This window comes from Rheinheimera nanhaiensis E407-8, from assembly GCF_000296695.1.
Lineage (GTDB): Bacteria > Pseudomonadota > Gammaproteobacteria > Enterobacterales > Alteromonadaceae > Alishewanella > Alishewanella nanhaiensis.
Map to the genome: position 1 here is coordinate 1 of NZ_BAFK01000028.1, position 40,383 is coordinate 40,383.

46 protein-coding genes are annotated in these 40,383 nt (G+C 51.4%); 24 read left to right on the forward strand and 22 right to left on the reverse strand.

What is annotated here, in order from left to right:
* Positions 1–54 precede the first annotated feature (54 nt).
* From RNAN_RS16730 to RNAN_RS19300, 8 genes are all read left to right on the forward strand, one after another.
* Positions 55–426: a hypothetical protein gene (locus RNAN_RS16730; protein ID WP_040552420.1), complete on the forward strand. Its 372-nt coding sequence runs from the start codon at positions 55–57 to the stop codon at positions 424–426.
* A gap of 73 nt (positions 427–499) precedes the next feature.
* On the forward strand, positions 500–820 hold the full coding sequence (locus RNAN_RS16735) for a HEAT repeat domain-containing protein (RefSeq protein WP_040552422.1): 321 nt from the start codon (positions 500–502) through the stop codon (positions 818–820).
* 475 nt (positions 821–1,295) lie between these two features.
* Complete coding sequence (locus RNAN_RS19180) at positions 1,296–1,598, forward strand: hypothetical protein (protein WP_148275776.1); 303 nt, start codon at positions 1,296–1,298, stop codon at positions 1,596–1,598.
* A gap of 54 nt (positions 1,599–1,652) precedes the next feature.
* Positions 1,653–2,120: a hypothetical protein gene (locus RNAN_RS16740; RefSeq protein ID WP_040552424.1), complete on the forward strand. Its 468-nt coding sequence runs from the start codon at positions 1,653–1,655 to the stop codon at positions 2,118–2,120.
* A 478-nt stretch (positions 2,121–2,598) separates the two neighbouring features.
* Complete coding sequence (locus RNAN_RS16745; RefSeq protein ID WP_040552426.1) at positions 2,599–2,964, forward strand: hypothetical protein; 366 nt, start codon at positions 2,599–2,601, stop codon at positions 2,962–2,964.
* A 34-nt stretch (positions 2,965–2,998) separates the two neighbouring features.
* Entirely contained in the window at positions 2,999–3,502 is a 504-nt protein-coding gene (locus tag RNAN_RS16750; protein ID WP_040552428.1) for a hypothetical protein, read from the forward strand.
* Between the two features lie 129 nt (positions 3,503–3,631).
* The gene (locus RNAN_RS16755; RefSeq protein WP_040552430.1) at positions 3,632–4,189 is read left to right on the forward strand and encodes a dihydrofolate reductase family protein; all 558 of its coding nucleotides are present in this window, start codon (positions 3,632–3,634) and stop codon (positions 4,187–4,189) included.
* Positions 4,190–4,300: 111 nt separating this feature from the next.
* Positions 4,301–4,564 carry a hypothetical protein gene (locus RNAN_RS19300; RefSeq protein ID WP_162471049.1) on the forward strand — a complete coding sequence of 88 codons (264 nt, stop codon included), beginning with the start codon at positions 4,301–4,303 and terminating at the stop codon, positions 4,562–4,564.
* Here RNAN_RS19300 and RNAN_RS19555 read toward each other — a convergent pair.
* The gene (locus RNAN_RS19555; protein WP_008223982.1) at positions 4,514–4,651 is read right to left on the reverse strand and encodes a type II toxin-antitoxin system RelB/DinJ family antitoxin; all 138 of its coding nucleotides are present in this window, start codon (positions 4,649–4,651) and stop codon (positions 4,514–4,516) included. The two genes, RNAN_RS19300 and RNAN_RS19555, sit on opposite strands and share 51 nt — an antisense overlap.
* A 167-nt stretch (positions 4,652–4,818) precedes the next feature.
* Here RNAN_RS19555 and RNAN_RS16765 point away from each other — a divergent pair, with 167 nt between their 5' ends.
* The gene (locus RNAN_RS16765; RefSeq protein WP_040552433.1) at positions 4,819–5,307 is read left to right on the forward strand and encodes a phosphate-starvation-inducible PsiE family protein; all 489 of its coding nucleotides are present in this window, start codon (positions 4,819–4,821) and stop codon (positions 5,305–5,307) included.
* Positions 5,308–5,410: 103 nt separating this feature from the next.
* On the opposite strand, the gene RNAN_RS16770 is transcribed toward RNAN_RS16765, so the two are convergent.
* Positions 5,411–6,610, reverse strand: a complete 1,200-nt coding sequence (locus RNAN_RS16770) for a cystathionine beta-lyase (protein WP_008223986.1) — start codon at positions 6,608–6,610, stop codon at positions 5,411–5,413.
* Between the two features lie 184 nt (positions 6,611–6,794).
* On the opposite strand from RNAN_RS16770, the gene RNAN_RS16775 reads away from it, so the two are divergent.
* Positions 6,795–9,293, forward strand: a complete 2,499-nt coding sequence (locus tag RNAN_RS16775) for a TonB-dependent receptor plug domain-containing protein (protein ID WP_008223987.1) — start codon at positions 6,795–6,797, stop codon at positions 9,291–9,293.
* Between the two features lie 38 nt (positions 9,294–9,331).
* Here RNAN_RS16775 and RNAN_RS16780 read toward each other — a convergent pair whose 3' ends face one another.
* Together RNAN_RS16780 and RNAN_RS16785 are read right to left on the reverse strand one after the other, a co-directional pair.
* Positions 9,332–10,024 carry an EAL domain-containing protein gene (locus RNAN_RS16780; RefSeq protein ID WP_237739945.1) on the reverse strand — a complete coding sequence of 231 codons (693 nt, stop codon included), beginning with the start codon at positions 10,022–10,024 and terminating at the stop codon, positions 9,332–9,334.
* A 161-nt stretch (positions 10,025–10,185) separates the two neighbouring features.
* Positions 10,186–10,827 carry a class II aldolase/adducin family protein gene (locus tag RNAN_RS16785; RefSeq protein ID WP_008223989.1) on the reverse strand — a complete coding sequence of 214 codons (642 nt, stop codon included), beginning with the start codon at positions 10,825–10,827 and terminating at the stop codon, positions 10,186–10,188.
* Between the two features lie 144 nt (positions 10,828–10,971).
* Between RNAN_RS16785 and ubiD the strand changes: the two genes are divergently transcribed.
* From ubiD to fre, 3 genes are read left to right on the forward strand one after another with little or no spacing between them, the layout of a single operon-like run.
* A complete protein-coding gene (gene ubiD, locus RNAN_RS16790) occupies positions 10,972–12,459 on the forward strand; it encodes a 4-hydroxy-3-polyprenylbenzoate decarboxylase (RefSeq protein WP_008223990.1) in 1,488 nt (495 codons plus the stop codon).
* Positions 12,459–12,737, forward strand: a complete 279-nt coding sequence (locus RNAN_RS16795; protein ID WP_008223991.1) for a 2Fe-2S iron-sulfur cluster-binding protein — start codon at positions 12,459–12,461, stop codon at positions 12,735–12,737. The genes ubiD and RNAN_RS16795 overlap by 1 nt, the downstream gene beginning before the upstream one ends.
* Positions 12,738–12,762: 25 nt before the next feature.
* Positions 12,763–13,470, forward strand: coding sequence for an NAD(P)H-flavin reductase (gene fre / locus RNAN_RS16800; protein WP_008223992.1), 708 nt, complete (start codon positions 12,763–12,765; stop codon positions 13,468–13,470).
* Positions 13,471–13,523: 53 nt separating this feature from the next.
* On the opposite strand, the gene RNAN_RS16805 is transcribed toward fre, so the two are convergent.
* Complete coding sequence (locus tag RNAN_RS16805; RefSeq protein ID WP_008223993.1) at positions 13,524–14,843, reverse strand: TonB family protein; 1,320 nt, start codon at positions 14,841–14,843, stop codon at positions 13,524–13,526.
* A 134-nt stretch (positions 14,844–14,977) separates the two neighbouring features.
* Positions 14,978–16,153, reverse strand: a complete 1,176-nt coding sequence (locus tag RNAN_RS18790) for a TonB family protein (protein ID WP_008223994.1) — start codon at positions 16,151–16,153, stop codon at positions 14,978–14,980.
* Between the two features lie 153 nt (positions 16,154–16,306).
* Here RNAN_RS18790 and RNAN_RS16815 point away from each other — a divergent pair, with 153 nt between their 5' ends.
* A complete protein-coding gene (locus RNAN_RS16815; RefSeq protein ID WP_008223997.1) occupies positions 16,307–16,714 on the forward strand; it encodes an acyl-CoA thioesterase in 408 nt (135 codons plus the stop codon).
* Between the two features lie 3 nt (positions 16,715–16,717).
* Here RNAN_RS16815 and RNAN_RS16820 read toward each other — a convergent pair whose 3' ends face one another.
* The 9 genes from RNAN_RS16820 to cyaY all read right to left on the reverse strand — a co-directional run bounded on the left by RNAN_RS16820 (position 16,718) and on the right by cyaY (position 24,723).
* Complete coding sequence (locus RNAN_RS16820) at positions 16,718–17,377, reverse strand: hypothetical protein (protein ID WP_148275777.1); 660 nt, start codon at positions 17,375–17,377, stop codon at positions 16,718–16,720.
* A 172-nt stretch (positions 17,378–17,549) separates the two neighbouring features.
* Positions 17,550–18,950, reverse strand: coding sequence for a Type 1 glutamine amidotransferase-like domain-containing protein (locus RNAN_RS16825; RefSeq protein ID WP_008224001.1), 1,401 nt, complete (start codon positions 18,948–18,950; stop codon positions 17,550–17,552).
* 338 nt (positions 18,951–19,288) lie between these two features.
* Positions 19,289–19,813: a DNA-deoxyinosine glycosylase gene (locus RNAN_RS16830; protein ID WP_008224003.1), complete on the reverse strand. Its 525-nt coding sequence runs from the start codon at positions 19,811–19,813 to the stop codon at positions 19,289–19,291.
* A gap of 7 nt (positions 19,814–19,820) precedes the next feature.
* On the reverse strand, positions 19,821–20,903 hold the full coding sequence (locus RNAN_RS16835) for a heme biosynthesis protein HemY (protein ID WP_008224004.1): 1,083 nt from the start codon (positions 20,901–20,903) through the stop codon (positions 19,821–19,823).
* Entirely contained in the window at positions 20,900–22,015 is a 1,116-nt protein-coding gene (locus RNAN_RS16840) for a uroporphyrinogen-III C-methyltransferase (protein ID WP_008224005.1), read from the reverse strand. Before RNAN_RS16840 ends, RNAN_RS16835 begins: the two co-directional genes overlap by 4 nt.
* On the reverse strand, positions 22,012–22,773 hold the full coding sequence (locus tag RNAN_RS16845) for a uroporphyrinogen-III synthase (RefSeq protein WP_008224007.1): 762 nt from the start codon (positions 22,771–22,773) through the stop codon (positions 22,012–22,014). The genes RNAN_RS16840 and RNAN_RS16845 overlap by 4 nt, the downstream gene beginning before the upstream one ends.
* Positions 22,770–23,699: a hydroxymethylbilane synthase gene (gene hemC, locus RNAN_RS16850; RefSeq protein ID WP_008224008.1), complete on the reverse strand. Its 930-nt coding sequence runs from the start codon at positions 23,697–23,699 to the stop codon at positions 22,770–22,772. The genes RNAN_RS16845 and hemC overlap by 4 nt, the downstream gene beginning before the upstream one ends.
* A gap of 1 nt (position 23,700) precedes the next feature.
* On the reverse strand, positions 23,701–24,381 hold the full coding sequence (locus RNAN_RS16855; RefSeq protein ID WP_008224009.1) for an alpha/beta hydrolase: 681 nt from the start codon (positions 24,379–24,381) through the stop codon (positions 23,701–23,703).
* A 24-nt stretch (positions 24,382–24,405) separates the two neighbouring features.
* The gene (gene cyaY / locus RNAN_RS16860) at positions 24,406–24,723 is read right to left on the reverse strand and encodes an iron donor protein CyaY (protein ID WP_008224010.1); all 318 of its coding nucleotides are present in this window, start codon (positions 24,721–24,723) and stop codon (positions 24,406–24,408) included.
* Between the two features lie 71 nt (positions 24,724–24,794).
* Here cyaY and lptM point away from each other — a divergent pair, with 71 nt between their 5' ends.
* From lptM to xerC, 5 genes are read left to right on the forward strand one after another with little or no spacing between them, the layout of a single operon-like run.
* A complete protein-coding gene (gene lptM, locus RNAN_RS19560; protein ID WP_008224014.1) occupies positions 24,795–24,983 on the forward strand; it encodes an LPS translocon maturation chaperone LptM in 189 nt (62 codons plus the stop codon).
* The gene (gene lysA, locus RNAN_RS16865; protein ID WP_008224016.1) at positions 24,970–26,226 is read left to right on the forward strand and encodes a diaminopimelate decarboxylase; all 1,257 of its coding nucleotides are present in this window, start codon (positions 24,970–24,972) and stop codon (positions 26,224–26,226) included. Before lptM ends, lysA begins: the two co-directional genes overlap by 14 nt.
* 12 nt (positions 26,227–26,238) lie before the next feature.
* Entirely contained in the window at positions 26,239–27,069 is an 831-nt protein-coding gene (gene dapF / locus RNAN_RS16870) for a diaminopimelate epimerase (RefSeq protein WP_008224018.1), read from the forward strand.
* Positions 27,066–27,722: a DUF484 family protein gene (locus tag RNAN_RS16875; RefSeq protein ID WP_008224021.1), complete on the forward strand. Its 657-nt coding sequence runs from the start codon at positions 27,066–27,068 to the stop codon at positions 27,720–27,722. The genes dapF and RNAN_RS16875 overlap by 4 nt, the downstream gene beginning before the upstream one ends.
* The gene (gene xerC, locus RNAN_RS16880; protein ID WP_008224023.1) at positions 27,709–28,641 is read left to right on the forward strand and encodes a tyrosine recombinase XerC; all 933 of its coding nucleotides are present in this window, start codon (positions 27,709–27,711) and stop codon (positions 28,639–28,641) included. The genes RNAN_RS16875 and xerC overlap by 14 nt, the downstream gene beginning before the upstream one ends.
* Positions 28,642–28,896: 255 nt before the next feature.
* On the opposite strand, the gene RNAN_RS16885 is transcribed toward xerC, so the two are convergent.
* The 3 genes from RNAN_RS16885 to RNAN_RS16895 all read right to left on the reverse strand — a co-directional run bounded on the left by RNAN_RS16885 (position 28,897) and on the right by RNAN_RS16895 (position 30,921).
* Positions 28,897–29,652: a VRR-NUC domain-containing protein gene (locus RNAN_RS16885; RefSeq protein ID WP_040552437.1), complete on the reverse strand. Its 756-nt coding sequence runs from the start codon at positions 29,650–29,652 to the stop codon at positions 28,897–28,899.
* A 92-nt stretch (positions 29,653–29,744) separates the two neighbouring features.
* On the reverse strand, positions 29,745–30,266 hold the full coding sequence (locus tag RNAN_RS16890) for a hypothetical protein (protein ID WP_040552439.1): 522 nt from the start codon (positions 30,264–30,266) through the stop codon (positions 29,745–29,747).
* A gap of 208 nt (positions 30,267–30,474) precedes the next feature.
* Positions 30,475–30,921, reverse strand: coding sequence for a DoxX family protein (locus RNAN_RS16895; RefSeq protein ID WP_008224027.1), 447 nt, complete (start codon positions 30,919–30,921; stop codon positions 30,475–30,477).
* A gap of 158 nt (positions 30,922–31,079) precedes the next feature.
* Between RNAN_RS16895 and RNAN_RS16900 the strand changes: the two genes are divergently transcribed.
* On the forward strand, positions 31,080–31,994 hold the full coding sequence (locus RNAN_RS16900; RefSeq protein WP_008224029.1) for a LysR family transcriptional regulator: 915 nt from the start codon (positions 31,080–31,082) through the stop codon (positions 31,992–31,994).
* 5 nt (positions 31,995–31,999) lie between these two features.
* Complete coding sequence (locus RNAN_RS16905) at positions 32,000–32,704, forward strand: HAD-IA family hydrolase (protein WP_008224031.1); 705 nt, start codon at positions 32,000–32,002, stop codon at positions 32,702–32,704.
* A gap of 12 nt (positions 32,705–32,716) precedes the next feature.
* On the opposite strand, the gene RNAN_RS16910 is transcribed toward RNAN_RS16905, so the two are convergent.
* From RNAN_RS16910 to RNAN_RS16925, 4 genes are all read right to left on the reverse strand, one after another.
* Complete coding sequence (locus RNAN_RS16910; protein ID WP_148275778.1) at positions 32,717–33,133, reverse strand: hypothetical protein; 417 nt, start codon at positions 33,131–33,133, stop codon at positions 32,717–32,719.
* Between the two features lie 122 nt (positions 33,134–33,255).
* The gene (locus RNAN_RS16915) at positions 33,256–33,714 is read right to left on the reverse strand and encodes a hypothetical protein (protein WP_040552442.1); all 459 of its coding nucleotides are present in this window, start codon (positions 33,712–33,714) and stop codon (positions 33,256–33,258) included.
* Positions 33,711–34,169 carry a hypothetical protein gene (locus tag RNAN_RS16920; protein WP_040552445.1) on the reverse strand — a complete coding sequence of 153 codons (459 nt, stop codon included), beginning with the start codon at positions 34,167–34,169 and terminating at the stop codon, positions 33,711–33,713. The genes RNAN_RS16915 and RNAN_RS16920 overlap by 4 nt, the downstream gene beginning before the upstream one ends.
* A 2-nt stretch (positions 34,170–34,171) precedes the next feature.
* Positions 34,172–34,630: a hypothetical protein gene (locus tag RNAN_RS16925; protein ID WP_040552447.1), complete on the reverse strand. Its 459-nt coding sequence runs from the start codon at positions 34,628–34,630 to the stop codon at positions 34,172–34,174.
* 190 nt (positions 34,631–34,820) lie between these two features.
* On the opposite strand from RNAN_RS16925, the gene uvrD reads away from it, so the two are divergent.
* The 3 genes from uvrD (at position 34,821) to RNAN_RS16940 (ending at position 39,975) form a co-directional block, all read left to right on the forward strand.
* Positions 34,821–36,992, forward strand: coding sequence for a DNA helicase II (uvrD, locus tag RNAN_RS16930; protein ID WP_008224036.1), 2,172 nt, complete (start codon positions 34,821–34,823; stop codon positions 36,990–36,992).
* Positions 36,993–39,092, forward strand: coding sequence for a tRNA(Met) cytidine acetyltransferase TmcA (locus tag RNAN_RS16935; protein ID WP_008224037.1), 2,100 nt, complete (start codon positions 36,993–36,995; stop codon positions 39,090–39,092). It begins immediately after the preceding gene.
* Positions 39,093–39,171: 79 nt separating this feature from the next.
* Positions 39,172–39,975 (forward strand): hypothetical protein, encoded by an 804-nt coding sequence (locus RNAN_RS16940; protein ID WP_008224040.1) that lies wholly within the window; start codon positions 39,172–39,174, stop codon positions 39,973–39,975.
* Positions 39,976–40,383 lie beyond the last annotated feature (408 nt).

Below are 40,383 nucleotides of genomic sequence, written 5' to 3' on the forward strand. Positions count from 1 at the left end.
CTTCGGGCTGGACGCGCTAACGCGCGCCGCTGCTTTGGGCGTTAGGTGGTTACGGTGATCTTCAGTCGTTTTGAGCGAAACTCTATTGATGAGATGAAAAACATTCTTACCTCAGACGACACTTTAAGCATTAAAGATAAGGTGCAATTGGAAAAGATGATTGCTCGTTTGGATGCTAAAAGCTCCCCTTACTTAAGTGACTATGAGATCAATCAGTTTAAGCAAAGGGAAGTTGAGCTTAAGAAAACACGGGTATTTGTTTCACTCATATGGTCATTAACCATAATCGCAGTTTTGTATTTTGGTGTAATACCTGGTCGAGGTGGAGACATATATTGGACTGAAAAGCCTGGCTGGTTTTTGATATGTTTAGTCGTCTGGGTTTCTGTAGGATTGTATTTTTGTGTTGACCGTGACGACACCTAACAAGGCCCAGCATTTCGCAGCCTTTGGCTGCCGGACTCGCTACGCTCGCCGCTGTGGACGGCGTTAGGTGAGCATGAAATCATCAAATCTCAGTCGATGGATAAAAGCTATTATCAACACCGATGCTATGACATTTGAAGACGCGTACTGGGGCACCAGACCTTCCGCCAGCGAAGCGGTGCCAGAGATAATTAGATTGTTGGATAAGTATAAAGACCCATATACACGCGGCAAATTGATAGAGCTCCTTGGTGAGTGTGAGGATAAATCGGTAATTCCTTTTCTTGTAAATGAATTGCAGAATCCAGATGAAAGCATCAGAAGCTGGGCAAAGGGCTCAATCGAAGCTCTAGAAAGAGGCGAGAAATGGCAAAAGAATCCGAAATACTTATGAGCCATTCACCTAACAAGGCCATTAAAAATCGCGCGTTGCACACGCTGGACTCGCAACAAGTTGCTCGCCTTTTATGGCGGCGTTATGAGGTGAAAACAATTGCGTAACCACAACCTCTTGTTGTTCATCGCAGGGTTAGCTGCTCCGGCTTTGTTACTATTGCTTAAAGTTGATATGTCACCGTTCACATTATTTTTATGGCCAAACGGGGTTTTTCTTGTTGGTTCTCGGTGGTCAATTAATTGGTGCTGGTGACTACGTTTTTGTTGGGGTAATCATCTTACTAAATGGCGGTTTTTATCTCGTATTAGGTAATATTTTAAGGTTGGCTTATGCCAAGTTTTTTAAATCAACATTGGTGTAATGCAACACCTCATAACAAGACGCATCACTCGCGGCCTGCGGCCGCTGGGTCGTCAACCCGCTGCGCGGCTCGCCGCCCGTGTGCTTTGCGTTATAAGCTAGGGAGCAATGTTTGAGTTTTGATAGTTTGCCACTGCATGATGCGCTACTTGAAAAGATCGTTTTCGATTGGCCTAAAGCTGAAGTCAAAGTGTCGCTATCGGCTTTTGTAACCAAAGGGTTGATTGCTGTTCCTTATATATTAAGCTTTGAATCTGTAACTGCATTGGAGTGCCCACGGTGCAACGAATGGGGGCCTTCGAACTCTATCTTGGATGCAAAGTCGTCTGGCAACGAGTTCACTCTTCAAATGCAAAGCGGTGATGTAATAAAAGTAAAGGCTGCTAGTTATGTGTTTAAGTCTGGCAGCTTATAACAATCCGCGTCATTCGGGGCCTGCGGCCCCTGCGACGCTCATACGTTCGCGCGCATGCGCGGGGCGTTACAAGGCAAAATGAATCGAGCATTGTTGTACCACATTAGTGGATTTTTCATAGCTCCGCCTATAGGTGCTCTAACATGGGTATTGCTAAATGGCGGTGTTAGCGAAATATTTGGTGGAATAGCTGCTTGGGCGGTAGTTGTAAGTTGGGTTATTTCCGTAGTTATTGGCATACCAGCTTATTTGCTTCTTAAGGCGAACGGTTGCATTACTTTCCGTTCTTTAACTTTAGGTGGTGCAATAATCTCAGTCGCCCCGTGGCTACTATTAAGTTTTCCAGGCAGCACCACTCGCAGTGTTGTGGGGCAAACAATAATTATCGAAAATGGCAGTTACACTACAGCAGGTCTTCTCTATCAAGCAGAGTTCCTGCTGGGTTTCGGCTTTTGCGGCGCAGTTTCAGGTGTGGTGTTTTGGCTTATAGTCCGTCAGCTTGTAACAAGGCCATCAAATTGACGGCTTTTCCATCGCTTGTTTTGTGGTTAAACGCTACGCTACCACAAAACAATCAACTACAAAGCCGCAATTTATGGCGGCGTTATATGCTAATGGTGATGCATGAAGCGTAGATGTCCCAAATGCAAACAAGCAACGGTAAGCGTGTGGGGGCTAATGGGATTCGTTGGTTCCAAATGCAACTCGTGCAATATCAAAGTCAAAGCACATTGGCTGCTTGCTACTTTGTTATTCATGGTTGGATTTTTTTTATTATTGCTTCTAACAATTTGGTCCACTAGTGAATATGGCGCAATTGGCTTATTTGTTAGCTTGTGTATCTGGTTTTGTTTTGACTTAACTTATGCGGTCATTGTGCCTTTAGAGCAAGTTTAATGTCGCATATAACAAGGCGCATCACTCGCGCCCTTCGGTCGCTGGGATGCCTACCGCTGCGCGGTCGTCACCCGTGTGCTTTGCGTTATAAGTACAGGGAAGCATGGATAAATCATTCGAGTATTTAATACCTTTTTTGATCGCAATACTCTGCATAGAAGCATTGTATTTTTTCCAGCGTAAAAAAGGTCTTATCTTTGCCTCATTAGCTGTGTTGGTAGCTTCGCTATTGGGTGCAAGCTTATTCTTAGCTTTCGGAGAACAGTCAGGTATTCACTATTTCTTAGTCTGGTTTCTTGCTTTAGCTATTTACGGTATTGTTTTTTTATATATCAACTTAGTGCTAACTAAAGCTAATGACACTGTATTACCGCACATCGTATTTCTCAGCATAAGTCTATTTCTCTCACCTTTTTGGTGGTTTGTACCTTTGCTTGTTTCCTGTGGGACAGGTTACGATTGCATTTAAGTACTTATAACAAGGCGCTGTTGTCGCCACTATCGTGGCTGGGACGGCTTACGCTGCGCTCCAGCCGCCCCAAAGCTTTGCGTTAGCTGAAAAGGAAAGTCCGTTGAATATTTCGAGATTCATTTTTGTCTTCTTAACGTTTTTATCGTTCTCAGCATATGCAGATAAGCGGACTTATATAAACTTGGATGGCACGGCGGATGTTCTTAATTTATACGGGATCAATCTGCAGGCGATGGATCCAGAACACAGCCCTATCGGATTCAGATATACCGTAACGTACCCGACAAAAGTTAGAAATGGATACGAAATTGAGCTGGTGAGATTGCAGATAACAGAAGATAAATACGAGGTTTTCCAAACTGATTTATTTTCAGGCATTGCCGAGAATTCAACCAATAAACATACTTTCAATTTCAAAAATGGCATGGGTAAAGCACTTTCAATCAGCTTTTCATATTACTCTGCTATTGAGTCAAAAGTTATTCACATAAATGTTGAAGACATCAGTTCAGCACCAGTCGAGTTTGTGATGTGAACAATGAGTGCTTTAAGGTTCGCAATTGGCAGTTTACGGTTGGTTTTCAGCTAACAAGCAAAGGCAGCCGACGCTTACAGCGCGGCTGCTTTGAGCGTCAAGCGAATAAAATTAGCAGGTATATAAACAATGAAAACGCAATATTACACAGCCACAAGTCTTGATGGATTTCTCGCGACTGAGGATGATTCTCTTGATTGGCTTTTCCCTCTTGGGGAGCTTAACAATTCTAGTTATCCAGAATTCATATCTGAAGTAGGCGCGTTGGCTATGGGGTCAGCAACCTATGAATGGATGGTGCGCCATGCTGAGCAGGTAGCTAAAGAAACTGGCTCACCATGGCCTTATAGCCAACCAGCATGGATATTTTCAAGTCGTAAGCTGCCCATAATTGATGGAGCAGATATCCATTTTGCAAATGGAGATGTACATCAAATTCATAGAGAAATGAGGGGGGCGGCTAAAGACAAAAATATTTGGATTGTAGGCGGTGGCGACCTGGCTGGTCAGTTCTATGACGCAGGCCTACTGGATCAGATTATTGTTCAAATTGGCTCTGCCACTCTTGGTAAAGGCAAACCCCTTTTTCCTCGCTGTGTTTTAAGCCCAACACTCCAGCTCGTTTCCGTTCGCCAGTTGGGCGTAGGCATGGCTGAGCTGCGTTATGAGGTGCATAAAAGTGTGTAGGGTATATGCGCCTAACAATGCGTATCAGGTTCAGCCATTGCGTGGCCTGGACCTCACCGCTGCGCGGGTTTCGGCCTGTGCTGCGAGCGTTGTAAATTTTTGGAGAGTTAAGTGAAAGAGTTATCAGCCAAGCAATGGCTCTGGACGTTACTTATTGTAATGCCAATTACTTTTTACTTGATTGAGCTTTTCATGGGGGATGCTCAATCAACCATATTGTCTTTTGTAACTCATGCCTTTTCTTCTGCTTTGGGTGTTTTGCTAGGATATACCCTATTCACAAAAGGCTTTGCCAAAATCAGTCACTTTAAGACTTCTAATTTATTAGCTTTTGTTATTATTATGCTGCAAGAACAAAAGGTTAATAGCTTGTGATGGACTTAGCCCGACGTTATCGCAACTGTGAGTAAAAGCCACTTTTGTGTCATCACCTATGCGTTTGCTCAGCATGTCGCTTTTCATGGTAATTACTCCAGATTATGTTGCAATGTTATACATTGCAGCACATAGTTTGAGCAGCACATAACAAACCCACGTCATTCGGGCCTAGGGCCCCTACGATGCTCACACGTTCGCGCGCATGCGCGGGGCGTTAGAGCAACCCCCTCCCAACAAACGGAGCGACAAATATGGACAGCAAACACCGCACACGGTGGCGTTTCTTTTCTGAAACACGTAAGCATTGGCCGATTATGTCCATTTATGAGCGCTTCGAGCAGGTGGTTGCCATCATTCTGAGTCTTGTGATCGCGTCGGTCATTGCACTGGCGCTCCTGCAGCTCATCACCCGCGTTATTCTGTTGTTGCTCAGCGGCGCGCCAGATCCACTTGAACACGACGTCTTTCAGGCGCTCTTTGGCATGATTATGACGCTACTTATCGCCATGGAATTCAAGCATTCGATTATTCTCGTTGCCTTTCGGCGCTCTAGCATCATCCAGGTTAAAACCGTTGTGCTCATCGCGCTCATTGCTTTAAGCCGCAAGTTTGTCATCCTGGATTCGAGCGATACCGCCGCGAGCACCATTGCTGCGCTGGCTGGAGCAACCCTTGTGCTCGGTGTGGTCTACTGGCTGCTGCGCGAACGCGATGACCGTCTCGCCCGGGAAGAGCGTTAAGTTTTAGACCAATAAATACGCTTCTGACGGCGCGCGGTTTATGACGGCGTGATAAGCCCAGGGAAGTCAGCTGAATCAGCGCGACAGAATTTTGAGTGTCGTTTTAACGTTGGCTGTCGTCATAACTGGTTAGCTCAGCCTGATGAAACCGCACAAAAGCGGCGCTTAAATCGGCAAGTAAATCTTCGACATCTTCCAGGCCGATATGCAGGCGGATTAACGGCCCGCTGTAAGGCCAGGTAGTGGCTGTGCGCAGGTTTTGCACTTTCATCGTAGCGGTAATTAAACTCTCGTAGCCGCCCCAGGAAAAGCCCATTTTAAAATGCGCCATACCCTCGATAAAGGCTTCAACCTGCTGCTGGCTGCCTTGCTTTAATACAAAGGAAAACAAGCCATTACTGCCGGAAAAGTCGCGCTTAAAAATGGCATGGCCGGGGTGGCCTGGCAGTGCCGGGTGCAATACCGTTGCTACCTCGGGCCGCTGGCTTAACCAGTTGGCCACGCTAAGCGCACTTTGCTCGTGCTGCTTTAGCCGTACCGACAACGTGCGCAGGCCGCGCAGCGCGGTGTAGGCGTCGTCGGCCGAGGCGCAATAGCCCAGTAAATAGCTGTGTTCACGTAACTGTGGCCAGTGTTTTTCATTGGCGCTGGCGGTGCCCAGCATCACATCAGAGTGGCCGACAATATATTTGGTGGCCGACTGCACCGACACATCTACCCCCAGCGTAAACGGCTGACATAAAATCGGCGAGGCCCAGGTGTTATCTAAAATGGTAACGATATTATGCTGTTTAGCCACGGCGGTGATGGCCGGAATATCCTGCATTTCAAAGGTTAACGAACCTGGTGATTCGAGAAAAATGACTTTGGTATTGGGCTTTATCAGGCCGGCGATAGCGGCACCGATTTGCGGATCGTAATAGGTGGTTTCAATACCCAGCCCGGTCAACAGTTTGTCACACAGGGCGCGGGTGGGCTCGTAGGCACTGTCGACCATTAGCAGATGGTCACCACTTTGCAAAAACGCCAGTAAGGCACCGCTGATGGCGGCAGCCCCGCACGGATACAGCGCGCAGCCAGCCCCGCCTTCTACCTCGCAAATGGCTTGCTGCAAAGCAAAGTGGGTGTCGGTGCCTCGCCGGCCATAAAACGGCACCCGGTTACCCCGGTTCAGTGTGGCGTGCTTAAGCTCGGCAAAGCTGTCAAATACAATAGTCGAGGCCCGCACCAGCGGCGGGTTAACCACTTTGCCGGTGTACTGTTTCGCCCGGCCGGCATGGATCAGCTTAGTGTCTCGCTTCATTTTTTATCCTGTTGGCTGAACTAAAGCGACTAAGGTCGCATATAAGACATCTGGACGGCTATGCTATAACAAAACCGCTAACATGAGCTACAGTTTATAACATCATTCTGTCGTCAGCCGCCATTACCGGCTGAGAGTGGTTCACCATAACGATATCCAGGGTAACAATAAGATGGAGAACACTATGCGCAACTTTAAACCCGCTGCACTCACCTTGGCGCTGGCTACCGCGTTAGGCGCTCCTTATGCCTGGGCGCAGCAAGCGGCCGATACCGGGGCCAGCGAAGAGCAGAAAATTGAACAAATTGTGGTAACCGGTACCCGGGTGGCGGGCCGTTCGGTGTCAGATACGGCGGTGCCGATTGATATTGTCGGCGCCGACGCGTTAGAGCGCGCCGGTAATACCGAGCTAAACCAGGCACTGTCGGTGGCGCTGCCGTCATTTAACTTTCCACGGCCGGGCCTGGCCGATGGCACCGACACCATAAGACCGGCGACCTTGCGCGGCTTATCGCCCGATCAGTCACTGGTGCTGGTGAATTCAAAACGCCGCCACGCCGCCTCATTAGTGAATGTTAACGGCACTGTCGGCCGGGGCGCCTCGGCGGTAGATTTAAACACCATACCCACTGCCGCCATCAGCTCGGTTGAAGTGCTGCGTGATGGCGCCTCAGCGCAGTATGGCTCAGATGCGATAGCCGGTGTGCTAAACGTACGGCTGCGCGAAGCCAGCGAAGGGGGTAACTTTACCGCCTCTTATGGTTATCGCGATACCAACTACAGCACGCCAACCGACACGCCGCCGGCTGGGGCGACCTGGAGTGCGCCTAACCCCATTTCGCGCTCGGTCAGTGACGGTGAAACCGTAACTTTTTCCGGCTGGAAAGGCTTTGATCTGGCCGGCCAGGGCTATGTCACTGTATCGGCCGAGTATAAAGATGCCGAACGTACCGAACGCGGTGGCTGGGATTTTCGCCAGCAGTATCCGCTGGTAAACGGTGCTTTTGACCCACGCGAGCAAGAGATTAACCGTTTTAACGCCTGGTATGGCGAGCCGCAAATTGAGCAGCTGACGCTGTTCGTCAATACCGGTATTGATATAGGCCCGGGCAAGTTTTACAGCTGGCTCAGCTATCAGGACAGAGCGGCCAAATCCGGTGGTTTTTATCGCCGGGCGCTGGATGACCGCAATGTGATTGAAGTGCACCCGGACGGCTTCTTGCCCATTATTGCGCCAGACGTAACCGACACCAGCTCGGCCATTGGTTATGAGTGGGACAGTGGCGACTGGAGCTTTGATACCTCCTTGGTGTACGGTTTTAACCAGATGGAATTTACCATTGAAAACACCGTTAACCGCTCTATTGGCCCGAGCAGTAAAACCGAGTTTGATGCCGGTGGCTTTAATTACGACCAGCTGGTGGGTAACTTTTCGGCGGTCACCTCGTTTGACGTGGCGGCACTGGCATCACCGGTGAATATTGCCATGGGCGCCGAGTGGCGGCGGGAAAACTACAGCATTTTTGCCGGTGAGCCCGATTCTTACCGTAACGGCGGTGTACTGCTGCCCAATGGCAGCCCGACACAAAGCGGCGCGCAGGTATTTCCTGGCTTTCGCCCGGCCAATCAGGTTAACGAGCACCGCACCGCTGTGGGTGTGTTTGTCGACTTAGAAGCCAACCTGACTGATCAGATGTTGGGCTCGGTGGCCGTGCGGGCGGAAGATTACTCTGACTTTGGCAGTAACCTTACCGGCAAGTTAGCGCTGCGCTACGATATCAGCGACAGTTTTGCCCTGCGTGGCTCGGTGCAAAATGGCTTTAGGGCGCCATCGCTGCAGCAGCAGTTCTTCACCAGTACCTCCACCAACTTTATTAATGGCGTGCCCTTTGACATTACCACCTTCCCGGTCAACGATCCGGTCGCCGTGGCCTTAGGTGCCAAACCGCTGGATGCCGAAGAGTCAACCAACTTCTCGATTGGTACTGTACTGCGGTTGGGCGATGTGTCTATTACCATAGACGGTTACCGGATCGACATTGATGATCGCATAGTGCTGTCAGAAAACCTGACCGCCGCCAATGTGCGCGACTATCTGTCTGATCAAGGCTTTATTGGTATTGGTGGTGGCCGTTTCTTTATTAACGGTGTAGACACCGAAACCACCGGTGTCGATGTGGTGGTAAACTGGAACCTGCCCACAGTTGCCAGTGGCGACTTCGATTTGACGCTGGTGGCCAACGTTAACTCGACCGACGTTACGGCAGTACCGCAAACGGCAGAACTGGCCGCACTGGATCCGGCACCTGAGCTGTTTGGCCGCATTAATGTGCTGACCTTTGAAGAGGGTACGCCAAAAAACAAACTGGGCGCCATCGTCAACTGGACGATGGAAAACCTGGGCGTTACCCTGCGGGCTACCCGCTACGGTGAAGTGTTAACCCCGGGCACCTCAGCCGAGCGCGATTTTACCCTAAGTGCAAAAACGCTGGTGGATCTTGAAGGCCGCATCGACATTACCGACAACTGGCGGTTAGCGGTGGGCATGGACAACCTGTTTGATCAGTACCCCGATGCGTTTCCGGTGGTGTTAAACGGTACCGGTAATACGCCGTTTTCTAACTACTCACCGTTTGGCCGCTCTGGCCGGCTGGTATACGGTAAAGTCAGTTATAACTTTTAGTGAAGCGGTTAAGCAAAAGGCGCCAGTTGGCGCCTTTTTTACTGCAATACCGGCAGTTCAGCAGCTGCCGCCAGGTATTCTAATTGTGGCCTGGCAAAATAATACCCCTGAAAATAGCGAATGCCCACTGAGCTTAAATAAGCCAATTCGGCTTTGCTTTCGATGCCCTCTGCCAGCACCTTGGTGCCCTGTAACTCGCATTGGGCAAGGGTTTGCTCGACAATAAACTGCTTCGCCGGGTGCTGCTCAATATGACGAATAAGCTGCATATCCAGCTTTAAAATATCGGGCTTTAGCTCTGTTAACCAATCCAGCGTGGCATAGCCTGCGCCGTAATCGTCAATCGCCGTTTGAAAACCGCGCTTGGCATAACTTCTGAAAATGCGGTTTAAATGGTCTTTATCCGGAATTTGCTCGCCTTCGGTGACTTCAAAAATCAGCTTGGTCAGGTCAAAACCATATAAATCTGCCGCTTCGATGGTGGCTTTAATGCAGGTGTCCGGGTTGTATACCGCATTGGGTAAAAAGTTGATATTTAAAAAGGCATTGCAGCCCAGTTTGGCCGCAGTTTCTATCGCCTTTACCCGACAGGCCTGGTCGAAATAGTATTTGTTGTTATCGTTAATATGTGAAAACACCCAGCCAGCGCCCTCGCCTTCTGGCCCACGTACCAGCGCTTCGTAGGCAAAAATGCTTTTGCTCTGCCAGTCGATAATAGGCTGAAACGCCATGCGGATTTGAAAGCCTAAATCCTTACCAGTTAAACAATCACTGCAGGTCTGTTGCTTGATACTGTCGGGGAAATGCATAGACGAACGGGTTAGTTAAGCAAACACTGCATCGACTTTAGCGCCCCTGCGCCTAAGTTGCCAGTTTTTATCAGCTTATTGCGTTAATTTGGCCGGCCGCCGCGCTTAAGTGCACTGGCATAACAGCGTATTAACCGCCCGGCTGCCGCCGCTGCTGTGGCGCCAAAGGCCACTACGCCATCTTCATGGCCGGCCATAGTAAAAATACCCTGCTGCAATACGGCGGTTTGGGCAAATAACCTGGCCACTTCTTCGGTCATCGCCACTGTGCCATACGGCACCTGTGCCTGGGTTTGCGCCAGCCCAAGCGCAGCGGCCTGCTGCCAAATGGCCGGACAATGGGCATGAATAATAAAGTGAATATCTGCATTTAACTGATACAACTGACCATGTGTCATCGCCTCAGACGAGGGCTTGGTTTGCCCTAGCGCCACGATACGGTTTTGCGCTGGCTGACACTGCGTGACCAGCGCGTAATCCGCGGCCGTCATATTGGCAATGCCACCGGTTTGGCTCCCACTGATGATAAACTGATTGCCACTGCCATAACGCTGGCTGATATTGCCAAAACCATAGTTGTCATAACGCGTGGGCGTTTGGCCCAGCATGCCCAGCTGCAGCATGATAGTGCGCCAGCTATTTAGCTCTGCCACATCCTCTGCGGTTAGCGCCGTCTGCTGCTGATATTGCAACTGAAATTTTATGACCCCTTCTTGCTCTGCCATCGTATAAACCGCTGTTTTGTTTTACACCGGCTTAGTATAAAACGCGCCGCCCGCCAGCCCCAGCCGCTTAGCAGGCTAAAACTGGTAAGGCCGACACAGAGCTGTATAATAGCCGGCATTGACCTAAATGGCCTGATGGCGAGCATGAAATATAAAGACTTACGCGATTTTATTGCCCAGCTGGAGCAGCGTGGCGAACTGGTGCGGGTAAAGGCCGAGGTAAGCCCGGTACTGGAAATGACCGAAATTGCCGACCGCACCTTACGCGCCGGCGGCCCGGCCCTGCTGTTTGAAAACGTCACCGGCCACAGCATGCCGGTACTGGCAAACCTGTTTGGCACCCCGCAGCGGGTAGCGCTGGGCATGGGTCAGGAAGATGTTAGCGCACTGCGCGAAGTGGGCAAGTTACTGGCGTTTTTAAAAGAGCCAGAGCCACCCAAAGGCTTAAAAGACGCCTTTAGCAAGCTGCCTATTTTTAAGCAGGTGCTGAATATGTCGCCCAGGCAGGTGAAAAAAGCCGCCTGTCAGGAACTGGTATTAACTGGCGAGCAGGTGGATTTAACCCGGCTGCCGATAATGACCTGCTGGCCCGGCGATGCAGCGCCGCTGATCACCTGGGGTTTAACGGTGACCAAGGGCCCGCATAAAGCGCGGCAGAATTTAGGCATTTACCGCCAGCAGCTGCTGGGTAAAAACAAACTGATCATGCGCTGGTTATCGCACCGCGGCGGTGCGCTGGATTTTTTTGAGTTTCAAAAAGCCAACCCCGGGCAAAACTACCCGGTATCGGTGGCGCTGGGCGCAGACCCGGCCACCATTTTAGGTGCAGTAACCCCGGTACCGGATACCTTATCGGAATACGGCTTTGCCGGCCTGCTGCGTGGTGATAACACTGAAGTGGTCAAATGCATTAGTAATGATTTACAGGTACCGGCCAGCGCTGAAATTGTACTGGAAGGCTATATCGCCCCAGGCGAAATGGCGCCCGAAGGCCCGTACGGCGACCATACCGGTTATTACAATGAAGTGGATAACTTCCCGGTATTTACCGTGACGCACCTTACCATGCGTAAGGAGCCGATTTACCACAGCACCTACACCGGCCGGCCACCGGATGAACCTGCTATTTTGGGCGTGGCATTAAATGAAGTGTTTGTGCCGATTTTGCAAAAGCAATTTCCGGAAATTACCGACTTTTATCTGCCGCCGGAAGGCTGCTCTTACCGCTTAGCGGTAGTGACCATGAAAAAGCAATACCCTGGGCATGCCAAGCGGGTGATGATGGGCGTGTGGTCTTTCCTGCGCCAGTTTATGTACACCAAGTTTGTCATTGTCTGCGACGATGATATTAATGCCCGTGACTGGCAGGACGTGATTTGGGCCATTACCACCCGGATGGATCCGGCGCGCGACACCACGCTGATAGAAAATACGCCAATCGATTATCTCGATTTTGCTTCACCGGTATCCGGCTTAGGCTCAAAAATGGGCCTGGATGCTACCAACAAATGGCCGGGCGAAACCACACGCGAATGGGGCGAGCCGATTGTAATGGACGAGGCGATAAAACAGCGCATCGACAGCATCTGGCACAGCCTGGGTATTCCTCTGCCGGCCAGGGAGCACAGCTAATGACACATCTGGTGACCATAGCACCGGCCCAGCTTAGTTTTGCCGTGCATGAGGGTGAAACAGTGCTGGAGGCAGCGCTGCGCAATGGTATCGATTTTCCCAACCGCTGCCGGCAGGGCGTCTGCACCAGCTGTGTTTGTAAACTAACCAGTGGCGAGGTACGTTACGCCGAACCGCAACCGCTGACTGAACTGGACAAACAACAGCAGTTTACCTACTGTTGTTTAGCCTATCCCTGTACCGATTTGGTTTTGCACCACCCTTTTATCCGTGGCTAAGCGACAGGCCCACGCTGAGAGCATTATGACAACAACTTTGTGTACCGTAGATTTAATTGAAGCCTTAACGCCCACCGTCAACCGGGTGCTGTTAACCCCTAATACACCGGTCAGCTTTAGCAGCGGCCAGTATTTACAGCTGTGTTTAACCGACAGCGACAAAAGGCCATTTTCCATTGCCAGCATTCCGGGCGCTAAACAGCTGGAGCTGCATATTGGCGGCAGCGTGAATGATCAATATGCCAGCCAGGCGTTGGCGCATTTGCTGCAACAATATCAGCTACAGCAGCCAGTACTGGCCGAAATTGGCTTAGGCCAGGCACAGTTTCGCGCCGACAGCGAGCGGCCGGTAATTTTAGTTGCCGGCGGCACCGGTTTTTCCTACGTGTACAGCATTGCACAAAGCATCGCCGCCGCTAAGCTGGACCAGCCGGTATTTGTTTATTGGGGCGTGCGCGAGCAAAGTGCACTCTATCACGCCAGCGTAATGCAGCAGTGGGCCGCCCAACACAGCAAATACCGCTTTATTCCGGTAGTGCAGCAGCCGGATACCAACTGGCAGGGCAGAACCGGTATGGTACACCAAGCCGTGTTAGAGGATTTTATCTCGCTGGAGGCCTACGATATTTATGTCGCCGGGCCTTTTGCCATGGCCGGTGTAGTGCGCGACGCCTTTATTGAGCAAGGCGCCCACCGCGAGCATATGTACGCCGATGCTTTTGCCTATATCTGATAGCAAAAACGCCCGTAACGGGCGTTTTGTTTACGACTGCAACAGCGCTGCCATTACATAAACTGCTGTTTCATTTCTTTGGCTGGTTGGTAGTTTTTCGCTATCGCCTGCTCCAGCAACTGCATGCCTTGCTCACGCTGGCCTTCTAGGATTAAGCGGGTACCAGCCCAGGCCATTACCTCGCCGTCTTGCTGCGCCAGCAGATAATTCTCCCACTGGGTGTTATGTGCTGCCATCACCCGCTGCGCTTCCAGGTTGCCATTTTTGGCTGCCTGCTCCCACCAAAACATCGCCGACATAGAGGCGGGAGCGGTAACGGACGGCACAACAGCAACGCGTCTGGAGCGCTGATCCGCATGCCGGTACAAGCGGTACACATCGGACTCGACTTTGCCTTCAAGCTTATGTCCAATCAGGCTGCTAAGGGTGCTCTTGCTATCAAACTCTGTTCTGAGCTGCTCGGTAATAACACCCTGCTGATCTACCCTAACTACGGCATAACCCCAAAACCCGTCCAAATCTGCCTTTAAATGGGCACGGTTTTTATAAATACTAAAATCGGGCTGAGCTGACAATGGCAAGTCAGGATCGAACCAGAAACCATTATGGCTTTGTATTTCCAGCAACGACAGTAAGGTACCTAAGACAAACTGATACTGCGGCGCACCAGCCGACGCAAATTGCCACAGCTGGTGTTTTTGCTCCAGCTTTTCTATCTCAGACACTTTGGTAATACCATCGCCTAACGAGTAATCCAGCCGCACCTTTAACATGTGCTTGGCACCGGTTGCTTCATATTGCCAACGTTTAACCGCACGCATGGCAGACTTGTTAAACACCTTTTCCGGATAAGCGTCTAGGGTGTCGATTGCAGTGACCTGGCCGGCTTCATCGACCAAAAATCTTAAGGTGACGTAACCAAACAATCCTTTACGCGCCGCTTCCATCGGGTAGTCCGGTGCTACCCGCTTGACCGGCTCAGGCAACACCTTTTCAGGTGATTTTTCCAGTGATATCGGCTGTATTGTCACAGCCCTTTGCAGTCGGGCAAGCTGTGATTCCGCCTGACTGAGTTGTTCCGCATTTAACTCGGCTTGAATCTGTGTCAGCAGCTGCTCGGCTTGTGGATGCTTTAGCGCCGCTGCCAACTTAAAATAAGCCAGTGCAGAGGTCAGATCTTTATCTTGCCCTTCGCCCTGATAAGCCATTACCCCCAGGTTAAAAGCGGCCAGCTCATTGCCCAGTGGTAATAGTTCAGCAAACTGCTGCTGCGCCTCGGCATAATTTTTCTGCTCATAGGCCTTTAACGCATCCAGCATATCGGCCTGCACTGTGCTACAACACAGTAACGCCAACCCCAGCCACTTTTTCATTTTATACCCCTGCTTTAATTTATAAAAAAATAATAATTTCAATGCATTATGTAATGTATTTTATATTCTTGTAACCCGTACCAACCTAGCATTGTTGGCGATCTGTGTTTATTACCGACAGTTGGTCTATAAGGCTATTTCGCTAGTAAAACCTCTTTTATCCGCTCAGCATTGCTGCTACCGAGCTTTATCGCGCTATCGAGCATCGAAATCCCAAATTCAGTATTCCCCTGTATAAACCGTTCAGCACCGTACCAAGCCATCACTTCTGCGTCCTGCTGTTGAGCCAAATAATCACGCCACCGAACGTCGTCTGCACTGAGTATGCGTTGAGCTTCATAGTTGCCATTTTTGGCCGCTTGCCGCCACCAAAAATGCGGAGTGAACATTTCTGTAATTACCACAGCCGCTGACTTTGCCGTCTCGTGAGTGACATGAGTAAAAACCGACCAATCAGGGTTTGCCGGGTCAAGTGTTAACGTATTGTCTATCCGCAGGTTATTCCTACTGTATTTATGCAAAAGCTCGAGCAAGGTGCCTAATTGCTGTTGATACTGTGGCGCCCCAGCTATCGCATACAACCATAACTGATGTTTTTCAATTTGTTGTACCAATAGCTCCGGCGTTATCAGCCCGTTGTTTTCCAGCGAAAAATCAAACTGCATAATGCGGACAGCGGGCTTACCTGTTGCTTCATACTGCCACTTTGCTAGGCTACGTTTTGACTCGCGTTCAAAAACGTGTCGCGGGAAGCTATCGATTACGTCAATAACCGTAACTTCGCCAGCGGCATCAAGCAAAAAACGCATCTTCACATAACCCGTGATGCCATGTCTTGCCGCATTTCTAGGGTATTCCGGCTGTACCTGCTTTATGACCTTAGCCTGCAGCGTTGGTGCATTGCCAGACAACGGTGCTCGTTCATCGGGTAATGGTGTATCAGGAGAGTTAGCGATGGGGATCAGCAACGCTTGTGAAAATTTATTCTGCAGTTCAATAGCTTGCGTTATCTGGTCGGCAGATAATGTCTGCGAGATATTGTTTTTCAATTTTTCAGCATCAGGATGTCCAAGAAAGGACGCATAACCAAAATGCGCCACTGCAAGCACTTTATCCACCGGTTGGCCTTGTCCATGAAATGCCATCGCTGCCAAATTAAAAGCAGCCTGCTCGTTGCCCAGCCGAGCGAGCGTCGAAAACTGGCTATGTGCAACACTATACTCGCCCTCTTCATAAGCGCGCATTGCGCTTAACCAATCGGCGGCTTCTGCAACTTGAAACAGCAATGTCAAACATAATAACCAGCGCATCCAACCCTCTAAATCCAACAATTTATTAATATAAGCACGATACTTGATTTCGATAACGATTCAAATAATAACATATAGAAGTCACACCAAACTGGTTTGGCCAGTAAAACTATGCCACAATCAACGCACCTGAAATTACGACAGCAGCCTAAGATGACACATAAAACCTTAATAAAAGTACGGGGTTACCATTTAGATATTTACCAGCATGTCAATAACGCCCGTTATCTGGAATTCCTGGAAGAGGCGCGTTGGGGCTATCTGGAGGACAGTGGCGACATTGAATGGTTTGCCAAACATGGCTTGGCCTGGGTAATTGTTAATATCAATATTAACTACCGCGTGGCCGCCACCATGGGCGATACACTGGAAGTGTTTACCCGCTTTAGTAAAGTGGGCGGTAAAAGTGCTGTGGTAACACAGGAAGTGCGTATTGCCGGTAAAGATGCCGTTGCCGCTGATGCGCAGGTGACCTTTGTTTGCCTGGATCAGAAAACCGGTAAAGCGGTAGCCATTGAAGGCGAGTTAAAAGCCCGCTTAGAGCAACATATCGCGGAATAAGCGCTAACGCTTAAGGTGTTTTTCCAGCGCCTGTTTGAGTAATGCGCTGCTATCTTCCTCATCGCCGCAGGGCACTACTGCGTTGGCGGCCATTAAGGCGTCAAAACCATCTTTGCCCGGATCAGCTATTCGACAGCCCCCTTTCACCCTGATTAACTGCCTGCCATCGTTAAGTTGCGCTACCACCTGCCCTGCCGGGTCCTGGCTTAACGGCTGATGGCGCTTTTCTACCGTTATTTTCGGCTGTTGTTGTGCCTGCCGTAACTGTTGATAGCTGGCGGTAGCGGCTTGCTCTATTGCCGCAGGGGCGACCGCGGCAGCCTGGTTCAGCGCACGCTGCGCCAGGCTTTGTTGTGGCAAAACGAGCGTCTGCACGGTGTCTTGCGGCTCTGGCTGTGCTGCCTTGTCTGGCAATGCCGCTGTGGCAACCGCCGGCTCGTTGGTAGCTTGTTGTGGTGCTGCAGTGACAGACGGCGCGATATTTACCGGCTTTGGCGGCATAACTGTAGGCCCAGTGGTAGTTTCATCCTCTGGCTGTTGCGCTAATTTCGTTGGGGGCGGTTGGTACAAATAAGACACTACCGCTTCAGACAGGGGTGGCGTTACCCTGGCGGGAATTTTGGCGTTTAAAAGCGCCGCCAGCAGCATGGCGTGCAATAGCACAGCCAATAGGGCTGGTCGGCCGTAAGCCCGCCAAAAAGCATCTAATGCGCTGATAACACCAGACAAAGAATCGCTGTCCCTGCATCTTTTATTGTTGAGTCAGCATCAGACCAGCAGTACAGGCATAAATTCAGCCGGCGCCATCAATTTTGACGCCGGCTGAGCTGAGCCCTTAGTAAGGGTTAGTTGGGTTGTAGAAGCTGCCACTACGACCGTCAATGCTTAAACGGCTCGGGCTTACTGCGCTGGCGTTATTCAGCAGGTTATAGCTTTGGCCGGGCAATAATTTATAACGCAACAGGTTATTGATGATCACCGGTTGGCCACAGCTGGTTTGCTGGTACTGGGTCTGGCCGTCAGCGCGCAGCACGTACACTTCGTGGCTGCCATCGACCACACCGTTGCCATCGGCGGTAACAAACAGTGACGTAGCCTCCGATACCGCCACGACACGGCCCGTGCTGCCTAACTTGGCCTGAAACACCGCCGAGCGGCCCATGCGGTCGCGCTGCTTAAAGTGTGTGTCGGTAATAATGCCACTCAGTAGCGGAATATTGAGGAAGTTAGTGCTGATATTGACCGTTTCATGGCAAAAATCGGTTACCGCTTCCGAGCTGATCGCCCCTAATACACCGTCCGGATCATAAATAAACTGGCCCAACACATGGTTACCGGCCGAGGTACCACCCACCGCGCCACCTTTGTTGTACACATGCATCAGCGCATCCTGCACCTTAGTACCCTGCCACTGGTTCAGGTAGTCAGACTGATCGCCACCGGCAATAAAGACAAATTCAGCACTGCGGATAGCCCAGTCAACGTAGTCACTGTTGGCTTTGGTACGGGTGTTGACGATCAGGGTTTCTACCGAGGCGGCATTAGTCAGGCCTTGCAGGTAGTCGTTATACGCTGCGGTACCCGAGGTGCGCAGCACCACAATATTGCCACCTTTAATGTGCGGTTTGATACGGTTCGCAAAGGCTGCATCCACGTCGGCACCACCGCCCATCAGTAGCAGCGCCGGGCTGCTTAAACTGACACAGACATCGCTACTGCTACCAAGCAGTGTCGCCGATAAGCCACCCGGCTTAGATGGCCTTGGGCCGTAGTTGCAGTTTTCCAGCTCAGGTTCCGGCTCTGGCTCAGTGCCACCGCCGCCACTACCGCTGCCGGTAAAATTCACCGTTAACTGGTAATTGCCGGTACCACTATAGCGGGTGACTTTAACAAAGTGCGGCCCGGCCGGTGAAGCAACATAGGTGCCGTTTTCCGGATTACTGCTGCTTTGGCCTGATGCAATATAGCTGCCGCTGGCGCGGTATAAAAACCAGTCAAAGTCGGCATTGCTGCCATGGCTTAAACTGACACTGATATCACCGGTCGCTGTGGTATCAAAGTAGTACCAGTCCTGATCGGTGCGGCTACCAATAGCGGCCTGCACCGCTACGCCGCTACAGAGCGGGCCATCGGCGCCACTTTCGCTATTATTGTTTTCGCTTTCTTGTTGCAAACAGGCCTGCGCATTGCCACACAGCAATAGCGCAACTACGCCTAACAGACTTAGTGCTTTCATTGTTACTTCCTGCTTTTGTATTGTTATAGGAAATGGCCTAACGGCCAGGTTTTCTTGCCAGGCACGATGCCGGGCAAAGAATCTGGGAATCAGTTAACGCGGGGAGATCTACTCGTCAAACCACTCGGACAGGTGGTAATCGGTGGCACAGGCATGCAGGTTAGCGGGCCGGGCGACCCACAGCTGAGCATAATCAGCGCTGCATAAACATGTTGCCATAACAGTCTTTTGTGACAGGTTAATGAATAACCAATATTGGCCGCGCTGGCGATTCTGTCAAGCTAATCGACGCAAATTTGTAAAAAGTACCGACAGCAGGTCCACTTTAAAAAAGCGCCCTAGCTGGATAAAAATGCACTAAGCTTTTGCCATTCAAGCAGTTTTTGCTGAAAACTTAAGCTGGCATGCGCCGGGCTGGTCGAGGGTAAATACAGCAGGCTAATACCGGGCGGCAAGGTGGTTAGCGGTAGCACCCGGCGCTGAAAACTCTGGCCGGCTTTGGCGCCGTTAAAGGCAATGGCACGCAGCTGCGGTAAACGGGCAAACAGGCTGGTGAAATCATTGGCTTGTTCAGCCCGGATGGCACTGTCCAGGCTACCCCGGCGCTGACAGCAGCCAATCACATCCCATAGTGCCACACCGTGCTGCTGCAGCTGTGCCAGCCGCTCGGGGTAGCTTAAACTGAGTGGAAACTGCAGCAGGCTGGCCATTATCGGCCAGAAGGCATTGCGGGGGTGGCCATAATACTGCTGCTGCGCCAGCGATACACTGCCCGGCATACTGCCAAGCACTAACAGCCGGGCTTTATCGTTGTACTGCGCAGCCAGGCCGTTTAGCAAGGCCGTCTCTGCCTGAGTCTCCACGGCAAGCTTAAGCCTTTAGCGACGGTTCGTATTGCAGCGCCTTGTGCCAGGCCAGCTCGGCCTGCTCAATCTCGCCTTCCTGCTGCGCCAGATAGGCCAGCAGTGCGTACAGATAACCGTTGCTGCTATGTTCATGCAGCCACTTCTGCGCTTGCTTACGTAACTTAAGCACCGACTTACCCAGTGGGATCTGGCGGATATACGGCAATAGCTGTGGCAACTCAGCCAGCTGCAACTGGCTTAGCAGCAGCTTTTCAGCCGCTTCATGCTGGCCACTTTGTGCCATGGCCCATGCCCGGCCAACATTAGCAGCGGTAGATTTACGCTCTTTCGCCGGCAGGTTTTGCCAGTAGTCGGCAGTTTCGTCAAAGCGCTGCTGCTGGCTTAACTGGCTAATGGCCGCCGGATAAATATTAAAGCGTTGCTGTGCCCATTTGTCTTTATCAAACCAGTGCTGCTTTAATGCTGCTGGTACCAGCTGCAGCAGCTGTTGCCACTGGCCGGCTTGCTGTAGCGCATACAAATACAGCTGGCCCAGGCCTTTATCTTCAGTGTCGGCGTGTACTTTACCGGCCAGCAGCACACAGGCCTGCGCCGCCTGGCCCTGTTGCAGCATTAAATCGGCCTGCACAAAGTCGCGGCTGTCGCTGTCATCCGCCAGCGCGTCAACATGTTGCTGCGCCTGGCGGCTATTGCCGGCATAAAAAGCCGCATAGGCTGCCAGCAGGTGTTTTTCCTGCAGCATAAAATCATCGGCACAGGCTTTAGCCAGATGCTGACTGGCCAGTTGCCATTGCTGTTTGGCATAGGCCTGCACGCCCAGCTCATAGGCTTGCTGTGCCTTACGCTGCCGGCGCCAGCGTAAAAAATTAAACGACACATGCTGCAGCCTTAGCAACTTACGCAGCACAAATGCCAGCAACCACAAGGCAGCCGACAGCGCCAGCACAAGCAGCGCCAGGCCTAACAAGGTGGTTTCAAATACCAGGCTGCCCGCCACCACTTTGACATAGCCGGCATGGTTGACCAGCAGTGGGCCAAACCACATTGCCAATACTAATGCGGTAATCAGCAGCAGCATACGGATCATAAGTCCTCTCCTGCCAGTTGCTGCTGATACTGCTGTAGCATGGCCGGGCTTTGCAAGGCGCTCAGCACAGGCGCGCTGACATCAGCGCCCGCCAGCTCAGCTAAGCTTTGGCTAAACTGCTGCACTGCGGTGTCACCGGCACTGAAATAGCGCTGTAACTGATCTGCGGCTTGCTGCAGTGCCAGGCGGTACAGCTCGGTTTGTTGTGTCATAACGGCTTGTTGCGCCGCCTGAATTTGCTGCTGTAAATGAATGCGCAGCATCAGCTGTTGGCTTTGGCTTAAATCGAAATAGTCTTCCGGCATGGCCGCACGCGGGTTAAATAAACCGCGCCAGGTGTTGTGCCAGTGATAGGCCAGCGTCTGGCGCCAGTTGGCTAAGGTGGCCTCGGGCGCCTCTGGCGCAGCGGCTGGTGCCTGTAACTTCAGTGGCAGCTGCATCACCTGCTGACGCAGCTGCACCAGCTGGACCTGCAGTTGGCTGCGATCAGTGGCCGGCAGCGCCGTCAGTTGTTGCTTGTCGTGGGCAATGGCCTGCCGTACCGGCAGTAAAGAGGCATCGTCCAGCGCGGCAAGTTTGTCATCCGCACTTTGTAGCAAGGCGATAGCCGTGGCGGCATCCTGCTCCAGCCAGACTTTTTGCGCCGCCAGCTTTAACAGGTAGTCGGCTTCGGCCAGGCGCCAATGCCGTGGCGGCGCGCTGTCACGCTCTTGCACCAGCTGGCGCAATGCCTGCATCTGGCTTTGTGTTTGATTCAGCAGCTGCTGTTGTTGCTGCAGCAGACGTTGCTCCAGTGCTGTTAGCTGTTGCTGCTGTTCGGTTAGCCATTGTTGCTGCGCCTGCTGCTGGCTGTCCTGCAGCTGGCGGTTTTGCACTTCAAGCTGCTGCAGTTGTTGGCTAAGCGTCTGGCTTTGCTGCTGCAACTGTTGCCACTGCGGCCACAGCCAGTAAGCACCGGCGCCAACACCTACTCCCAGCGCCAGCACCAGCAATAAACTTAAGGCACCACTGACGCTACCACGGCGTGGCGCGGCCGGCTCGGCGTCCATCTTCTGTTTTAACTGCTCCAGCGGTGCGTCCATCTCGGTTGCCCGCTCCAGGGTGTCACTCATTGATATTCCCTCAGTTGCTGGCTGATCGCAGCCAGTAAGGCACTGTCGTTGGCATTCTCCGCCAGCCGGATCTTATCGTCACTAATACCCAGCGCCAGCGCACTGTCGCGCATCCGCGGGCTGACCAGGATCCAATCACAGCTTTGCAACCAGTGCATATGCTCGGGCCCGACCAGCGTAAACAGCTGCTGTAAAATTTCGTTGCTGGTGGCCACAATACAACGAATGCCCGCCAGCTGCCACTGCTGGCACAGTAAAGCGCCATCCAGCGGCAAGGGTAAACGTTTATAGCTTTGCACATAGCGCACGCTGGCGCCACGGGCAGTTAAGCCTTGTTTTATCAGCTCACGGCCGGCATTGCCGCGCACCACTACAATTTGTTTACCGGCCACCTGCTGCAGTTTTGGCAAGGTTAACAGCCCTTCGCTACGCTGATCGTCCGGCACGCTCACCTCACGCCCCAACCAGCGCTGCAGCGCCGAGGCAGTCGTTTGGCCCACAGCATACAGCGGCGCTTTAAGTAGCGCGCCATCCAGTTGCTGCTGCAAACAACTGACCGCGCTGACACTGACAAATACGATCGCATCGGCTTGTTGCAGCTGCTGTACATCGTGGGGCGAAATAGTGACCTGCGCGGTGGTAATCAGTGGCTGATATAAATAGCCGGTACCGGCTTCATCCAGCGCCGCCAGCAAATAATCCGCCTTGCCGGCGGGCCGGGTGATCAGTAGCGGTATAGCGGCAGCGGCTGATGTCATGGCGCGGCCTGATACACCGCTTGCAAAATACGCCCGGCGCCGTGTGCCAATAACTTAGCGGCCAGCTCAGTGCCCAGTTGCTCGGCGTCTTGTACCGGCCCGCGTATTTCATCGCGGATAATCTCACTGCCATCAACCGCGCCTACCAGACCACGCAGCCATAAGGTGTCACCTTCGAGCACGGCAAAAGCGCCAATCGGCACCTGACAGCCACCCTGCAGTTTGCGGTTCATTGCCCGTTCTGCCAGCACGCAGGCGCGGGTGCCGGCATGCTCCAGCGGTGCCAGCAGTTGCTGCACAGCCTTATCATCACTGCGGCATTCAATACCCACCGCACCCTGGCCATTGGCCGGCAGGCTAAGTTCTACCGGTAACAGGCTGGCAATACGCTGCGCAAAACCCAGCCGGATAAGACCTGCTGCGGCAAGGATAATGGCAGCAAACTCGCCGTTATCCAGCTTAGCCAGCCGGGTATTCACATTACCGCGCAGGTCGCGCACGGTTAAATCGGGCCGCAGCGCCTTTAACTGACACTGGCGGCGCAAACTGGAGGTACCCACCACGGCGCCTTTTGGCAGTTCGTCCAGCGATTTGAACTGGTTGGAGACAAAGGCATCCAGCGGGTTTTCCCGCGGGCAAATGGTGTGCAGCATTAAGCCTGGTGGAAATTCGACCGGCACATCTTTCATACTGTGCACGGCAATGTCGGCGCGACCATCCAGCATGGCTTGTTCTAACTCTTTAACAAACAGGCCCTTACCACCAATTTTTGCCAGTGGCGTATCGAGAATTTTATCGCCCTGGGTCGACATAGGCACCAGCTCGACCTGCAGCTGCGGGTGATGGCGCAACAGCTCGGCTTTGACATACTCGGCCTGCCACAGCGCCAGCGCGCTTTTACGCGTTGCAATACGTACTGTTGTCATCTTAATTCGTCACCTGCGCCAATAAACGGCGCTGAATAAAGCTGCTGATATCGGCCACTTCCTGCGCACAAACGCTGTGTGGCATGCGGTAGTCGTGCCAGCTGACATTAAAGCCGGCATTTTTCAGCGTATGATACGCCTGCTGGCCGGCTGCCATTGGCACCACCGGATCCTGGCTGCCGTGCGCAATCAGTACCGGGGTAGCTTTGTTCAGCGTGTTACTCTCGTCTTTCAGTTTATCCGGCGCGCACATATAGGTAGACAGCGCCATCACGCCGGCCAGCTTATACGGCAGCCGTGGCAATAAATGTAGCGCGATTACGCCGCCCTGGCTAAAACCGGCCAGAATAATACGCTCGCTGCTAATGCCTTCGCTGATCAGGTTATCCAGCAGCGCCTGCACGGCTGCGGCCGACTCGCGCACTCCGTCTTCATCGGCGCGGTTGGTTAAATCCATGGTTTTAATGTCGTACCAGGCCCGCATACGCATGCCGCCATTTACCGTAACCGGCCGCTCTGGCGCATGCGGAAATAAAAAGCGGATGCCGGCATCCAGGGGTAACCGCAGCTCCGGCACTATGGGGGCAAAACCATGGCCCGAATCGCCCAGGCCATGCAGCCACACTACTGCGGCGCGGGTTTCACCCTGCGCTTTTACATCGACAAAAGGAAGTAATGCCATTACAGATCCTAAAAACAACAGCGCCTAAGGCGCCAGATTAAGCGGCTTGCCGGCCTGTTTGGCCGCGGCATCGTTCAGCAACTGCCAAAATTCGGCACCGCTGCGGTTATCTATCCACTTATCGCCGTGCCATTCAAAATGGTGGCCATTGAATTTGGTGGCCACCCACAGCTGATGCAGTGGTGGCTGCTTATTAATGATGATCTTACTTTTATCTGCAAAGCTGATGCTTAACAGGCCGCCGTGCGACTCGTAATCCAGATCAGCGTCGGCGTCTTCTATCGCCTGTTCAACCGCCAGTAGGGTGCTGTCGGCCAATTCATCGTATTCTAGGTCATTCATCTGCTTCACCTGTTTGCTTTTATCGCTAAGGATGCGATTATAGAGCGCAACCACCATAAAAAAATAACGTCATGCACGCTTTTACAACCAAAGGTCCGCTGTTAACTGTCGCTGCTGCTGTTTTACTGTGCAGCCAACTGAGTGCTTGTGGTCAAAAAGGCCCCCTTACCTTACCACAACCGGCACCCGAAGTGGCACAGCCAGAACAAAACAACGCTAATCCAACCCAACCATCGGATGAACAACGTGGACCACTTTAATTACCAGCAAAACCGTCTTTTTGCCGAGCAATGTGCGCTAACGGATATCGCCACTGAATTTGGCACACCCTGCTATGTTTACTCGCGCGCCACGATAGAGCGGCATTATCAGGCCTTTGCCAGCGCAGCCGCCGCCCACCCGCAGAGCCTGGTGTGCTATGCCGTTAAGGCCAACAGTAACCTGGCGATCTTAAACCTGCTGGCCCGCCTCGGTAGCGGCTTTGACATCGTATCGGGCGGAGAGTTGCGCCGGGTAATTGCCGCCGGCGGCGACGCGAAAAAAGTGGTGTTTTCCGGCGTGGCGAAAACCGCGGAGGAAATGCGCTTTGCGCTGCAGTTAGGCATTAAGTGTTTTAATGTCGAGTCTGTCGCCGAGCTGGAACGGCTGCAACAGGTGGCCAGCAGCCTGAATATCAAGGCGCCGGTGTCAATTCGGGTGAACCCGGACATTGATGCCAAAACCCACCCTTATATTTCTACCGGCTTAAAAGCGAATAAATTTGGTATTGATATCTTGCTGGCAGGCGATATTTACCGCCAGGCTGCCCGTTACAGCCATCTTGATGTGGTGGGTGTCGACTGCCACATTGGCTCGCAGCTTACTGAAACCCAGCCGTTTTTAGAAGCGCTGGAAAAGCTGCTGACATTAATAGATGCGCTTGCCAGCGACGGTATAATGCTGAAGCATATCGATATCGGCGGCGGTTTAGGCGTCACCTACGACAACGAAACACCACCCTCGCCGGCCGATTACATCAGCAAAGTGGTAGCGCGGTTAACAGCTTACCCGCAACTGGAGCTGATTATGGAGCCCGGCCGCGCCATTATGGCCAACGCCGGCGTGCTGCTGACCAAGGTAGAGTTTTTAAAGCCAGGGCAAGAGAAAAACTTTGCTATCGTGGATGCGGCGATGAACGATTTGATCCGCCCGGCACTGTACAGTGCCTGGCAAGCGATAGTGCCGGTAGAGCGCGACAGTGCTAAAACGGCCGCCACTTACGATATTGTCGGCCCGGTATGCGAAACTGGTGACTTTCTTGGTAAAGACCGCGAACTCGCTATTGCCCAGGGCGACTTACTGGCTGTGCGCTCGGCCGGCGCTTACGGCTTTACCATGAGCTCGAATTACAACAGCCGGCCGCGGGCAGCCGAAGTGCTGGTCGATGGCGACAAACTGCATTTGATCCGCCAGCGCGAGCAGTGGCAGGACTTATGGCGCGGCGAACAGGTCATTACTGACTAGTTAAGGGCACTGATGTTATTACATTTTTCGAAAATGCACGGCCTGGGGAACGACTTTATGATGGTCGACGCCGTTAGCCAGAACGTGTTTTTAACCAAAGAGCAGATCAAAGCGCTGGCCGACCGGCATACCGGCATCGGCTTTGATCAGCTGTTAATGGTAGAGCCGCCCTACGACCCCGAGCTGGATTTTCACTACCGTATATTTAATGCCGATGGCAGCGAGGTAGAGCAATGCGGCAATGGCGCCCGCTGTTTTGCCAAGTTTGTCCGTGCCCGCGGCTTAACCAATAAACATAAAATTGGCGTCAGTACCAAGTCAGGCAAAATTGTGCTCTATGTCGAAACCGACGGCCAGGTCACAGTAAATATGGGCGTACCGCAGCTGGATCCGGCACGGGTGCCGTTTAAAGCACAAAAGCAGGAACTTACTTATATTCTGCGCGCTGATGAGCACACCATTTTATGTGGTGTCGTGTCGATGGGTAACCCGCATGCAGTCACCGAAGTGGACGATATTTTAACCGCACCGGTACAGGTGCAGGGGCCCTTGTTTGAACTGCACGAGCGCTTTCCCGAGCGCGCCAATATCGGCTTTATGCAGGTGCTAAACCCCGGCCATATTAAGCTTAGGGTGTGGGAGCGTGGCGCCGGCGAAACCCAGGCTTGCGGCACCGGGGCCTGCGCCGCTGTGGTAGTGGGCCAGCTGCAGAAAAAACTGCAGCAACAGGTGCGGGTAGACTTACCCGGCGGCAGCCTGCATATTCGTTGGAACGGGCCTGGCCAGCCACTGAAAATGACCGGCCCGGCAGAACATGTATACGATGGACAAATACAGCTATGAACGACAGCCTGACGAAGGATAACGACATGCTCGCTGCTCAGGTAGTGTATGACTACCTGCAGGACCACCCGGAATTTTTTCAGCAATACCCGCAGTTGTTAGCCAGTTTGCGCCTGCCGCACCAGCAACGCGGCAGTGTGTCGCTGGTCGAGCGCCAGCTGGAGCTGCAGCGGGAAAAAATTCAGGCGCTGGAAGATGACATTACCCGTTTAATGTCGGTAGCGCGGCAAAACGAACAGCTATTTCTGGCGTTTAACCAGTTACAGGCCGGCCTGTATCAGGCCACCAGCCTGGCGCAAGCCGAACAACAACTACAGCAATTTACCGCTGCCTTGCCACAGGTGAGCGAGTGCCGCTTAATCCGCTTTGACAGCGAACAAAGCAGCCAGCCGTTTCAGCTGTTGTTAACGCGCCGCTTAAATGAACAGGGTATTTACCTGGGCCGGCTAAACAAAGAAGAGCAGCAGCCGCTGTTTGGCCAAAGCGTGCACTCTGTGGCGCTGATGCTGGTAAAAGATCAGCAGCAGCCACTGGCGCTGTTAGCCTTTGGCAGCGAGCTGGACGATCATTTTCAGCCGTCGATGGATAAGCTGTTTATTGGCCATTTAGCCAGCATGCTGGCCCAGCTGTTACCTGGCTATGACGCCGCCTGACATCCCGCTTAGCGCGCAGTGGCTGAAGCCACTGCAGCAATTTTTAGCCTACCTGCAGTTTGAGCGCGGCTACAGCAGCAAAACCCTCGACAGTTATCAGCGCCAGCTTATACAGGCAGCGCAGGCACTTAACCAGGGCAACCGCCACTGGCTAACCCTGACAGAAGCCGAGCTGAAACAGCATATTATCAGCCTGCGCCGCAGTGGCGCCAAACCGCGCAGCATAGCGCTGAAAGTAGCTGCGCTGCGCAGCTTTTACCGCTACTTGTTAACCCAGGGCCTGTGTAGCGATAACCCGGCGCTGTATTTGTCGGTACCCAAGGCGGCGCGCAGCCTGCCAAAAAACCTTAATGTCGACCAGCTTAACCATTTGCTCAGTTTTGACAGCCAGGATGACATTCTGGCCTGCCGCGATAAAGCCATGCTGGAGCTGTTTTACTCCTCGGGCCTGCGTTTAGAAGAGCTGGTCAATGCCAATATCAGCGATATCGACTGGTCGCAACAGCTGCTGCGGGTTACCGGTAAAGGCAGCAAGCAGCGCATCGTGCCGGTAGGTAGCGTGGCGCTTAATGCCCTGCGCGACTGGTTGGCACAGCGGCCGGCCTTCAGCACCAAGTTACCGGAAGACGATGCTGACGCGCTGTTTGTCAGCAAGCAGCACAAACGCATTAGCAGCCGTCATGTACGCGAGCGCGTGCAGTTGTGGGCTCGCCAGCAGGGCTTAAACCAAAAGTTACACCCACATATGCTGCGCCACTCGTTTGCCAGCCATATGCTGGAGTCCAGCCAGGATTTACGCGCCGTGCAGGAGCTGTTGGGCCATGCCAACTTAAGCACCACCCAGGTGTATACCCATCTGGATTTTGCTCATTTAGCCAAGGTGTACGATAGTGCTCATCCGAGGGCAAAGAAGAGATAGTCCCGCAGTTTAAATTTAAACTAACTGATACTACCCAGAAATTTTGATACATCCTTTTCTTCTATCTGTTTCACTGGACACACTGTTTTCCATTCGTTTAGCGGCAAATTACGGCGGCCTCTAACAACAGTAGCTATATTCAGCTCTAGGTTGCCATTTCTCTCTCTTTGAAATCCACAGCTATCTTCGTCATAACACAGATACTCATGCCATTTGTCTTCGATTTTAAGACGAACACGAATTAGCCTCGAAGCATTAATCGAGTTTATGTTGTTCACAATGAGTTTCTTCCTCTACTTCAACAAGAGCAAAATCCAACCGTAAAGGTTTGGCAAACTCTTCAAGTATCACTCTCTGGCTTTTGCTAATTCGATCTCCCGGTGCCTTAACTTCAACAAATCTCAACTCGTTACCTTTCCACATCGTTATATCTGGCCATCCTTTTCTGAAATCGTATGGCGCTACCGAAAATTTCTTTGCGACTTCGTGCAAAAGTGAATTTCCTGCAACATTAAATAATTCGACAAACATCCAATCCTCAAGCAAAGGAAAATAACTAAGCATTGAGTTTGTGTTAGTAGAGTAATGAACAGCACCATCTAAAGAATGTTTGATTTTTAATGGATTGTTAGAGGCTAAAAAGCTAAAGTTTCGACGAATTGTTTCGATCGAAGCTGACGCTATGTTATCAAGCAAAAAATCTACTTCGAACTTGTCCTCCAGTCGAGCCGCGTTCTGCGAGAATATTGCCTCGACAAATGTACTTCTCAAACTGTCAGGAATGGTCTTAAAAGCCATCGCTTTAATCAGATTTAGTAACAGGCCGCCTTCTCCGGCATACCCTCGCCAGCCCTTAACTTGGAAATAACCAAGCACGGATGATTCAACAGATGATCGCTCGCCGTTAATTGGATTTATCCACGCGCCACTTTCGTCTGCACGTTTCAGCGCGATCGAGCTATATTCAAACCCTAATCGCACAGCGTCCGAAAACAACCCCTTACCTTTCATAAAATAATATTATCTTTTCTGCCAGTTAAACTTTATGAAGCCTGCTGGTAGGAACTTGAAAACACGTTTCACGCAGCCGACTTCGATCCTTATTACAGCACCTTATTTTCTCTGAGCTTTTGAATAAAAGGCGGAAACTTTGAATTCACAATAGCTCCTGACCGGTCTAATCCGAATGAGGAAACTGTATAAGTATCAATTTGAGTTACTTTCATCTTAACATCGCGACCCATAGCAACTTTAACAAAATCACTAACCGGCATTACTAACCGCCGTGTTGACCAGTCTCCGTAAGCTGTTAGTGAGCTTGCTTCTTTAATATTTTCAATAACTTCGCCATCAACATTAAATGCGACACCTGTAACATTTTTAACTCCTTGAACACCAACTTCCAAAAAAACGACCTTGGGATATTTCTGATTCCATTGGAACCCTAACGTATGCCAGCTCTCAGTTAAACTTGAGGAAGCACTGACGGAAGGTTGATTAATAATCAGAGAACCATCGAACTGATCTTTTTGAACAGAAAGGGATGGGGTCATCGTGTCGTTGATGCCCACACAACCAAAGAAGAAGATTGAAGACAGACAAAGCGCAAAAAATCGTTTTGACATAAAAAGTCCTTTTATAAATTAAAATAAAATCGTGCAAACAGCCGTTCTTAAAAAGAGGGTTGTAATAGCAATAATCACTTTTCAGAAGTGTTTCACTATTGAATACAAGCCAATTTACCATATCAGCAACAACAGTAAAAAAACAAATATTTTTTTTGATAGAAGTAAACGCCCGGCGGAACCGGGTGTTTTTCGTTGTTACATAGGCTTAGCTAAAACGTTTGGCCAGTAAGTTATCTATTGAAGCTTTACCGGCGCCGCTAAACAGTAGCGATACGCTGGCGGCCAGCAGCGCTAAACCAAACTCGTAACCGTTGTTGGCCATAAACAAACCGTTCTGAATGTGCACAGCAAAAATGGCCACCAGCATTGCAATCGCCAGGCTTAAGGCCGCCGGGCGGGTTAATACACCCAGAATTAACGCGATACCGCCGAAAAACTCGGCTGCACCGGCTAAAAATGCCATCACAATACCCGGTGATAAACCTATGCTGTCCATCCAGCCGCCGGTGCCCTCTAAGCCATAGCCGCCAAACCAGCCGAACAGTTTTTGCGCACCATGGGCGGCAAAGATAATGCCCACCGGCACCCGCAGCGCCAACGCGCCCCAACCCGCATTTGAGCTTAAAATTTTCTGAACGATTGAAGTTGCCATATCATCACCTGTTAAATTGTTTAAAGTTAAGTTTACTGCCACTCGACAGCAAGCTTTGCGTCGATGGTGTAACTATAGCGGGTTAATTGATACTGTGAAAACGCAATGTTTTGACTACACTATTCAAAATATTTGAATTTATAGAATGCGAGAGCACTATGCACAACGCCCTGAGTTTAGAAGCACTACGCGCATTGGACGCGATAGACCGCAAAGGCAGCTTTGCCGCCGCAGCCGAAGCCTTATACAAGGTGCCGTCGGCGCTCAGTTACACCATTGCCAAGCTGGAGGCGGATTTGGGCGTGGTGCTGTTTGACCGCAGTAAACAGCGGGCGCAGCTAACGCCGGCCGGCCAGTTGTTATTGGATCAGGGCCGCACTTTGCTACACGCGGCTAATCAGCTACAAAATGCCGTGAAACAACTGGATACCGGGTGGGAGACGCAACTGGTGATCGCCAAAGACAGCATAGTGCCCAACGCCCCCTTACTGGCGGTAATAAACGACTTTCTGCAACTGGGCAAAATAACCCAGCTTAGGGTAACAGAAGAGGTCATGGCCGGCGGCTGGGAAGCGCTGCAAACCGGCCGCGCCGATTTAGCGCTGGGCGTATCGGGCGATTTGCCCAAAGGGCTGTTTAATATAGTACCTGTCGGCGAAGCCGCATTTGTCTTTGCGGTAGCGCCGCACCATCAGCTGGCAGCGCTAAACCGGGTAGTGAATGCCGAAGATGTGCAACAGTTTGCTGCCATAGTAGTGGCCGATTCGGCACTGGACGCGCCCAAGCGCTCCTCTGGCTTATTCGACAGCCGCCAGCGTGTTGTGGTCGATAATATGCAGGCCAAGATAGATGCACAAAAACAGGGTTTGGGTATCGGCTTTCTGCCACGCCACCTGATACACGATGAGCTGGCGCGCGGTGACCTGATCGCCAAAGCCTGCAGTATTCCAAGAGATAAGACCCCGCTATATCTGGCGTGGCATAAACAACATCAGGGCCAGGCACTTAGCTGGTTTAGCCAGCAGCTGGCACAGGTAAACTGGCAGCAAGTGTTTGCGCCGTCAAGCGGGTAACCAGTATGCAATTATTTAAAGCGTTACAACCGATACAAGTGCTGTCGTTTGATTTGGACGACACCCTGTATGATAACAAACCGGTGATTGCCGCTGCCGAGCAGGCCATGCTGCAGGCACTTGCCTTACATGCGCCGCAAAGCCGGGGGCTGGATAGCGATTTCTGGTGGCAACAGCGCAAACTCTTGGCCAAAACCAACCCAGAGATACGCCACGATATTGGCCGCTGGCGCCTGCTGGGCCTGGAGGCAGGCTTACTGTCGCTGGGCCTGGCACACGCCGAGGCAGGCAACATTGCTAAACTGGCTTACGCTGCCTTTTTAACCGCACGCACCCGTATTACGCTGCAGCCCGACATCATCCGGCTGCTAAGCACTCTGGCACAACATTATCGCCTCATTGCCATTACCAATGGCAATGCCAGTATTCACAAGATGGGCGTGGGTGAGTTGTTTGAATTTAGCCTGCAAGCCGGGCCGGATGGCCGGATGAAGCCCTATGCCGATTTATTTCTGGCCGCCGCTAACCGGCTACAGGTTAAACCGGGGCAAATACTGCATATTGGCGATAGCCACCGCGCCGATGTGCTGGGCGCGCTCAGCGCCGGTTGTCAGGCCGCCTGGCTGGATCATCATCAAAGCAGCGTAAGCGTACTGCCGCATATCCGCCTGACCGATGTGCAGCAGTTACAGCTTTTACTATCCCACTAAGTTAGCGGAACTCTACTTCTGCCGTTCCAGAAACGATGGTGTGGTGCGCTGCCAGCAGATGTCACCGTTTTTGTGTAGCATGGCAGAGTCAATCACCAAACGTCCCTGGGCATAACTGATACCCGGCTGTTGTGCTTTGATAAAGGTACCGGACAGCTGCACCCATTCACCATTACAGGGGGAAAAAGACAAACTACCTTCTTCGGTATCTGAATCATCTAACACGTTTATGGCGTAAGAGCTAATGCGCAGTTCAGCATGGTCTTTAGAGAAATACAGCGCATCGTGATGAAACCCAACAAAATAGCCATCCACCAATATTGCTTTGTCAAAATACTGCTCGGGTGAATCAAGCAAACTAATCACATTAGTAAGCGCCTGATAAGATTTTTGTGCGTAGGCAGCATAAGGCATTAGCGCTGCCGACATTATCAGCAGCAGAGAGCTGGAAAAAGTAGCAAGCGCTGACCGCTTACCCAGCTTTCCAAACGTCATTTAAGCAATTCCAATCTTGTTTGCATTACTTACTACCGGTAAAAACTTGCCAAAAACTATGGCTTGGTGCGCTGCCAGCAGGTTTCACCATTCTTGTGCAACACAGCTTTATCGGCAACTAAGCGGCCTTTAAAATAGCTAATGTCTGGGTCTACCGCCTTTACAAAGGTCCCCCAAAGCTCTACCCACTCACCATTACATGCCGAAACAGACAAAGCATTCTCCTCATCAACAGAGTCATCTAACACATTGATACTCATAGGTCGCAACAAGTATTCTGCGTGTTGCTCGTCGAAAAAAAGATTATTCTCACTGTAGCCAATAAAAATGCCATCTACGACGATGTTTTTATCATAATGCTCTTCAGGCGCCGCTATCAGTCTAATAACTGAGGTTTGCAACTGATAGGTTTTTGGCGCAGAAACAGCATTTACCGCCGGCAAAAGCGTCATACTTGACAGAATCGCAGTCGATAAGGCATGAAACTTCCGCACATTATGTTTTTGCCAAGTCAATTAAGCATCTCTACAGGAAACGCCTTTTTTCTCTCCCAACAATACTTGCCCTTAGCATGCGAGAACATCCGATCAACAATTAGCCGGCCTTGGACTTCTCTACGCTCTTTGTTAAACACTGCCAGGTAATACCCGTGTATTTTTACCCAGCCATTATTGCATTCTGTGTCATTCAGCTCGCCAGTTTCAGTGTCATCAAGAATGTTTACCGCTGACAATGTGTCACGCACATTGGCGTGCTCAGAAGTGAGGTATAACCAACTGTCACCTGAACTAACGAAGTAGCCATTAACCGTCACTCTTTTATTTAACGCTGACTTGGGGTTGCTAATCATCTGTATCAGACTTGATGGATGTATCTCAGGACTGCCGTAAAATGCATCCGCGTCAAACTTTTCGGTTGCATGAGCGCATCCGGACAAAAAAATTAATACAGCCAGATATACTGATTTCATTATTATTTAAACCTTTTGAAAGTATTCTCATCGCAGTAAAAAACAGATTTCAGAGCATCCATACCTGTTCCAATTAAAAAAACAGGGGTTTGAGTTTTTCTGGAAAGCTGTTTGCAGTCATGCACGGTTGTCCGACCCATAATACTGGTTAATCGATAACTTGGCGGTGCCGCAGCAACAATAGCTGCTTCTTGAAAAATATCCTGCCAAGTGCAAACAAGACCATTTTGAAAGCACTCGCGCCCATCCCATGCATCTGTCCCTATCGTCCCTAATTTATATTCACCACTTTTGTCCTTTCTAACAACAAGGCCGATAAATCTGTGCCGTCTGATTGGGTCTGCAGTTAAAGGATCATGTGCTAACCTTGACTGCATGCCGAGATTACCTCTGGCAACATCTAAAACTGCCAAAAATTTCTTGTCGTCACATAGCGCTTTACACTCTTCAATCCCTGCCATCTTGCTTTCTCCTGATAAAACGAAGCCGCAGTATAAAAACACCCAGCCATAACATCAACTTTATTTAAACTAATAATTAACATTGTCGTTGGAATATGCTGGTTATTTATCCACTAAAACGGCGGGCTTTACTTGGCGCTTTGGCTTGGGCTGTTATAATGGCGGCCATTGTGGTTAGCGAGATTGACTAATGGATGTTTCTTACCTGCTGGACGGGCTTAACGATAAACAACGCGATGCGGTGGCCGCACCACCGCAAAATATGCTGGTGCTGGCCGGGGCCGGCAGTGGCAAAACCCGCGTGCTGGTGCATCGTTTAGCCTGGTTAATGCAGGTAGAGCGGGTGGCGCCCTATAGTTTGCTGGCGGTAACCTTTACCAACAAAGCGTCGCAGGAAATGCGCGGCCGCATTGAAAGCACTATTGGCGTCAGTTTAAACAACCTGTGGATGGGCACCTTTCACGGTTTGTCGCACCGTATGTTACGCGCACATTATCAGGACGCCGGTTTGCCGCAGGGCTTTCAAATCATCGACAGCGACGATCAGTACCGGCTGGTAAAGCGGGTATTAAAAGCGCTGAACCTGGATGAAAAACACTGGCCACCAAAACAAATTCAATGGTTTATTAATGCCCGTAAAGATGATGGCCTGCGCCCGGCCATGATTGACGCTGCCGGTGATTTTAGCCTGCAGCAAATGGTCAAGATCTACGGTGCTTATCAGGACATGTGCGACCGCGCCGGCTTGGTCGACTTTGCCGAAATACTGCTACGCAGCTATGAGTTGTTAAAGCAAAACAGCGAGGTACGCGGCCATTATCAGCAGCGCTTTCGTCATATCCTGGTAGACGAATTTCAGGATACCAATGCTATTCAGTACCAGTGGCTACGCTTACTGGCCGGCACTAACGCCAAAGTGATGATTGTCGGCGATGACGACCAGTCAATCTACGGCTGGCGCGGCGCCCGGGTAGAGAACATTCAAACCTTCTTAAAAGATTTCCCCGATGTTGAAACGGTGCGGCTGGAGCAAAACTACCGCTCAACCGAGACCATCCTAAAAGCCGCCAATGCGGTCATTGCCAACAATACTGATCGGCTGGGTAAGGATCTCTGGACCGACGGTGCCCGTGGCGAAGTGATCTCGTTATACACTGCCTTTAACGAGCTGGATGAAGCGCGTTTTATTGTTGGCCGCATCCGCGACTGGCATAAACAGGGTGATCGCTTAAGTGAAACCGCTATTTTGTACCGCAATAACGCGCAGTCGCGGGTATTAGAAGAAGCGCTGATTCAGGAAGGGCTGCATTACCGCATTTATGGCGGCCTGCGCTTTTATGAACGGCAGGAAATTAAAGACGCGCTGGCCTATTTACGCCTGCTGCATAACCGCCAGGACGATGCGGCGCTGGAGCGGGTAATTAACACGCCGGTGCGCGGCATTGGCGATACCACCTTAAACAAGGTACGTGAATATGCCCGCGCCCAGCAGCAAACGCTGTGGCAGAGCCTGCAGCAAATGTTGGCACAAAAGCAGTTGACCGGACGGGCCGCCTCAGCCATTGCCAATTTTATGCAGTTAATCGACGAGCTAGATAGCCAGGCCACTGATTTGCCGCTGCATGAGCAGGCCGAGCATGTCATTAAACGCTCAGGCTTATATGCGATGTATCAGGCGGAAAAAGGCGAGAAGGCCGAAACCCGCATTGAAAACTTAAACGAGCTGATCACGGCCTGCCAGAACTTTGATGAACGCCGCGCCGAAGATATGACGCCACTGGCGGCGTTTTTATCGCAGGCTGCGCTGGAAGCCGGTGAATATCAGGCTGAAGAGCACTCAGATGCCGTGCAGCTGATGACATTACACAGCGCTAAGGGTTTGGAGTTTCCACTGGTATTTATCTGTGGTCTGGAAGAAGGCATGTTCCCCAGCCAGCAAAGTGGCGATGACCCAACAAGGCTAGAGGAAGAGCGCCGGCTGTGTTATGTCGGTATGACGCGGGCGATGAAAAAGCTGTATTTAACCCATGCCGAAAGCCGGCGGCTTTACGGCCAGGAGCAATACCCGAAACCCTCGCGCTTTATCCGTGAAATTCCGGCTGAATACGTGGAAGAAATCCGCCTGACGACGCAGGTTAGCCGGCCCACCCAGTTTAACCGCTTCAGCAGTGCCGCCAGCCATGTCGCTTTTGAAAACACCGGCTTTAAACTGGGCCAGCGTGTACTGCACGATAAGTTCGGTGAAGGCACAGTGCTGAATTACGAAGGCACCGGTAGCCAGTCGCGTATTCAGGTCAATTTTGACGGCCTGGGCAGTAAGTGGCTGGTTACCGCCTATGCCCGCTTACAGGCCGTCGGCTAAATGCGCAGCAGCCTGCTGAGTCAACTTCTGCACTGGCAACAGCAGGCGGCCAGCCTGCAAATCCGCTTGCCTGTGGTTTGGCAAGGTGAGCGTGACGCGCTGCTGGCACAGTGCCGGTTATTACTGCAGCAGCACCAGGCACCCACTTTATACTGGCTGGGCGATAACGCGCCAGAACATGCGGTTCAGTTAAGCAACCGGCAAAACTATCAGCTGCTGGGTAGCGAATGCGATATGCTGGTGATCAATGCATTTAGCGGTTTTAACGCCGATCTGGTGGCGGCCTCGGCCGGTTGTGTTAAGGCCGGCGGGATCTGGCTGCTGTTGTGCCCACCTTTTGCACAGTGGCGACAACAAGCCAATATAGCGCATAAAAACCTGCTGCCTTATCCTTTGGATGCCAATAGTCATCAGGGCCATTTCATCCCGTTTTGGCTTAGCCAGCTGCAGCAACAAAATGTGCTGCTACTGGAGAATCAAACTCTGGTAAAACCGCTTAATTGGCCAGCAGCGCCTGCGACGCTAACAGCCAGTGCACCCTGTGCTACGCCAGACCAACACCAGGCGGTTGAGGCTATCTTACATGTGGTAAGTGGCCACAGACGCCGGCCGCTGGTGCTGACGGCAGACCGTGGTCGCGGTAAATCGGCAGCGCTGGGTATTGCCGCCGCGCAGCTTATTAACACAGCCACAGCGGCTAAACAGCTTATTATTACAGCGCCATCGCCACAGGCGGCACAAACGGCGCTAAAGCATTTTCAGCAGCTGACAGACCCAACACAGCATCAGCAGTTACAGTTTGTGCCTTTTGATCAGTTGCTAGGTGATAAGCCAAAAGCTGACTTGCTGCTGGTCGATGAAGCTGCGGCCATTCCCACCCCAGTGCTGCAACAACTGCTAAAGCAGTTTAGCCGCATTGTATTTGCGACTACCGAGCATGGCTATGAAGGCACCGGCCGTGGTTTTCAGCTGCGTTTTATGCATTACCTGAGCGAGCAGTGCCCCAAGTGGCATAAATTAGAGTTACAACAGCCGATCCGTTATCAGCAACAGGACCCGTTGGAGCAGCTCATCTTTAGCGGCTTTCTGCTCACGCAAAACCTGACGGTGCCAGAGCAGCTTAACACCGCCGCGCGGCAATATTGTCAGTATCAGGCCAGTGACTGGCTTAACCGGCCAGATATACTGCAACAGGTTTTTAGCCTATTGAGCCTGGCGCATTATCAAACGCAGGTAAAAGACTTAGCAGCCCTGCTGGATAACAGCCAACTGCGGGTATTTACCCTGGAACAGCAAGGCCAGGTACTGGCCTGTGCACTGGTCAGCATTGAGGGTAGCATCAGCGCCTCGCTGACCAACGCCATTTATCAGGGCGAGCGGCGGGTGCAAGGCCATTTACTGGCGCAAAGCCTGGCATTTCATCTTGCCCGGCCCGAGTTAGCACAGCTGCCGTTATGGCGGATAATGCGTATCGCAGTGCAACCCGCCTTACAAAGGCAGCAATTAGGCAGCAGCTTACTGCAGCATATCGCCGGCGCAGCTAAACAACAGCAGCTCGCTTATTTGGGCACAAGCTTTGCTGCCAGTACGGATCTTATACACTTCTGGCAGCAAGCCGGTTACGAGCCTGTGCGCCTGGGCCACAGCAGCGATAATGCCAGCGCCGAGTATTCAATATTAATGCTGCGCCCGGTCAACGGCGATGCAGATACCGTGCGTACTATGCAGCACGACTTTAGCCAGCAGCTGTACTGGCGCTTAGCACATTATCCAAGGCTTAATACCGGACTATTGCTGCAGCTAATAGAGCCACCGCCGCCAGTGCCACTCACCCAAGCAGAGCTGGCACAGCTTGCGCTATTCTGCCAGGGTAAGCGGCCTTATGAATTGGTCAGTCATTTGCTGTTAAGCTGGTTTAATCTACATTACAAAACACTGGAGATAGCACTGCAGCAGGAGTTGGCAGCCTTGCTGTGGCAGCAAAGCTGCTGGGCAGTATTACAACAGCAGTTTGGTTACAACAGCATGAAGGCCATGCTCACTAAGATCGGTCAAAGGCTTCATAATGGTGGTTATTTGTCTTGTTGCACCACCGGTTAAGCTGATCAAACCAGTATTCGCTTTCTTTTTCTGTTAGCTCAGGCTAAGGTGCCGCCAACATTTTTCGGATATTGTCTTTATGTTAATTGTTTTACCTTTGCTGGGTGCATTAACACTCACCGCTATCAGTGGCCAAAGCTGGTCTACGTCAGAAAAGCGTACGCTGCAATCCGCTATTAATAGCGCCCTGCATTCAGCGGAGATCACTAGGTTTTATCAGCTCTGTAAAGAACAGCCTGCCGATGGCTCGGCGCCATACAGCCTGACAGATAAAGAACAGCAGCGCCTGCAGACGCTGCTGCAGCAAAAAGTACATACACAGAATATTGACCAGCTACTGAAATTGGATAGCAAACTGACACAAAGTGTCAAAGCGAATATCGTGGCGCCGTCCAGCTGTGAGGACAGTAAGGCTGTGCAGACCTTGTTAGATAATTACGAAGTGGCGTTGTTCTCATTAGATATTGCCATGCCATTAGAACGAGCGATAAGCCGAAGTACGGCCGTCAAAACACCGCAAGCCAGTTCAAGTGCGGTACAGCAACTTATTGATCGCAGCCATGCAATAGCCTTGGTAAATGTTGTTGATAAACAGCAACTCAATGCTGTGCAACAAGCAAATTACTTACATCCAGATTACAGCGGCCGTTATGTGTTTAAAGTGCAACATGGCTGGCGGGCAAACATAAATTACTACTTAGGTATGCATATTTTTGTCGCTGATAAAGACATTGATAAGCTGGAAAAGCAATGGCTGATCTTTCTGGATAAAAATGGCCACTTTATTAAGGCGTTAGAATTCAATAAGGCCAGACCCTACCTGAACACCCTGAAAGATGCCCAGTGGCGTTATGATGTATATGGTAACCTGCACCGCAATTAATATTGAAGTACCGACCAAGCCCGCTTAGCGGGCTTTTTTATTGCTGGCATTAGAGCGGTTTTGCATAGCGACAAAGGTGTCGGGAACACCTTTGGACGTTGCATCGCAACGGTCCGCAGGACGAAACACAGGAGGTGTTTCGCAATGCTACACGCGCAGCGCTGTAGCTGGTGTGCGGCAGTAGTGCGCCTGGCGGTGAACTACATTGCTCACCCCATCCATGGGGTTCGCCGCTTGGCGGCCAGCTGAAGCTGTCCAAAAATGTTCCAGACATTTTGTCGCATAGCGTTCGCCCGCTCGGGCAGATAACCACCAGGCAATACAAATAAAAAAGCCCTTCGTTTTCACGAAGGGCTGGTTTATTTGGGAGCCTGGCGGTGAACTACTCTCGCATAGCGAATGCTACAC

What these genes read in the sequence shown, in the direction of transcription:
- RNAN_RS16785 (WP_008223989.1), bottom strand. Translation starts at nt 10,827, where the DNA reads ATGGCAGAGCAAGAAGGGGTCATAAAATTTCAGTTGCAATATCAGCAG.
- RNAN_RS16795 (WP_008223991.1), top strand. Translation starts at nt 12,459, where the DNA reads ATGACACATCTGGTGACCATAGCACCGGCCCAGCTTAGTTTTGCCGTG.
- RNAN_RS16840 (WP_008224005.1), bottom strand. Translation starts at nt 22,015, where the DNA reads ATGAGTGACACCCTGGAGCGGGCAACCGAGATGGACGCACCGCTGGAG.
- ubiD (WP_008223990.1), top strand. Translation starts at nt 10,972, where the DNA reads ATGAAATATAAAGACTTACGCGATTTTATTGCCCAGCTGGAGCAGCGT.
- RNAN_RS16845 (WP_008224007.1), bottom strand. Translation starts at nt 22,773, where the DNA reads ATGACATCAGCCGCTGCCGCTATACCGCTACTGATCACCCGGCCCGCC.
- RNAN_RS19555 (WP_008223982.1), bottom strand. Translation starts at nt 4,651, where the DNA reads ATGAAAAGCGACATGCTGAGCAAACGCATAGGTGATGACACAAAAGTG.
- RNAN_RS16740 (WP_040552424.1), top strand. Translation starts at nt 1,653, where the DNA reads ATGCGCGGGGCGTTACAAGGCAAAATGAATCGAGCATTGTTGTACCAC.
- RNAN_RS16885 (WP_040552437.1), bottom strand. Translation starts at nt 29,652, where the DNA reads ATGAAAGGTAAGGGGTTGTTTTCGGACGCTGTGCGATTAGGGTTTGAA.
- RNAN_RS16780 (WP_237739945.1), bottom strand. Translation starts at nt 10,024, where the DNA reads ATGGCGTTTCAGCCTATTATCGACTGGCAGAGCAAAAGCATTTTTGCC.
- RNAN_RS16805 (WP_008223993.1), bottom strand. Translation starts at nt 14,843, where the DNA reads ATGAAAAAGTGGCTGGGGTTGGCGTTACTGTGTTGTAGCACAGTGCAG.
- RNAN_RS16935 (WP_008224037.1), top strand. Translation starts at nt 36,993, where the DNA reads ATGCGCAGCAGCCTGCTGAGTCAACTTCTGCACTGGCAACAGCAGGCG.
- RNAN_RS16835 (WP_008224004.1), bottom strand. Translation starts at nt 20,903, where the DNA reads ATGATCCGTATGCTGCTGCTGATTACCGCATTAGTATTGGCAATGTGG.
- RNAN_RS16910 (WP_148275778.1), bottom strand. Translation starts at nt 33,133, where the DNA reads ATGTCGGCAGCGCTAATGCCTTATGCTGCCTACGCACAAAAATCTTAT.
- RNAN_RS16775 (WP_008223987.1), top strand. Translation starts at nt 6,795, where the DNA reads ATGCGCAACTTTAAACCCGCTGCACTCACCTTGGCGCTGGCTACCGCG.
- RNAN_RS16905 (WP_008224031.1), top strand. Translation starts at nt 32,000, where the DNA reads ATGCAATTATTTAAAGCGTTACAACCGATACAAGTGCTGTCGTTTGAT.
- lptM (WP_008224014.1), top strand. Translation starts at nt 24,795, where the DNA reads ATGCACGCTTTTACAACCAAAGGTCCGCTGTTAACTGTCGCTGCTGCT.
- RNAN_RS16755 (WP_040552430.1), top strand. Translation starts at nt 3,632, where the DNA reads ATGAAAACGCAATATTACACAGCCACAAGTCTTGATGGATTTCTCGCG.
- RNAN_RS16815 (WP_008223997.1), top strand. Translation starts at nt 16,307, where the DNA reads ATGACACATAAAACCTTAATAAAAGTACGGGGTTACCATTTAGATATT.
- RNAN_RS16920 (WP_040552445.1), bottom strand. Translation starts at nt 34,169, where the DNA reads ATGAAATCAGTATATCTGGCTGTATTAATTTTTTTGTCCGGATGCGCT.
- RNAN_RS16890 (WP_040552439.1), bottom strand. Translation starts at nt 30,266, where the DNA reads ATGTCAAAACGATTTTTTGCGCTTTGTCTGTCTTCAATCTTCTTCTTT.
- RNAN_RS16900 (WP_008224029.1), top strand. Translation starts at nt 31,080, where the DNA reads ATGCACAACGCCCTGAGTTTAGAAGCACTACGCGCATTGGACGCGATA.
- cyaY (WP_008224010.1), bottom strand. Translation starts at nt 24,723, where the DNA reads ATGAATGACCTAGAATACGATGAATTGGCCGACAGCACCCTACTGGCG.
- RNAN_RS18790 (WP_008223994.1), bottom strand. Translation starts at nt 16,153, where the DNA reads ATGCGCTGGTTATTATGTTTGACATTGCTGTTTCAAGTTGCAGAAGCC.
- fre (WP_008223992.1), top strand. Translation starts at nt 12,763, where the DNA reads ATGACAACAACTTTGTGTACCGTAGATTTAATTGAAGCCTTAACGCCC.
- RNAN_RS16825 (WP_008224001.1), bottom strand. Translation starts at nt 18,950, where the DNA reads ATGAAAGCACTAAGTCTGTTAGGCGTAGTTGCGCTATTGCTGTGTGGC.
- xerC (WP_008224023.1), top strand. Translation starts at nt 27,709, where the DNA reads ATGACGCCGCCTGACATCCCGCTTAGCGCGCAGTGGCTGAAGCCACTG.
- RNAN_RS16895 (WP_008224027.1), bottom strand. Translation starts at nt 30,921, where the DNA reads ATGGCAACTTCAATCGTTCAGAAAATTTTAAGCTCAAATGCGGGTTGG.
- RNAN_RS16765 (WP_040552433.1), top strand. Translation starts at nt 4,819, where the DNA reads ATGGACAGCAAACACCGCACACGGTGGCGTTTCTTTTCTGAAACACGT.
- dapF (WP_008224018.1), top strand. Translation starts at nt 26,239, where the DNA reads ATGTTATTACATTTTTCGAAAATGCACGGCCTGGGGAACGACTTTATG.
- RNAN_RS16925 (WP_040552447.1), bottom strand. Translation starts at nt 34,630, where the DNA reads ATGGCAGGGATTGAAGAGTGTAAAGCGCTATGTGACGACAAGAAATTT.
- hemC (WP_008224008.1), bottom strand. Translation starts at nt 23,699, where the DNA reads ATGACAACAGTACGTATTGCAACGCGTAAAAGCGCGCTGGCGCTGTGG.
- RNAN_RS16735 (WP_040552422.1), top strand. Translation starts at nt 500, where the DNA reads ATGAAATCATCAAATCTCAGTCGATGGATAAAAGCTATTATCAACACC.
- RNAN_RS16940 (WP_008224040.1), top strand. Translation starts at nt 39,172, where the DNA reads ATGTTAATTGTTTTACCTTTGCTGGGTGCATTAACACTCACCGCTATC.
- RNAN_RS16770 (WP_008223986.1), bottom strand. Translation starts at nt 6,610, where the DNA reads ATGAAGCGAGACACTAAGCTGATCCATGCCGGCCGGGCGAAACAGTAC.
- RNAN_RS16745 (WP_040552426.1), top strand. Translation starts at nt 2,599, where the DNA reads ATGGATAAATCATTCGAGTATTTAATACCTTTTTTGATCGCAATACTC.
- RNAN_RS16855 (WP_008224009.1), bottom strand. Translation starts at nt 24,381, where the DNA reads ATGGCATTACTTCCTTTTGTCGATGTAAAAGCGCAGGGTGAAACCCGC.
- uvrD (WP_008224036.1), top strand. Translation starts at nt 34,821, where the DNA reads ATGGATGTTTCTTACCTGCTGGACGGGCTTAACGATAAACAACGCGAT.
- RNAN_RS16875 (WP_008224021.1), top strand. Translation starts at nt 27,066, where the DNA reads ATGAACGACAGCCTGACGAAGGATAACGACATGCTCGCTGCTCAGGTA.